Origin of the sequence: Halomonas sp. 3F2F, assembly GCF_014897805.1 — a bacterium.
In the GTDB taxonomy this organism is placed as follows: Bacteria; Pseudomonadota; Gammaproteobacteria; order Pseudomonadales; family Halomonadaceae; genus Vreelandella.
In genome coordinates this window covers 115,344-161,605 of record NZ_JABUZE010000032.1, presented here as the reverse complement: position 1 = coordinate 161,605, position 46,262 = coordinate 115,344, and the positions used below count along the sequence as shown (strand labels likewise).

The 46,262-nt window shown below is 51.1% G+C and carries 44 protein-coding genes (1 of these 44 only partly in view); 36 read left to right on the top strand and 8 right to left on the bottom strand.

Annotated elements, in window-relative coordinates:
• Positions 1–48: 48 nt before the first annotated feature.
• The gene (locus INT21_RS04000; RefSeq protein ID WP_193060383.1) at positions 49–1,143 is read right to left on the bottom strand and encodes a bifunctional nicotinamide-nucleotide adenylyltransferase/Nudix hydroxylase; all 1,095 of its coding nucleotides are present in this window, start codon (positions 1,141–1,143) and stop codon (positions 49–51) included.
• A 175-nt stretch (positions 1,144–1,318) separates the two neighbouring features.
• Here INT21_RS04000 and INT21_RS03995 point away from each other — a divergent pair, with 175 nt between their 5' ends.
• Positions 1,319–2,218 carry a YihY/virulence factor BrkB family protein gene (locus tag INT21_RS03995; protein ID WP_089038401.1) on the top strand — a complete coding sequence of 300 codons (900 nt, stop codon included), beginning with the start codon at positions 1,319–1,321 and terminating at the stop codon, positions 2,216–2,218.
• 118 nt (positions 2,219–2,336) lie between these two features.
• Complete coding sequence (locus INT21_RS03990; protein WP_089038400.1) at positions 2,337–2,612, top strand: acylphosphatase; 276 nt, start codon at positions 2,337–2,339, stop codon at positions 2,610–2,612.
• Here the strand turns inward: INT21_RS03990 and INT21_RS03985 are convergent.
• Positions 2,609–3,574: a D-2-hydroxyacid dehydrogenase gene (locus INT21_RS03985; RefSeq protein ID WP_193084873.1), complete on the bottom strand. Its 966-nt coding sequence runs from the start codon at positions 3,572–3,574 to the stop codon at positions 2,609–2,611. The genes INT21_RS03990 and INT21_RS03985 overlap by 4 nt on opposite strands.
• A gap of 201 nt (positions 3,575–3,775) precedes the next feature.
• On the opposite strand from INT21_RS03985, the gene INT21_RS03980 reads away from it, so the two are divergent.
• From INT21_RS03980 to INT21_RS03920, 13 genes are all read left to right on the top strand, one after another.
• Entirely contained in the window at positions 3,776–4,057 is a 282-nt protein-coding gene (locus INT21_RS03980) for an FmdB family zinc ribbon protein (RefSeq protein WP_038484338.1), read from the top strand.
• A gap of 66 nt (positions 4,058–4,123) precedes the next feature.
• On the top strand, positions 4,124–5,905 hold the full coding sequence (aspS, locus tag INT21_RS03975) for an aspartate--tRNA ligase (RefSeq protein WP_089038398.1): 1,782 nt from the start codon (positions 4,124–4,126) through the stop codon (positions 5,903–5,905).
• Positions 5,906–6,004: 99 nt separating this feature from the next.
• The gene (gene ruvC, locus INT21_RS03970; RefSeq protein ID WP_193084872.1) at positions 6,005–6,556 is read left to right on the top strand and encodes a crossover junction endodeoxyribonuclease RuvC; all 552 of its coding nucleotides are present in this window, start codon (positions 6,005–6,007) and stop codon (positions 6,554–6,556) included.
• Between the two features lie 70 nt (positions 6,557–6,626).
• Positions 6,627–7,235, top strand: a complete 609-nt coding sequence (gene ruvA, locus INT21_RS03965; RefSeq protein ID WP_089038396.1) for a Holliday junction branch migration protein RuvA — start codon at positions 6,627–6,629, stop codon at positions 7,233–7,235.
• A 42-nt stretch (positions 7,236–7,277) separates the two neighbouring features.
• Complete coding sequence (gene ruvB, locus INT21_RS03960; RefSeq protein WP_095602952.1) at positions 7,278–8,315, top strand: Holliday junction branch migration DNA helicase RuvB; 1,038 nt, start codon at positions 7,278–7,280, stop codon at positions 8,313–8,315.
• Positions 8,312–8,704, top strand: coding sequence for a tol-pal system-associated acyl-CoA thioesterase (ybgC, locus tag INT21_RS03955; RefSeq protein WP_089038394.1), 393 nt, complete (start codon positions 8,312–8,314; stop codon positions 8,702–8,704). Before ruvB ends, ybgC begins: the two co-directional genes overlap by 4 nt.
• 182 nt (positions 8,705–8,886) lie before the next feature.
• Positions 8,887–9,567 carry a protein TolQ gene (gene tolQ, locus INT21_RS03950; RefSeq protein WP_226912576.1) on the top strand — a complete coding sequence of 227 codons (681 nt, stop codon included), beginning with the start codon at positions 8,887–8,889 and terminating at the stop codon, positions 9,565–9,567.
• A gap of 11 nt (positions 9,568–9,578) precedes the next feature.
• Positions 9,579–10,016: a protein TolR gene (gene tolR, locus INT21_RS03945; protein ID WP_193084871.1), complete on the top strand. Its 438-nt coding sequence runs from the start codon at positions 9,579–9,581 to the stop codon at positions 10,014–10,016.
• Positions 10,017–10,029: 13 nt separating this feature from the next.
• Entirely contained in the window at positions 10,030–11,052 is a 1,023-nt protein-coding gene (tolA, locus tag INT21_RS03940; protein WP_193084874.1) for a cell envelope integrity protein TolA, read from the top strand.
• Positions 11,052–12,344 carry a Tol-Pal system beta propeller repeat protein TolB gene (tolB, locus tag INT21_RS03935; protein ID WP_089038392.1) on the top strand — a complete coding sequence of 431 codons (1,293 nt, stop codon included), beginning with the start codon at positions 11,052–11,054 and terminating at the stop codon, positions 12,342–12,344. Before tolA ends, tolB begins: the two co-directional genes overlap by 1 nt.
• Before the next feature lie 46 nt (positions 12,345–12,390).
• On the top strand, positions 12,391–12,936 hold the full coding sequence (gene pal, locus INT21_RS03930; RefSeq protein WP_089038391.1) for a peptidoglycan-associated lipoprotein Pal: 546 nt from the start codon (positions 12,391–12,393) through the stop codon (positions 12,934–12,936).
• Positions 12,937–13,020: 84 nt separating this feature from the next.
• Positions 13,021–13,809: a tol-pal system protein YbgF gene (ybgF, locus tag INT21_RS03925; protein WP_089038390.1), complete on the top strand. Its 789-nt coding sequence runs from the start codon at positions 13,021–13,023 to the stop codon at positions 13,807–13,809.
• 33 nt (positions 13,810–13,842) lie between these two features.
• A complete protein-coding gene (locus INT21_RS03920) occupies positions 13,843–14,604 on the top strand; it encodes a YciK family oxidoreductase (RefSeq protein ID WP_193084870.1) in 762 nt (253 codons plus the stop codon).
• Between the two features lie 76 nt (positions 14,605–14,680).
• Here INT21_RS03920 and INT21_RS03915 read toward each other — a convergent pair whose 3' ends face one another.
• Positions 14,681–15,346: an HAD-IA family hydrolase gene (locus INT21_RS03915; protein ID WP_193060449.1), complete on the bottom strand. Its 666-nt coding sequence runs from the start codon at positions 15,344–15,346 to the stop codon at positions 14,681–14,683.
• A complete protein-coding gene (ubiG, locus tag INT21_RS03910; RefSeq protein WP_193060448.1) occupies positions 15,347–16,090 on the bottom strand; it encodes a bifunctional 2-polyprenyl-6-hydroxyphenol methylase/3-demethylubiquinol 3-O-methyltransferase UbiG in 744 nt (247 codons plus the stop codon). It lies immediately after the preceding gene.
• A 165-nt stretch (positions 16,091–16,255) separates the two neighbouring features.
• Here ubiG and INT21_RS03905 point away from each other — a divergent pair, with 165 nt between their 5' ends.
• From INT21_RS03905 to INT21_RS03880, 6 genes are all read left to right on the top strand, one after another.
• The gene (locus INT21_RS03905) at positions 16,256–17,548 is read left to right on the top strand and encodes a nucleotide sugar dehydrogenase (protein ID WP_089038386.1); all 1,293 of its coding nucleotides are present in this window, start codon (positions 16,256–16,258) and stop codon (positions 17,546–17,548) included.
• Positions 17,549–17,557: 9 nt separating this feature from the next.
• Positions 17,558–18,406: a hypothetical protein gene (locus tag INT21_RS03900; protein WP_193084869.1), complete on the top strand. Its 849-nt coding sequence runs from the start codon at positions 17,558–17,560 to the stop codon at positions 18,404–18,406.
• 70 nt (positions 18,407–18,476) lie between these two features.
• Positions 18,477–20,330: an autotransporter assembly complex protein TamA gene (gene tamA / locus INT21_RS03895; protein WP_193084868.1), complete on the top strand. Its 1,854-nt coding sequence runs from the start codon at positions 18,477–18,479 to the stop codon at positions 20,328–20,330.
• A 9-nt stretch (positions 20,331–20,339) separates the two neighbouring features.
• Positions 20,340–24,347, top strand: a complete 4,008-nt coding sequence (tamB, locus tag INT21_RS03890) for an autotransporter assembly complex protein TamB (RefSeq protein ID WP_193084867.1) — start codon at positions 20,340–20,342, stop codon at positions 24,345–24,347.
• 9 nt (positions 24,348–24,356) lie between these two features.
• Positions 24,357–24,977, top strand: a complete 621-nt coding sequence (gene msrA, locus INT21_RS03885) for a peptide-methionine (S)-S-oxide reductase MsrA (protein WP_193084866.1) — start codon at positions 24,357–24,359, stop codon at positions 24,975–24,977.
• An 85-nt stretch (positions 24,978–25,062) separates the two neighbouring features.
• Positions 25,063–25,557, top strand: coding sequence for a c-type cytochrome (locus INT21_RS03880; protein WP_226912743.1), 495 nt, complete (start codon positions 25,063–25,065; stop codon positions 25,555–25,557).
• Between the two features lie 39 nt (positions 25,558–25,596).
• Here INT21_RS03880 and can read toward each other — a convergent pair whose 3' ends face one another.
• A complete protein-coding gene (gene can / locus INT21_RS03875) occupies positions 25,597–26,244 on the bottom strand; it encodes a carbonate dehydratase (RefSeq protein WP_089038381.1) in 648 nt (215 codons plus the stop codon).
• A gap of 172 nt (positions 26,245–26,416) precedes the next feature.
• Between can and gorA the strand changes: the two genes are divergently transcribed.
• The 10 genes from gorA to yidD all read left to right on the top strand — a co-directional run bounded on the left by gorA (position 26,417) and on the right by yidD (position 35,405).
• Positions 26,417–27,799: a glutathione-disulfide reductase gene (gene gorA / locus INT21_RS03870; RefSeq protein ID WP_193084865.1), complete on the top strand. Its 1,383-nt coding sequence runs from the start codon at positions 26,417–26,419 to the stop codon at positions 27,797–27,799.
• A 235-nt stretch (positions 27,800–28,034) separates the two neighbouring features.
• Positions 28,035–28,613: a diaminobutyrate acetyltransferase gene (gene ectA, locus INT21_RS03865; protein WP_030072977.1), complete on the top strand. Its 579-nt coding sequence runs from the start codon at positions 28,035–28,037 to the stop codon at positions 28,611–28,613.
• Positions 28,614–28,727: 114 nt separating this feature from the next.
• Entirely contained in the window at positions 28,728–29,996 is a 1,269-nt protein-coding gene (ectB, locus tag INT21_RS03860) for a diaminobutyrate--2-oxoglutarate transaminase (protein WP_089038379.1), read from the top strand.
• A gap of 84 nt (positions 29,997–30,080) precedes the next feature.
• Positions 30,081–30,479 carry an ectoine synthase gene (locus INT21_RS03855; protein ID WP_009724424.1) on the top strand — a complete coding sequence of 133 codons (399 nt, stop codon included), beginning with the start codon at positions 30,081–30,083 and terminating at the stop codon, positions 30,477–30,479.
• Between the two features lie 249 nt (positions 30,480–30,728).
• On the top strand, positions 30,729–31,568 hold the full coding sequence (locus tag INT21_RS03850; RefSeq protein WP_193084864.1) for an ATP-dependent zinc protease family protein: 840 nt from the start codon (positions 30,729–30,731) through the stop codon (positions 31,566–31,568).
• Between the two features lie 38 nt (positions 31,569–31,606).
• Positions 31,607–33,130: an inactive transglutaminase family protein gene (locus INT21_RS03845; protein ID WP_193084863.1), complete on the top strand. Its 1,524-nt coding sequence runs from the start codon at positions 31,607–31,609 to the stop codon at positions 33,128–33,130.
• Entirely contained in the window at positions 33,127–34,125 is a 999-nt protein-coding gene (locus tag INT21_RS03840) for an alpha-L-glutamate ligase-like protein (protein ID WP_038484259.1), read from the top strand. Before INT21_RS03845 ends, INT21_RS03840 begins: the two co-directional genes overlap by 4 nt.
• Before the next feature lie 31 nt (positions 34,126–34,156).
• Positions 34,157–34,606 carry a transcriptional repressor gene (locus INT21_RS03835; protein ID WP_038484256.1) on the top strand — a complete coding sequence of 150 codons (450 nt, stop codon included), beginning with the start codon at positions 34,157–34,159 and terminating at the stop codon, positions 34,604–34,606.
• Entirely contained in the window at positions 34,606–35,073 is a 468-nt protein-coding gene (gene hisI / locus INT21_RS03830) for a phosphoribosyl-AMP cyclohydrolase (protein WP_193084862.1), read from the top strand. Before INT21_RS03835 ends, hisI begins: the two co-directional genes overlap by 1 nt.
• 56 nt (positions 35,074–35,129) lie before the next feature.
• Positions 35,130–35,405 (top strand): membrane protein insertion efficiency factor YidD, encoded by a 276-nt coding sequence (yidD, locus tag INT21_RS03825; RefSeq protein ID WP_205739042.1) that lies wholly within the window; start codon positions 35,130–35,132, stop codon positions 35,403–35,405.
• A gap of 26 nt (positions 35,406–35,431) precedes the next feature.
• Here the strand turns inward: yidD and INT21_RS03820 are convergent, their stop codons facing one another.
• Both INT21_RS03820 and INT21_RS03815 read right to left on the bottom strand, forming a co-directional pair.
• Entirely contained in the window at positions 35,432–35,848 is a 417-nt protein-coding gene (locus tag INT21_RS03820; protein WP_038484250.1) for a SufE family protein, read from the bottom strand.
• Positions 35,849–35,886: 38 nt separating this feature from the next.
• Positions 35,887–37,074, bottom strand: coding sequence for a tyrosine-type recombinase/integrase (locus INT21_RS03815; protein ID WP_193084861.1), 1,188 nt, complete (start codon positions 37,072–37,074; stop codon positions 35,887–35,889).
• Positions 37,075–37,276: 202 nt separating this feature from the next.
• Here INT21_RS03815 and INT21_RS03810 point away from each other — a divergent pair, with 202 nt between their 5' ends.
• Positions 37,277–38,311, top strand: coding sequence for a DNA-binding protein (locus INT21_RS03810; protein ID WP_193084860.1), 1,035 nt, complete (start codon positions 37,277–37,279; stop codon positions 38,309–38,311).
• A gap of 103 nt (positions 38,312–38,414) precedes the next feature.
• Here the strand turns inward: INT21_RS03810 and nfuA are convergent, their stop codons facing one another.
• Entirely contained in the window at positions 38,415–39,026 is a 612-nt protein-coding gene (nfuA, locus tag INT21_RS03805) for a Fe-S biogenesis protein NfuA (RefSeq protein ID WP_038484241.1), read from the bottom strand.
• 287 nt (positions 39,027–39,313) lie between these two features.
• Between nfuA and metH the strand changes: the two genes are divergently transcribed.
• The 4 genes from metH to INT21_RS03785 form a co-directional block, all read left to right on the top strand.
• Complete coding sequence (gene metH, locus INT21_RS03800; RefSeq protein ID WP_193084859.1) at positions 39,314–43,009, top strand: methionine synthase; 3,696 nt, start codon at positions 39,314–39,316, stop codon at positions 43,007–43,009.
• On the top strand, positions 43,009–44,325 hold the full coding sequence (locus INT21_RS03795; protein WP_193060436.1) for an MATE family efflux transporter: 1,317 nt from the start codon (positions 43,009–43,011) through the stop codon (positions 44,323–44,325). The genes metH and INT21_RS03795 overlap by 1 nt, the downstream gene beginning before the upstream one ends.
• A 137-nt stretch (positions 44,326–44,462) precedes the next feature.
• Positions 44,463–46,121: a nitrite/sulfite reductase gene (locus INT21_RS03790; protein WP_089038372.1), complete on the top strand. Its 1,659-nt coding sequence runs from the start codon at positions 44,463–44,465 to the stop codon at positions 46,119–46,121.
• Positions 46,108–46,262, top strand: the 5' end (the start) of a protein-coding gene (locus INT21_RS03785) for a DUF934 domain-containing protein (RefSeq protein WP_193060435.1). It continues 391 nt past the right edge of the window; 155 of the gene's 546 nt are visible here — the first part of the coding sequence; it begins with the start codon at positions 46,108–46,110; its stop codon lies off the right edge, out of view. Before INT21_RS03790 ends, INT21_RS03785 begins: the two co-directional genes overlap by 14 nt.

Genomic DNA, 46,262 nt, shown 5'->3' with positions numbered 1-46,262 from the left:
CGCCTATTCGATCAGGCCAAATCCACGTGAAGTGACGAAGAACCGATTTTAAAATGTGCCTAAATCTGCCGGTAATCCAAGAAAATTTTGAATAATAAAGAAGTGATCTTCAAACAAGCTTTCAGGTTCTAGATCAGCAAGGGCGACCCAGCGAGCATGATCGCCGCCCTTGACTGGCTTTAAACGGGGCAACTGCTGCTCAGGTCTAAGAGCAAAATAGAAGGCTTCTGCTAACGTTCGTCCACGCCAACTGCGATGAGGTTCATCAAACAAGCGCTGTCCACGTAGCGAGCCCTTTAAAACGGGTTCAGGCACTTTAAGCCTTAAACGTTCACGGAGCTCCCTTAAGCAAGCATCTAGTAAGCGCTCATGAGGGTTGATGAAGCCTCCGGGTAATGCCAGAAGTCCTTTACCCGGTGCAGCCATTCGCTTTACCAACAAAATATGGCCTGATTGGACGACAACTGCATTAACAGTCACAAAAATGGGCGGATAGGGGGCTTGTGCCCAAGCTTGTTTGTATTGATCGAGTAGCTGCTGCTCTTCCAGTAGGCCGTGGTAGGCAGTACCTTTGCAAAACTTGTCAACGCTTTTGACGACTTCTGGTGGTAAGTCGTGGTAGGCGCCTGTGCTCAAATAGTCATCGGTAGAACCCGGTGAGCGAAACAACCGCTCACGTATTTGACTCGCTGAAATACCTTCAACGAGTGGCACACTGATGGACTCCCATTGGGGGAAAAGCGATAAATAGTAGCTTGATTGTCCTCTGCTCGCGCCAATCAAACCAATACGCGGTAAGCGAGCGTTGGCAGGGGACGTCAAATCACGCACTTTGCGTTGCACATCACGTACCCACACATCATCGTTATAAAGCGCATCAAGTAGTGGCGTGATTTCCAGGCGTTGATTGTCTTGATCATCAAACCCAGAACGAATCATTGCCTGTCGCTCATCGAACGTCCACGGGTTGCGTAAAGAGCGTGCCTGCCAAGCAGAGCCCACTAATACAATGACTTGGCGTGCCTGTTTTAACGCCTCTCGGATAATGGCAAGGTGGCCAAGGTGGGGAGGCTGAAAACGACCAATAAACACCAAGCAATCAAAGTCGTAAGCCGTAGTAGAGTTAACAGCATCCGAATTCATAACGCTTCCTTGGTCGTGGGTGAGAAAGTAGCAGAGAAAAGAGAGCCATTATGAAGTGGGCAGTTAAGGTGCGCAATGCGCCTCCGCCTGCGCTCAACGTTTTAGTTCGGTATGATTGTTAGATGTATCTTGCGCTAGTGCTTGATAGGGACACTCTTTTGTTAAGGGAATGAATATGCTGAAAAAAACGATCACTTTTTGGTGGAACGTGGTTCAAGATGCGACGGCGTTATGGCTTGAACGAAATGCCTTCAGCTATGCCGGATCATTAGCGTTCTACACACTCTTCTCCTTGGCGCCTACCGTGATTATCGCGGTAACAGTGATTGGCGTGGTGCTGGGTGAAGATGCCGCTCAAGGTCAAATAGTTGCTCAGCTTCAGGACACGTTAGGCGCTGATGCAGCACTTGCGATTGAGCAGGCTGTTGCTCAGTCACGTATCGAAGAGTCAGGTATCTTACCAACAGTGCTTGGCTTTGTAGCCTTGTTAGTGGGTGCCACAACCGTGTTTGCGCAAATGCAATTTTCGCTCAATACCATTTGGGGCGTCACTGCAAAACCCACCTCCAACAGTGCTCTTATCTTTATAAAAAATCGTTTGCTTTCCTTAACCGTCGTGTTGTCTATTGGCTTCATTCTACTCGTATCGTTAGTGCTGGGGGTTGTCTTGCGAGGGATGCTCCACGGAGCCGGTAATTTATTACCCTATGCCAGTTTATTAACGACATCGCTTGAGTCATTAATCTCACTGGCGATGGTGGCATTGTTATTCGCTACTATTTTCAAAGTGTTGCCGGATGTTGTTCTCCGTTGGCAAGATGTGCTGATTGGCGCGATAGTAACTGCTGTGTTGTTTACAATTGGGCGCAGCGTTATTGCTATTTATTTAGCATATACCGCCACAGCGTCGACCTATGGTGCAGCGGGGTCTGTTGTGATGATTTTGTTATGGGTATATTACAGTTCATTAATCCTACTATTTGGCGCCGCTTTTACTCGCTCCTTGCTACTTCGGCGTGGGCGGCCATTGGTGCCACGTAATAGTGCAGTGCTGGTGAAGCGAGAGTTAGTGTAAGACAAGAATTGGTTTAAAAAAGGGGGGTAGATAGAGCGAATATCAACAGATTTCAGCCTGTCGATTTATCAGGCTGAAGTCTATAAACGCTATTGTATAAACACTGAGAGGACAGTTTATGCCTACTTGTTGTGTACGTGCCTATGTAACAGGAAAAGTGCAGGGAGTATGGTTTCGGCGTTCAACACAGGAACAAGCGCTTCAGCGAGGGCTAACGGGCTACGCCAAAAACTTACCCGATGGGCGGGTAGAGGTGTTGCTATGTGGCAATTCCACTGCCGTATCTACGCTAACTGAATGGTTATGGCAGGGGCCCGAAGGAGCGCAGGTAACCCATGTCACTATTGAAGTGCTGGATGGCCACCGCGCTCCCGATCATTTTGCGACCTATTAATCAGTGCTTAATACGTTCGCCTCAGTTTGCCATTGCTTAATATTATCAGCAGTGAGCGCCACAATGTTCTGGCGAGCCTCAGGCGTGATCCAGGCATTGTGAGGGGTCACTATCAAATTAAGTGCCTCGCCTTCTGCTAATGCTGTTAATAAAGGGTGTCCTTCTTGCGGCGGCTCAGTGGGCAGCACATCAACTGCTAACCCTCCAATCTTGCCAGCACGAAGCGCCTCAAGTGCCGCTTCTTCATCGATGATGCCGCCCCGGGCACAGTTGACTAATAGCAGTGATGACTTTGCGTTTGCCAAGCGTGTGCGATTAATAAGGTGCTTGGTTGTTTCGTTAAGCGGGCAATGCAAGCTAATAATATCTGCTGTCGGTAATAAATCGTCGAGAGAGGGCCGTTTATCGTTTGATTCATTGCCAGGGCGAGCAGCAAATGTAACCTTCATTCCAAATGCTTCAGCTAGACGTGCCACTTCTGAGCCAAGCTCTCCTTGCCCCACCATCACCAGATGCTTATTGGAAAGCTGCAGCGTCGAGTGAGCTTGTAAGCAAAAGAAATCGCTGCGCTGCCATTCGCCTTGTGCGATGTCAGCTTGATAGCGAGGCAAACGGTTTGCTAATGCCAGCATAAGCAGTAATGTATGCTGAGAAACGCTTGCTGTTCCGTAGGCGGAGACGTTCTTTACAAGAATGTTTTGGGCTTTAGCTGTGTCGAGATCAATATTGTTAAGCCCTGTCGCCAGTACACATATAAGCTTGAGTTTAGGTAAGGCTGATAGTGTTTCTGCGTTCAGTACAACCTTGTTGACGATCGCTATGTCCGCATCCGACAAGCGCTCACTTGCCTGTTCGGCAGTGCTTTGCTGGTACACCTCTAAATGACTAACAAGGTCTCGAATTGCTGTTAGATCGATATCCGCGCCTAAGCTCTCGGCATCCAGCATTACCGCATTGGGCATTTTTCTTTTCTCCATTATCTGCCGAAAGGCACTTGGCCTTGCTCAGCAGGGGGCACAAAAGGGTATAATGTGTCGTTCTATCAACCGCAGTCTTGGAATTTATCCCAGCAGGCCACATATTCTTTGCCTGGCAAGCGTTGTTTTGCCACTAGTTTATACAAACTTAGCCTGTCGGAGTTGAGCTTTTCAGGAGTTATCAACATGCCCATCTATGAGTACGAGTGCAAGGCCTGCGGTCATCGCATGGAAAAATTGCAGAAAATCAGTGCGGATCCGCTGAAGGATTGCCCCGCGTGCCAGCGAGCCAGTCTTGAGCGTTTGGTCTCGGCGGCTGGTTTCCGCCTTGCTGGCGGCGGTTGGTATGAAACCGATTTTAAAACAGGAAGTAAGAAAAACTTGGCAGCAGAAGGCCAATCTACTTCTAGCACTGGTGCCACAAGCGATACCAGTAGCGCATCAACGAAAAAGGGCGCCGCGGCTTAGCCGCGGTTGTCAGGGTCAGAACGGCCCACGACAATCTCATTGCCACGTAACAGAACAGGATTAGACATGCGCAGCCATTATTGCGGCCAGCTTAACGAAACTTTGGTGGAACAAACGGTCACTGTCTGCGGTTGGGTACATCGCCGCCGTGATCATGGTGGGGTCATCTTTCTGGATATGCGCGATCGCGATGGCATCGCTCAGTTCGTTGTCGACCCAGATACCGCCGAGGCATTTGCTAATGCTGACCGTGCTCGCAGTGAGTACGTGCTTCGTATTACTGGCCGTGTCCGGCTGCGCCCTGAAGGAACTCAAAATCCTAACATGCCAACGGGCATGATTGAGGTATTAGCTAAAGAGGTGGAGGTGCTCAACACAGCTGCCACACCACCTTTTCAGTTGGATGAGCACAACAAAGTAGGCGAGGAAGTTCGCTTAAAGCATCGCTATATCGACCTTCGACGCCCAGATATGATTGAGAAGCTGCGCTTGCGTTCGCGTATTTCTCACAACGTCCGCGCTTACTTGGAAAACCAAGGCTTCCTGGATATCGAGACGCCGGTATTGACTCGCGCAACACCTGAAGGTGCCCGCGACTACCTCGTTCCTAGCCGGACACATGCAGGCAGCTTCTTTGCACTACCGCAGTCGCCACAGTTGTTTAAGCAGCTGTTAATGGTGGCCGGTTTCGATCGCTACTACCAGATTGCTAAATGCTTCCGTGATGAAGATCTGCGGGCTGATCGCCAGCCTGAATTCACGCAAATCGATATCGAAGCCTCTTTTGTGGAAGAAGACGATATCATGGGCATTACCGAAGCCATGATTCGTCAACTCTTCCAGGAAGTGCTGAGCGTTGAGCTGCCTGAGTTCCCACGGATGACCTGGCAGGAAGCAATGGATCGCTTTGGTTCTGATAAGCCTGATCTGCGCATTCCGTTAGAATTGACCGATGTTGATGACTTGATGCAGCAGGTTGATTTCAAGGTCTTCTCAGGTCCTGCAAGTGCGGAAGACGGCCGCGTAGCGGCATTGAAAGTGCCAGGTGGCGCCAAATTGTCTCGTAAAGAGATCGACGAATATACTAAGTTCGTTGGTATTTACGGTGCCAAAGGGCTGGCGTGGATTAAGGTCAATGAGCGTGCCAAAGGGCTTGAAGGTCTTCAATCACCCATTGTTAAGTTCATGGAGAATGTGGTTGAAGAGCTGCTTGATCGCGTAGGCGCTGAAGATGGCGATATCATTTTCTTTGGTGCGGATAAAGCGCGCATCGTCAATGAAGCCATTGGTGCATTACGCGTCAAGTTAGGTGCCGACCTTGAGCTTTATACCCAGGCGTGGGCGCCGCTGTGGGTTGTCGATTTCCCGATGTTTGAAGCGGACGACAACGGTCGCCTCAGCCCGTTACATCACCCGTTTACTGCACCTTCTTGCTCGCCAGAAGCGCTTAAAGCTGACCCAGCAAAAGCCTTGTCGCGTGCCTACGACATGGTGCTTAACGGAACCGAGCTTGGTGGTGGTTCCATTCGTATTCACGATCAAACCATGCAAAGCACTGTGTTTGAAATTTTGGGCATTGGTCAAGAGGAAGCGCAAGAAAAATTTGGCTTCCTGCTGGATGCGTTGCAATACGGCGCGCCTCCCCATGGCGGCCTAGCGTTCGGTTTAGATCGTTTAGTGATGCTGATGGCTGGAGCTAAGACAATTCGTGAAGTGATTGCCTTCCCGAAAACCCAAAGCGCTGGCTGTTTACTGACTGATGCACCAGGTGAAGTCAGCGCGGATCAGTTGAAAGACTTGAACATCCGTCTGCGCCAAAAAGCGAAAGCAGAGACCGCCAGCGAATAATTGCTCAGCAACGAGAAGTTCGCCAACTAGTAGTTCAGCACCGACGTTTAGGCGTCGGTGTTTTTGTTTGAACCGCTCGCTACCAATAGGACAGCTGCCATGGATGAAAAACAGCCCGCTCCCGCGATTAGGATTTTGGGTATCGACCCTGGTTCGCGTATCACGGGCTATGGGGTCATCGATTTAATAGGTGTTAAGCCTCATTATGTCGCCAGTGGCTGCATTAGAACGACCGATGGCCCTTTAGAGCAGCGTTTGGCGCAAATTTATGCAGGTTTAAGCGAAGTAGTGGGGCTGCATCGGCCCAATGCCGTCGCCGTTGAGCGAGTCTTTATGGCTAAAAATCCCGATTCAGCATTGAAGCTTGGCCAAGCACGGGGCACGGCTCTCGTCTGCATCGCGAATCACGGTCTGAACATTGCAGAATACGCAGCAAGGCAGATCAAACAAGCCGTTACGGGCCAGGGAGGCGCGGAGAAAAGCCAGGTGCAGCATATGGTCACCGCTATTCTGCAGCTCTCTTCAACGCCACAGGCGGACGCCGCGGATGCGCTAGCTATCGCGCTTACCCATGCGTATGCAGGACATGGCTTACTTGCCACACCCGCTAAGGGCAGTCGTCGGCGCAGCACAGGGCGGTGGCGGCTTTAGTTGCTTACTGGTCATTTGTACAGAGTGTCTTTATAGTAAATGACTGCTTTTTATTATTGCGAGCATACCTATGATCGGTCGTATTAATGGCTTTTTGTTAGAAAAGCACCCCCCTTGGATTGTGGTTGATGTGCATGGTGTCGGTTACGAGCTTGAAGCCTCTATGAACACCCTAGTGGCACTTCCAGCCGTAGGAGAGAGCGTATCCATGTATACGCATCTTACAATTCGTGATGATGCCCATTTGCTTTACGGCTTTGGCCGTGAACAAGAGCGTGCACTGTTTCGCGCCCTAATCAAAGTCAACGGCGTAGGGCCAAAGCTTGCACTAGCCATCCTTTCCGGAATGGATGAAGCCGCCTTTATGCGCTGCGTCCGTGACGACGATAGTAAAGCACTGACGAAGCTTCCGGGCGTTGGTAAAAAAACTGCCGAGCGGTTAATTATTGAAATGCGTGACCGTTTCCCTGAATGGGAGAACGCGGCGGATGCGCCCCTCGCGTTAGAAGCGGCGAATGGAGAGCCTGCTCCCCGTGACTCGTTAGCAGATGCGGAAGCTGCCTTGGTGAGCTTGGGCTATAAGCTTACTGAAGCCTCAAAAATGCTGGCTGACATTAATCCCAAGCAGTCAACCGAGGCGATTATTAAAGCCGCGCTGACAAAACGCATGACTGGGTAACAACGTGGGTTATTTCATGGAACGACTGATAGTGCGCACTTTATGTTAGAACATGACCGATTAATCGCGGCTGAGCCCGAACAAGGGGAAGGGCGTATTGATCATGCTATTCGTCCCAAACATTTAAAGGATTATATTGGGCAACCGCGAGTACGCGAGCAGCTTGAAATTTTCATGGGAGCCGCAAAGCTACGGCAGGAAAGCCTAGATCATACCTTGGTATTTGGGCCCCCTGGGCTTGGTAAAACAACGCTTGCGAATATTATTGCTACCGAGATGGGGGTAGGGCTGAAGTCAACTTCTGGCCCAGTGCTTGAGCGTGCAGGTGATTTAGCCGCCATGCTGACGAACCTTGAGCCAGGTGACGTGCTGTTTATTGATGAAATTCACCGGCTGTCCCCCGTGGTAGAAGAGGTGCTTTATCCGGCAATGGAAGATTTCCAGCTGGATATTATGATCGGTGAAGGGCCCGCTGCCCGCTCAATCAAACTAGATTTGCCTCGCTTTACCTTGGTAGGTGCGACAACGCGCGCAGGCTTACTAACCTCTCCATTACGTGATCGCTTTGGCATTGTGCAACGCTTGGAGTTTTACAACCTTGAAGAGCTGACTGAGATTGTCACTCGCTCAGCCCGCTTGCTAGGTGTTGAAACGAGCCATGAAGGTGCTGTGGAGGTTGCCAAGCGCTCCAGAGGCACCCCGCGTATTGCCAATAGGCTGCTGCGTCGCGTACGTGACTATGCAGAAATAAAGGGCAATGGCATTGTTGATGTTACTCTCGCCGATGCGGCACTCAACATGCTAAATGTCGATCACCATGGGCTGGATCATATGGACCGGCGGCTCTTGTTGGCAATGATCGATAAATTTGATGGCGGACCTGTTGGGATTGACTCAATCTCAGCCGCTATTAGTGAAGAACGCGGTACCATTGAAGACGTCATTGAACCTTACCTAATACAGCAGGGGCTGATGATGCGCACGCCAAGGGGGCGCGTAGTGACGCGACAAGCGTGGCTACACTTCAACAAAACGCCTCACGAACATGCTATTGATCCAGAAGGAGAGCGGCGCCCATGAATAATGGGTTCACGATGCCGGTGCGCGTCTATATGGAAGATACTGACGCCGGTGGAATTGTCTACTACGTTAACTACTTGAAGTTTATGGAGCGCGCCCGCAGCGAATGGTTACGTACGCTAGGCCTTAATCAGCAAACTTTGCTAGACGATGGCACCCAGCTAGTGGTATATCGCTTGGCCTGTCACTACAGCAAGCCGGCACGCTTGGATGACTCACTTATTGTCAGTACAAATATTGAGAATGTTGGTCGATGCCGGATGACTTTTTTGCAGCAAGTGCAGCGAGATGAGGAACTCTTATGCGCTGCTACAGTCGAGATAGCCTGCTTATGCGCGCATAAGATGCGGCCAAAAGCATGGCCAAAAACATTGCAGGTGCTGGGTTGATTCGTTTAAGGCGAACACCGAGAACACGCATAAATCTGTGATATGTGTAAACCTATGGCATGTGTAAACCTATGGAGTAATAGCGCGATGTAGCGTGCGTACTTCATGGCCTTTATATACCACCACTGTTCGGAAATTCCGACATTAATAGCTTGATGAGGGTAACTGTGAACGATAACACCATGTCCATCCCCCACTTGATAATGAGTGCCAGCACGGTTGTTCAGCTGGTGATGTTACTGCTGGTGGTGGGGTCAATCCTCTCATGGGTGGTTATTTTCCAACGCAGCATTGCCCTACGCAGGGCAAAACAGGAATACAACCAATTTGAAGAATCCTTTTGGTCGGGTGTCGATTTAAACGAGTTATACCGAGAAATTCCTGCTGACGACCCACGCTATGGAGCAGAGCATATTTTCCAGGCGGGCTTTCGCGAATTTAATCGTTTAATGCCAAAAACACGCAACCCCGACACAATCTTAGAAGGTGTGCAGCGGAGTATGCGAGTCGCCTGGTCTCGGGAAGAAGACCGCCTAACGCAGCATCTTGTATTTCTCGCAACGGTGGCATCCGCGAGCCCTTACATTGGCTTGTTCGGAACGGTTTGGGGAATTATGGGTTCATTTCAATCCCTTTCTATGACCCAGCAAGCTACATTGGCAACCGTTGCGCCTTGGATTGCTGAAGCGTTAATTGCAACGGCTATGGGCCTGTTTGCAGCTATTCCCGCGGTAATTTTCTATAACCGTCTATCGAATGATGCCGCTCGTTTGTTGGGCAAATATGAAGACTTTGCCGAGGAATTTCACGCTATCTTGCACCGTAATTTGCAAGGTCGTGAAAGTAAGTCCAGCGCTAGCTAAGGGAGTACGCTATGCAAGGCCCGTTTAATCGCAACGGCAATAAAAAGCCGATGGCTGAAATCAACGTAGTCCCCTTTATTGACGTCATGCTGGTCTTGCTGGTGATCTTTATGATCACCGCACCAATGCTCACTCAAGGGGTGCAAGTCGATCTACCTCAAGTCACATCAGAGCCTATCGAAAGCCAAGACGATAGCGATCCGATTATTATCTCGGTCGATCAGGATGGAGGCTATTTCATCACGCTTGGCGAAGACTCAACGGCTGTTTCTCTTGAGCAAATGGCAGAGCGAGTAACAGCGATATTACAGCGACGACCTGAAACACCTGTCATGGTTCGCGGCGATCGCAACGTTGCGTACGGACAAATAGTCGTATTGATGAGCACACTGCAACGCTCGGGTGTCGCTAATGTAGGTCTGTTATCTGAGCCGCCACAAGATGGTTAAACGTAGCGCGCAAATGGCAATCAAACCACCCCGTGACCCACAGGATGTTGGCTATACTTGGCCTACTGTCCTGGCGGTTGCGGTGCATCTATTAGTTGTGCTTTTTAGTTTGGTTAGTCTGCCAAGTTCTACGGCAGAGCCAGACTCGTCCTCTATTGTGCAAGCGACCTTCGTCAGTACTGAAACATTCACTGACCAAGCACAGCAAACAACGGATCAACAAGCAGCTCTCAATAGTTCAACCGACCCCGATGAGGCTGAGCCAGCACCAGAGCCTGATGCAAGTGAGCAAGAAGCATTGCAGCAGCAGGCAGACGAGGCCGCTGCGAGAGAAGAAGCTCAAGCTCAAGCACGAGCAGAAGAGCAAGCTCGCGAGCTGCAAGAAGCTCAAGCTCAGGCCGAAGCCGAGGCACAGCGACGAGAAGAAGAAGCGCAACGTCTAGCCGAACAGCAAGAAGTAGCAGCTCAAGCCAGAGAAGAGGCTCAGCGGGAAGCTGAGGCAGAAGCCCAGCGCCAACGTGAAGCCGAGGCAGAAGCTCAGCGCCAACGTGAAGCCGAGGCAGAAGCCCAGCGCCAGCGGGAAGCCGAGGCAGAAGCCCAGCGCCAACGGGAAGCCGAGGCAGAAGCTCAGCGCCAACGGGAAGCAGAGGCAGAAGCTCAGCGCCAGCGGGAAGCCGAGGCGGCCATGCAGCGTCAGCTAGAGGGGGAAGCCCAAGCTGCTGCTAACGCACAGCAGGCGCAGCAAGCAGCGAATGGTTTTATTAATATTGTGCGTCGAGCGGTAGAGCAGGCATGGTTAATTCCAGCAGGTGCCAGTGACGCAATGAGTGCTACGATTCAAGTAAGGCTTGGGCCATCAGGAGAGGTACTTTTAACCACTATCGCCACATCCAGCGGTGATAGTGCCTTTGATCGGTCTGCAATGCAGGCTGTTGAACACGCTGCTCCGTTCAGCGAGCTGAGGGATTTGCCCGCAGAGCAGCAGCGTAACTTACGTCAATTTAATCTGCGATTTACCCCGGGGGATGTTCGCTGATGCAAACCATAAGCAAAGTGTGGCTGTTTTGCGTACTGCTATTCGTTAGTAGTTATGCAACTGCAAATGCAAACCTGACTATCGAAATAACACGTGGGAGCGACCAGGCTTTACCGATTGGTATCGTTCCCTTTGCAGGCGGCGATAACATGCCTGAAGACGTGGCTCAAATTATCCAGGACGACCTTGAGCGCAGCGGTTTTTTTGCGCCCTTAGAACGCAGTGCCATGTTTGATAGGCCAAGCCAGGCGGATGACGTTGAGTTTGGCACTTGGCGTTCGCTTGATGTTCGATATTTGGTGGTAGGCCGAGCACAACAGACAAATAGTGGTTATCAGATTCAATTTGAGTTAATGGATATCAGTGGACAGCGCCGTATGATTGGCGAAACGGTCACGGCAAATGTGAACGATTTGCGTGGTGCTGCTCACTATATGAGCGATCAAATTTTTGAAGAAATTACCGATATCCGGGGGGCTTTCTCAACTAAAATTGCTTATGTAACCGCTCAAGGGTTGGGCGATAACATGCAATTTGGTCTGTATGTGGCCGATGCGGATGGACGTAACAGTCAACAAGTGCTTACCTCCGACCAACCGATTATGTCACCTGCATGGTCTCCCGATGGCCGGAAGCTGGCATACGTATCCTTTGAAACAGAGCGTCCGGCTATCTATATTCAAGATGTTTCAACTGGGCAACGGATACAGGCAACTTCTTTCGACGGTATTAATGGTGCCCCTACATGGTCACCTGATGGCCGCAAAATCGCTATGTCGCTGTCCAAAGATGGACAACCAGAAATTTATATCCTAGACATCGGTAATCGCTCAGTAGAGCGTATAACTCAAAACAGTAGCATTGATACCGAACCAACTTGGGCGCCCGATGGACGTAGTTTGTTGTTTACCTCTGACCGTAGCGGTGGACCGCAAATTTATGAATACTTGCTAGGTAGCGGTGAAGCAAATCGCATTACATTTACCGGTAACTACAATGCTCGCGCGCGCTATTCACCTGACGGAGAGCAAATCTTTTTAATTCACCGCTCCAACCGCGGATACCAAGTTGCGCGTCAGGAGCGTGATGGGGGACGTCTTGTTGTAATAAGCGAAACAACAAGAGATGAATCTCCTAGTGTTGCGCCGAACGGGACCATGGTAATCTTCGCTACCCAACAGGGTAGTAATGGGGTGTTAAGTGCCGTTTCAGCGGATGGCCGCTCGTCATTTAGATTACCCGCAGCGCAGGGTGATGTTCGCGATCCCGCGTGGTCACCTTTTTTAAATTGATTGACGAAAAGTTTACATTTTTTGTTTTCAGGCAAGGAGTCTGATTATGCAACTTAAACCGTTGGCTCGCTCATTAGCAGTAGCGCTATCTATCGTAGTAATCGCTGGCTGTTCCAGCACCGGCGGAACCCAGGATGGTGACTCTTATGGAAGCCAGGATGGCAGCGGCACAGGGACTAGCACCTCAGGTGCTGGCACTGGTGGCCAGTATGGCTCTACATCAGGTTCTGGCGCAGGCGCTGGTCAACAAGCCGATTCACGCATTCCAGAAGTCCGTACTATCTATTTTGACTTTGACCGCGACACTATCAAGGGCGATTACGAATCAGTCGTGATGGCTCATGCTCGCTATTTGCGTGCTAATCCCAGCGCCCAAGTTGTTCTGCATGGCCACACCGACGAGCGTGGCACTCGCGAATACAACATGGCCCTAGGTGAGCGTCGTGCCGGTGCTGTTAAGCGGTTCTTAAATATTCAAGGCGTGTCTCCCTCGCAAATGAGCGTCGTGAGCTATGGTGAAGAGCGTCCGGCTGCTAGCGGCCAAGGTGAAAGTGCCTACTCTCAAAACCGTCGCGTCGTCTTTAACTACTGATGGCATTGGCGTACCTAGGTGCTCAACATCAAGTACTCGCTATTAGGCGCTAGGTACGCTAACTAAGTAATGATTGGAGTCATCATGAATCACAGTCTCAAACGTTATTTTGAGAGGCTGTGCGGTGCGGGAGCCATTGTGCTCCCGCTGTCCGTATTGCCCTTGACAGCTTTTGGTCAACAGCCCCTCGTTCAAGACTTATCAAGCGGGTCTGGCTTTTATCAGCAAACCCAACGCCAGGAAGCATCTGGTGGTAACTTGGTACTCTTTAACCAAGTGCAAGAGCACCAGACAGAGATCCAGCAGCTACGTGGTCAAATTGAAGAACTGCGACACCAGTTAGAGCAGCTTCGTCGGCAATCACAGCAGCAGTACCTGGATATTGAAGATCGTTTGATGAATAGCGGCCCTAGCCAAATTGAACAATCGACGCCTGCAGTGGAGCCCGAGGCGGCAGAGCAAGTTGCCAACGCACCTTCTGCTCGGAACGTCAGTGAAGACGCTCAGGCTGATTACCAAGCAGCGTTTGCCCACGTTCAAGCACGTCAATTCGCAGATGCGATCAATGCGTTTAAAGCCTTTGTCACTGATCACCCCGACAGCAGTCTGACCTCTAACGGCTATTACTGGCTGGGGGAACTTTATGCTGCTGAAGGCGAACTTAGCGCTGCTGATGAATCATTTAGCCGTGTTATTGAGCAGTACAGCGGCAGCAGTAAAGTCCCCGATGCGCTTTATAAGCTAGGATTAGTAAAAGCACGGCAGGGCGAGGCTGAACGCAGTCGTGAACTGCTCGAACAAGTACGTGATGATTACCCGCAGAGTAGCGCGGCAGGGCTTGCCAATGACTTTTTACGTCAGTCTGCAGGATAACGTCTGTTTACATTTTTGTATCAAGGAAACCTCATGAGCTGCAAAATCGACTATCAACCAGCGTCCAATCTTTTGGAAAACCGCGTCGTGTTGGTAACCGGTGCGGGTGATGGAATTGGACGTGCGGCGGCACTTACCTACGCCCGCCATGGGGCAACTGTGATACTGCTTGGCCGCACGATAGCCAAGCTTGAGCGTGTCTACGATGAAATTGAAGCAGAAGGCGGACCACAGCCGGCAATTTTTCCGCTCAACTTTGAGGGCGCAACGCTCAAAGACTTTCACGATATGGCTGAAACGCTGGACAAAGAGTTTGGCCGTTTAGATGGATTGCTACATAACGCTGGCTTGCTAGGCAGAATTACGCCTTTTGAGCAGTACAATCCAGAGCTGTGGGAACAAGTCATGCAGGTCAATATCAATGGGCCTATTTGGATGACCCAAGCGTTGCTACCACTGCTTCAGCAGTCAGCTGATGCTTCTGTGGTCTTCACCTCATCAAGCGTTGGACGAAAAGGCCGGGCCTACTGGGGGGCATATTCGGTTTCAAAGTTCGCCACTGAAGGTTTTGTGGAAGTGCTTGCTGACGAACTTGAAAACCAGTCTACTGTGCGGATCAATACGTTAAACCCAGGGGCAACACGTACCCAAATGCGCCGAACTGCTTATCCAGGTGAGGATCCGTTGACGCTGCGTACCCCTGAGGAAATTATGCCCACTTACTTATGGCTTATGGGGCCAGACAGCACGGGGGTTAGTGGCCAGAAGTTTGACGCTCAACCACCACGTGCATAAATGCATCTTGCCCATAGCTTTCTGACGTACCGCACCGCTTGTCGATGTTCTAGGCATTTTCATTCAATTAACGCTATCAATGAAAAGCAGCCAGAGCATCGACTAAGTCTTTACAGGTTTCAAACCATAAGTCAGCTGGCCACTGCTGATAATCGTCTTCCTCGCTGATATACCCGTAGCCAACGGCGACAGCCGTCATTCCCGCCGCTTTTGCCGCCTCCATATCACGAATATGATCACCGACGTACCAACACGCTTGTGGCGCCACGTTAAGCCTGCGCGCAGCCTCCCAAAGAGGCTCCGGAGCGGGTTTTCTGACCGCTAGATCATCTGCACATAAAAGAGCCCCTGGCGTTAGCGCCAATGCATCTAACAGCGGAAGGGTATAGCGTCTTGGTTTGTTCGTTACGATTCCCCACGAGCGTGATGCTGAGTGCCAGCGGTCTAGCCATTGGTCAAGGGGTTCAAATAGCCGACTGTGAACAGCAACTGCTTGTTCATAATTATCTAACAAATACTGCCGCGCCGTATCGTGTTCAGTAGAACCACTTTCGATACCAATAGCCAAGGTTACTAAGGCACTGCCGCCGTTAGAAACCTGGCCTCGTATTTTCCCGTAGGGCAGTGGTGTCAGCCCATGATGCCGCCGCAATGCATTCGTTGCTTCAGCAAGATCAGGGGCAGTGTCAACAAGAGTTCCGTCTAAATCAAACAGTATGGCTTCAGGTATTGATGTTGACATTTATTGGCTCGCTTTCCGGCAATACATCATGTAATTGACCGATACATCGTTTGCGACCAAGCGGTAGTGACGAGTCAGTGGGTTATAGGTCAGCCCCGTTTGTTCGTTAATCTCAAGATCTGAGGCTCTCGCCCATGCGGCCATCTCAGAAGGGCGGATAAATTTTGCATAATCATGGGTGCCGCGCGGCAATAGTTTAAGCACATACTCAGCGCCTAAAATCGCAAAAGCATACGACTTGGGGGTGCGATTTAGGGTCGAGAAGAAAACATAACCCCCAGGGCGAACCAGCTCACTGCAAGCACGAATGACCGATGCAGGGTCAGGCACATGCTCAAGCATTTCCATGCAGGTTACGATGTCATAATGCCCTGGCTGCTCTGCTGCAAGCGCTTCAACGCTTATCAGTCGATAATCCACCGATGCACCGCTTTCTGTCGCATGTAGCCGGGCAACGCTAAGAGGCGCTTCTCCAAGATCAATGCCGGTAACACTAGCTCCTCGATGAGCCATTGATTCACTTAAAATCCCACCGCCACAGCCGACATCGAGCACCTTTTTACCGGCTAGGCCTGCACGCGCGTCAATAAAGTCAAGGCGTAAGGGATTGATAGCGTGCAGCGGCTTGAATTCCCCCTCTGCGTCCCACCAACGACTAGCAAGTGCTTCAAATTTCGCAACTTCCGCTGCGTCGACATTGTCGTGGTTGCGATGAGTAGTGCTATCCTGAGGTATCGCTTGCATGTTTTAACTCCCATTGTCGGTAAGTTGGCATGAAGGTGGCAACCAACCAGTCGTTCAGTATTATGTCATTCTAACCACTCCTGGAAAGGAACGCATGAAAAGGAACGCGACATGAATCTTAACCCCCTATTTTCGCGACTTTTATTTTCTCAGGGAGCGTGATGAATGCGAGTATTACTCCACGGAAGTGAACTAAGTGCCGCTACCGCCGCCGCCGCGTTAGCCTGGGTAGGCCATCAAGTTGAGTGGCTACTACACGAAAGCGCACCATGGCCACAGCTTTTAAAGGCGGACTGGCTGCGCAGTGAACCTGAGTTAATGACGCATATTGAACAAGCGTTAGCCAGTGAAACACTGAGAATCATTGAAGCGCCAGAGCAGGCTCACTCTCCTGATGTGGTTTGGTTGGCTCTGTCGCCCGATCAGCGTCAGGCGGCCAAGACACTGCTTGAAGCCCCTATATTTGAGCACCATAGTGGTGCTGTATTAATTAATAATTCAACATTTCCAGTAGGCGAAACAGAGCAGTTGCACGCGCTTATGGGGCCCCAGCACAGTAGCGTTGCTTTACCCGACACTTTGGAAGAGGGGCGGGCCTGGCTCTCCTTTACGCGTCCTTCACGCTGGCTGCTCGGCTGTGACGATGCAACCGGTGAACAGGTGGCGCGCGAGCTTTTACGTGCCTTTAATCGCCGCAATGATGTGTTCCAGCGTATGCCTTGTAGAGCGGCTGAGCTGACTAAGCTCGCTATAAACGGCATGCTGGCAACACGTATCAGCTACATGAACGAGATTGCAGGGCTGGCAGACACGCTCGGAGTTGACGTTGAACATGTACGCCAAGGTATGGGCGCTGATACCCGAATTGGCTATGAATATTTATACCCTGGCTGCGGCTTTGGTGGCCCCAACTTCTCTCGCGACCTAATGCGCTTAGCTGATGTTCAGTCAGCCAGTGGTCGTAATTCGGCATTGCTAGAGCAAGTAATGGACATCAATGAACAGAAAAAAGAGACGTTATTTAGGAAACTCTGGACGCTCTTCGAGGGCGATTTAGCCGGCAAAACGATTGCTATTTGGGGAGCCGCTTTTAAACCAGGAACCACTCGAATCGATCACGCGCCTGTGCTGACACTCCTTGCTGCCTTATGGGCGCAAGGCGTAAAGGTAAATCTTCATGATCCAGCGGCAACCCCCGCGCTGCTCAACGCGGTCGGTGACCGAAACGATCTAACTACATTCACCAGTGACCCATACTTGGCATGTGAAGGCGCTGACGCACTGATGCTGGTGACTGAGTGGAAAACTTATTGGAACCCTGACTGGCATCGTTTAGCCTCGTTATTAAGCGCTAAGTTGGTGCTGGATGGACGAAATATTTATGACCCAGCCTTCGTGGCTAGCTGTGGCTTACGGTATAGAGGAATCGGGCGTAGAGCAGATCCCACAACGCATTGAGGAAAAGTCATGCCCAACAGTACTGCATCTTCTCGCATTGTTCCCGATGTGGACCAAAGCTTGACCGCACAACACTTGCGTCATCGCAGGGGGCCCAAACTGTGGCCATTGTGGTTATTGATGATGCTTATTATCATTTCGCTGGGTGCCGCCGCGGTGGGCCTTTGGTATGAAAGAGAGCGCTTATTAGAAGAGGTCCATCGAGTAAGCGGAGAAGTCTCTAATCTTCATGCAAGACTCGACTCGGGTGACACGGACACGCAAGATGCGATAGCCTTTGTACAAGCACAGATGACAACGCTGTTCCAAGAACAGGAGCAACTAGCCGTTGCGGTGACACGTACCCGTGAGGAACTCTACGGTCTTTTGACGTCAAACGAAGAGCTCGTGAATGGTGATGCCCTAAGCAGCATTGCTGAGCGTATTAGTCAGTTGGAAGAACAAGCAGCGTTGCGTGACCAACAGCTTGCCGCTATACGCACATCACTTGACTCACTTGAGCAAGCGGGCATGTCTGGGCGGCAAAATCTAGCAGAAGAGGTAACTTACCTCGAAGAGATGCTGTCGCAGCGCCTATCTGCGACTACCAACCGACTCGATGATATTGCTAAGTTAGAAAACGAAAACAGCGAATTGGTAACAAATGTTACCGCATGGCAAGAAGAGATCGATCAGCGTTTTACTGAGGTAAACTCAACGCTTGAAATGCTAAGCAGTACTGATACTTCAGCTACTCAAGAAGCGTTACAAGCGCTTGAACAGCAATGGGCGCAACGATTAAACACCTTAGAGAGTGATATCCGTCAAGTGCGGCAAGCCCAGCTGGCATTTAGTGCTCAGATGGAGATGCTCCGCTAGCAATTGTCACCAGCATAAAGCAATGGGTAATAAAGCCACCGAGTCGCTGATTTGGTTAGGGATGAACTGCATGGAAAGAATACGGCGATGGCCTACCGTTAAACAAGCGACTCGTGAGGTGGTTTTACCGCTTCTTGTAACGTGGTCAGCTCCCGTATGGGCACTTAACGCGTCAATCGATGGTGTCAGTAGTGAAGTAGAGGACAATATTGATGCCTATTTACAGAACATTGACGAAGATCAGTACACCGATATCCGTTTGGAAGGCGAAATACGAAAGCGTGCGCAAGAAGCCATGCGCGTTTTCGGCTACTACGAGTCTGACATTACGGTTGATGTTGATAGCTCACCTATCACACTTCGCATAGAACCCGGCTCGCCGGTCAAAATCGACGTGCTTTCTGTCAATATCAGCGGTGAAGCAAGCGATGACCCTCCGTTTCAGGAAGCACTCGATGCATTTCCCTTGAAGGAAGGCGATACACTACGGCATGCCCCATGGGATCGCCTACGCAACCAGTTTTCAGGTCTAGCACTTGAGCGTGGTTATTTCGACTGGGGGTTTACTGACCGCCGAATGGAAATAAGGCCATACCTTGAAAGCGCTCGTCTCTATATGGATTTCGACAGCGGCCCACGCTATCAATTTGGCAATACGACTATTTCAGGCAGTCATATCGAACCTGAGCGTTTGCTTCAAATGCAGACCTTTGAAGCAGGGGAGCCTTATCTAGCGGAATCGATAGCCCGCTATAATCAACGTTTAGCTGAGACAGAATGGTTCAGCTCTGTGACGGTACGACCACGTTTAGAGACAGCGCGGGAGCTGACCCTATCGCCGCCAACAGGAAGCTCACCGTGGTGGAATGAAGCAACGGCATCGCAGCCTCAACGCCCTAGGCTGTCCAGCGCAGCGCTTGTCAGCGCACTTAGTGTCACTCAGCGGGACGATACCAGTCTGCCTATTGACGTAAGTGTAGAGCCTGCCGATCGCCATCAATTTGAAGTCGGGATTGGCTTTGCAACTGACGTAGGGCCGCGCATGCGCTTTGGCTGGAAACAGCCATGGATTAACCGCTTTGGCCATAGCCTGGATCATGATCTGTATGTTTCAGCCCCCGACCAGCGCTTCACAGGGACTTACAATATCCCGTTAGAAGACCCGTTACGCGATAGCTATCGTCTGCAATATGGCGTGCGTAACCTGGATGATGGCGATACCCAGTCGTTAGAGGGTACCGTGGAAATCGCTCGTCGATGGGAGTTTGAAAATCGCTGGGTACAAACACTTTACTTCCGTACGACCTATGAAGACTTCACCCAAGGGGGAGTCTCAGATGAAGTATTGCTGTTTTATCCAGGCATTCAGTGGTCCCGTACAAGAACGCGTCCTCAGCGGTTTCCGCTTTGGGGAGATAGGCAACAATTATCGCTCGAGTATTCAGACACGATATGGGGATCCGATGCCAAGTTCGCGCGTATGACGGGTGACACAGAATGGATTCGCACCATTGGCGATGATAATCGTTTTTCGGCAAGGCTAAGTATCGGCGCTATCGAAACAGATAATTTCGATAAACTGCCTCCTTCGTTACGCTTTTTTGCGGGCGGTGACCGAAGTGTCCGGGGTTACTCCTACGAAAGCCTATCTCCGCGAAATGAAGAAGGGCTGTTACGTGGCGGCCAGCAAATGCTGACCTCGACTCTAGAGTACCAGCGTCGCGTGACTGGCGACTGGTGGGGAGCCACTTTTGTCGATACTGGAGATGCCTTCGATAATTGGGGGCCAGAAGAGTTAAAGACGGGCGCAGGGGTTGGCGTACGCTGGATTTCCCCTGTGGGCCCTATCCGACTTGATGTAGCACACCCATTTGACGATGAAGACGATTGGCGCCTGCATTTTTCCATCGGACCGGAATTTTAGGAGAGCATTTTGGCTAAGGTTGCAAAAGCGGCATCTATCAAGCGTCAACCGCTCTCAGTTAAACATCGCATTGGGTTGTTTTTGTGGAGTCTTGTACGGTTAGTCATTGTGCTGCCACTCTGGCTATTTGGTCTGGTCGCTCTGCTACTCGGCGTTGCGCTCTCCCCTTGGGGAACAGGTCAACTGTTTTCTCAAGGGGAGCAACGGGGCTTCTTTACGTATGAACACCAAGAAGGCGCACTGCTTGACCAGTTTGCATTGCGCGGTTTTCAACTATCGCTTGGTGAGACACGCATCAACGTCGACAGCCTTGAGCTGGCCTGGGCTGAAGATTGTGTGCTGTCAGGTAAGCTTTGCCTGGACAAACTTCATGTAGAAGGCGCAGATATACGTTTGGGCGAGAGCACTGAAGCGGAGCCAGACTCACCAGAATCTGATGGGATGCCTAGCATCCAACTGCCTTTTCCTATTGAACTACGTTCAGTTGAGTTCACTAACGTCCAACTGCAGCTAGCTGATGGAACTCGCGTCGGCTGGGAGTCGTTTTCAACCGCGATTACCGCGCAGCAACATCTTGTCAGTATCGCGCCCACCACGCTCATGCAGCCAACCGTGTACTTGCCTCCCACGGCAGGCACTCAACTAACAGAAGGTATCCAGACACCGTTACATGCATCTGCTATTGATGGTGCGGTTATGGCTACCCAACCGGTCATAGCAGAACCTGAGCAAGCGGTCGAAGCCTTAACAGAACGGCAGCGCATTGAGCTGCCTGAAATAATGCTGCCCATTGATATCGACTTAGCATCCTTCACCGTGACTGACGTCACTGTCAGCGGAGCCGTTGATTACCAAGTCGAAAAATTAGCCGTGGTTGCGAGTGCTGAAGGCAACCAAATAGCGCTCCGCTCATTAGAGTTACTTACACCTGATGCCGAGGCGAACTTAACAGCCAACGCCACATTATCAGGCAGCTATCCGTTAGATGCTCGATTAACAACAACCTTGTTTTTACCCGAAATATTTCCTGAGCTAAGTGGCGAAGAGCTTGTTTTGGAACTGTCAGGATCCCTAGATGAGCTGGCAGCCAGTTTAGGGGCATCCGGTGTCGTTAATGCAACACTGGAGGCTCAAGTCGATGCGCTGGCACCGACGCTACCCTTCAATGTAAGACTGCAGAGTAACCGCCTACAGTGGCCACTCACACAACCTAGTAGCGATGAGTCATCGGCAGAACCCTATGTTGTTGAAGATATAGACATCGTTGCTAGCGGCAGCTTGGAAGCGTACCAGACAACGCTTTCCTTAAACGCTCAAGGCCCGCAAGTGCCGGCCACCGATATTCGACTCAGTGGCAACGGAGATCTTTCATCGTTCCGCTGGACGCCGCTAACCCTAACGATTGATGACAGTTCGCTCAGTAGTGAAGGGGAAGTGAATTGGGCTTCGTCACTACGGGTTGATACCACCATCCGACTGGATCAATTCGATCCATCGCTGTTTGTCGAACAGCTCAACGGCAATCTCAATGGCGACATTACCGCTAGTGTGCGTCAAACCGGCGAGCTATGGGAAGTCAGCCTGCCAGTCCTCGATATTACTGGGGAGCTCCAGGAGTATCCCTTGGCGCTTCAAGCCTCTTTAGAGGCTAACAGTGCGCTTGAAGTAGATATCCAAGAACTACTTTTCACTCAGGGAGACAACCGGTTAACGGCCTCTGGTCAAGTTAGTGAGCAAGCCATGTCGCTAGATACCGAGATTGCATTGCGACAATTACAAACGCTGCATCCAGACTTAGCGGGGACATTAACAGGTAATATTCTGGCCAGAGGTAGCATTAGCCAACCTAAGGTGGAAGCCGAATTAACTGGCCGTGATTTGCAGTTTGCCGAAAACCGTATTGAAACGTTATCACTGACCAGCAATATCGAGGGAATCGAAGACCCAACGCTAGACATTAACCTTGGTTTGCAGCAAGTCAATGCAGGTGGGCAGGCATTTTCGAGTATTGCCCTTGAGCTTAACGGACGCCTATCTCAGCACGCACTCACTGTCAGTATCGACGGCCAAGCCGATAACATGCTAAGCCGTGCACTTGTAGCGCTAGATGGGCGTTTTGATCAACAAGCGCAGCAGTATCAGGGCCAACTAACACCGCTGGAAATCGACTCCGAGTTCGGCAATCTACGTTTAGAAGCCCCTCTTGATATTCGTTACAACCTAGCTAACGGCCAAGCGCAACTCTCACCTTTCTGTGTGCGTCGCGAAGAAGGAGGGCTTGTTTGTTCGCAAGAACAGATTGCCGCATCGGCCGACCAAGGGCGCGCGGTGTTGAGCATCAGAGAAGTGCCGATGGAAGCACTCGAGCCTTTATTGCCAGAAGAGTGGAGCTTTGAGGGTGATACGACAGCAGACATTGTTGCAGCTTGGCGCCAAGGCGGGGCTCAGTGGCAAGCCGATGTTCAGGTATTAAGTGAGTTAGCGATTACGGCAGTCAACGATTACGGCCAGCCCGTACAGCTTCCTGTGATTAGTTTAAACACGCAGTTAGACGCCAGTCAGGCTCAAGCTGATGCCGATATTGTACTGTCGTTTGCAGATGCTGGTGAGCTGGCACTCGATCTCAGCATTAGTGATCCACTTGGTCGTGGTGGTCTTAGTGGCGAGCTAAGCGCCCAAGCGCTTTCTTTAGCACCTTACCGCCCGTTGGTGGTGGGCATGGATCGCTTAGAGGGCGACTTAAATGGCCGTATACAAATTGCAGGAACCACCAGTCAGCCCGATTTACAGGGGCAGCTTGCGCTTCGTAATCTAAGCGTTCATGGCCCAGATATTCCTATCGATATCAAAGATGGCGAGCTGGTCGTTGCGTTTGACGGCGAACAAGGGGACATAAATGGTTTTGTTGCTGCTGAACGTGGTCGCTTGAATATCGCTGGGGATGCTTACTTTCCTGCAGGCGACGACTGGCGTATTGGTGTCGATGTTAACGCGACTCAGGAGCCATTATTAATCGTTTTGCCACAGTTTGGGCGTTTAGAAGCAGCGCCTGATATCCGCATTCGTGTAACACCGGATCGCTTGCAAGTACGTGGCAATGTCGATCTACCATGGGCGCGCTTAGAAGTTGGCGATCTTCCTGCCTCAGCTGTTAGCCCAAGCTCTGACGAAGTCATTATCACCGAGCGCGATGATCGAGAAGCTGAGCGAGTGGCTCAGCAACGGACTGCCAATGGCGAGCCAAGCGCTGCTGATGAGCTTTCACAATCAGGAATGGACATTGATGTGCTCATCACACTAACCTTGGGCCGTGATATGCAAATATCAGCATATGGGCTTAATTCTGATTTGGGTGGCACGTTAGAAATTCGTCAAGGCAGCGGTGCACTTCAGCTGTTTGGTGATGTCAACCTTATCAATGGTCGTTTTAAAGCCTTTAGTCAGGATCTGCTGATTCGCCGTGGACAGCTGATATTCAGCGGCCCTCCAGGGCTGCCAATTCTCGATTTCGAAGCAATTCGTAATCCTGATATCACGGAAGATGAGGTTATTGCTGGCATTCGTGTTAGTGGCAATGCAGAAGAGCCCAACTTACTGATCTTTTCTGAACCAGCAATGGATGAAACCCGTGCGCTGTCATATTTATTGAGAGGGCGTGCACCCGATGCTGCTGGAGGAGGGATTGATAGTGCGCTTACTACCGCCTTAATCGGCATGTCTCTCGGTAAGACAGGCGGAGCCGTTGGCTCCATTGGGGAAGCGTTTGGTATTAGCGATTTGACCTTGGATACCACTGGGGCAGGTGACAATAGCCAAGTGGCGCTGACAGGGCAGTTAACCGACGATATCCGGATTAGCTACGGTGTTGGCATTTTCTCGCCCATTGCAGAACTGACATTACGCTACACACTTTGGCGCAATCTATATGTGCAGGCAGTATCAGGCGCAAATCAAGCCGTCGACTTAATCTACACATTTACTCGGTCAGGTGACCCTACGATTTATCCACGGCAATAAGAGGGCGTTATGACGCTATTTTCTAAAGCAAATTCAGCACCACTTGGCCGCGTAACGCCGATTGAAACGAGCAGCGTACATACCGTTACAGGCCACTCACTTCACCCTCCTTTCCCAGCAGGGTATGAAGAAATTGTGTTAGGCATGGGGTGCTTTTGGGGCGTTGAACGCCTGTTTTGGCAAGTGCCGGGAGTTTACGTCACTGCCGCCGGTTATGCCGGGGGAGAAACACCAAACCCAACTTATCAAGAAACGTGTACGGGACAAACAGGCCATACCGAGGTAGTTCGAGTGGTATACGACCCCAGTGCCACATCCTTGGCTACGCTGTTGCAAATTTTTTGGGAACAGCACGACCCTACTCAAGGCAATCGTCAAGGCAACGATGTGGGTAGCCAGTACCGCTCTGCCATTTTCACAACAACGGCTGCTCAGTTGATGGCTACTGAAAAGAGTGCCAATGCCTATCAAAAGGCGCTCGATGAGGCTGGCCGAGGTACTATTACTACCGAGATCAAGCCGCTGAATACTTTTTACTACGCGGAGGCTTATCATCAGCAGTATTTAGACAAGAACCCCGCTGGTTACTGCGGGCTCAAAGGTACTGGCGTTACTTGCCCCATCGGTTAGTCGTGGTGAGAAGAGCCAAGTACTCCATCACAAGGTCAGTAATAAGGTCAGTAAAATGCCACATACTTTAAAACGTTCATGGCTCATGCCTTCGGTTTGGGCCCTGGTCGTCTTTGCTGCAATTACTACGCCGACCATGGCAGAGGAAGTTACTGAAGATGCCGTTCCAGCGCCACAAACGGTTGAAGAGAGCCCGTTTGCAAGTGAGCGAGAAGCGGTCATATGGCGTCAGGATGAATTGAAAGAGCTAGAAAGCCTTCTGCGTCAGCTGCGTTTTGACTTGGTGAATAACCAGGATGCACGCGGAGCCGCGCCGCGGTTAGCAACGCTTCAGGAACAAGCGACTCAAGCTCATTTTTTGCCCGCGTTTATTGTCGGCACTCATGGGCGTGGGTCTGACGCTCGCCCAGAAATCTGGGAAGAGTGGGAAGATTTCGCAGCGGGATTTACGGATCTTGAGCAAAAAGTGGCGACGCTAATCGATGCGGCCGAGCAAGAGGACTATCGCGCGGCCACGCGAGCATTTTCTGATGTTGGCTTAAGCTGTAAAAGCTGTCATCGCGCCTACCGCTATAACTGACCGAGATCGATGTCATCAGAGCGATAGGCACAGATGGTGTCAGTCGCTTTGTTGAAGGCGGTCGATACGATAAAGGGTCTCAACCTGCTCCAGGCCAGTTATGGTGCATTTGAGATCTTTTACACGGCCGTCGCTCAACCCATAGACCCAACCATGCACTGAAATATCTTGGCCTCTCTGCCAGGCACGTTGCAGAATTTTGGTTCGGCACAAGCTATTAACTTGAGCCTTTACGTTCAATTCGCACATGCGGTCAATTTGCTCTTCCATTGGTAAATGTTCAAGCGTATTACGGTGATGGTTATACTGTTCGCGCACCGAATGCAGCCAGTAATCGACGACTCCGCACTCACCGCCGGTTACTGCCGCCTTAATGCCACCACAACCGTAGTGCCCCACAATCATGATATGACTGACCTTAAGTACATCCACCGCAAACTGCACAACTGACAGTGCGTTCATATCGGTATGGTGGAGCAGGTTAGCGACATTACGATGGACAAAAACTTCGCCTGGCGGAAGGGCAATAATTTGGTTAGCAGGCACACGACTGTCAGAACAACCAATCCAGAGGTAATCAGGGTTTTGCTGATTGGAAAGGCGTTTAAAGTAATCAGGATCTTCCTCACACATACGCTCTGCCCAGGCGCGATTATTATCAAGCAGTGTTTCAATAGCGTTAGACATTGGATCTCCGTCACAGGTTAGGAGCTGTTAGGTTCAAGATAGAGCAAACTAGGGTACAGAGAGAGGGGTTTTAACCTTCTCAGAATCTAAGGTCAATCTTTGTGCTTAACGACCGTTGTCGGTAAGTACATGACCGATAAGTACATGCAATGGTTCAGGATAGGAATAGCACATGGCAGATAACGCGGAATATGAATACGATTTATTGGTAATTGGAGCAGGGTCAGGGGGTGTTCGCGCCGCACGAATGGCAGCCGCAACCGGTGCCAGAGTTGCTATAGCAGAAGATCGTTACTTGGGCGGCACCTGTGTCAATGTCGGCTGCGTGCCTAAAAAACTGTACTCCTATGCGGCTCACTTTCACGACAGCTTCGATGATGCCGCAGGCTTTGGATGGCAGTTGCCTGGGCCTGCTGTCTTTGAGTGGTCAGTGCTACGCGATAATAAAACCAGTGAAATAAAACGGCTTAATGGCATTTATCAGCGGATGTTAGAGGGCGCGGGAGTCGTACTGCTTCATGCTAGAGCAACCGTGACAGGGGCACACAGCGTTTCACTGGCTTCTGAAGAAGGCGTTACCCAAGTAACCGCACAAAAGATACTGCTAGCGACAGGTGGTTGGCCATGGGTACCTGATTTTCCTGGCAGTGAATACACAGTCACTTCAAACCAGATATTTGACCTTGACGCTTTTCCAGAGCGGTTTCTGGTTTTGGGAGGCGGCTATATTGCGGTCGAATTCGCGAGCATTTTTAACGGCCTCGGTAGTGAAACACATTTGATTTATCGTGGAGAGCTGTTTCTAAAAGGGTTTGATGAAGAAGTTCGAGCTTTTACCCGCGATGAAATGAGCAAAAAAGGCGTCAATCTGCATTTCAATACCAATATTGAACGGATTGAACCCAATGGCTCGGCGTTTAACGTGTATTTAACTAACGGTGATGTTCAAGAGGTAGATGCCGTCTTAGCAGCGACAGGACGTAATGCCAATACGCAGGGGCTAGGGCTTGAAGCATTGGGTATTCATCTTGATAGCAGTGGAAAAATCCCAGTAAATGCGCGCTACGAGACGGCGGTCCCTTCAATCTTGGCGCTTGGCGATTTGACCCAGGGGCCTGAATTGACGCCCGTAGCCCTGGCTGAGGCGATGCAGTTAGTCGATATCCACTTCAATGAAACACTGCCTAAACCGCTGGACTACGCCACGATTCCTACGGCGGTTTTTTGTCATCCCAATATTGGGACGGTAGGGCTATCTGAAGAGGCTGCCAGAGAAAACATTGGCAAGATTCGCGTTTATAGCGCGGACTTTAAAGCAATGAAACACACCTTGTCTGGTAGCCAAGAACGCACTTTAATGAAGCTAATCGTTGATGACGCGACAGATGTTGTCGTAGGGGCTCACATGGTCGGTGAAGAGGCCGGTGAATTAATACAAGGGATCGCCATTGCGGTCAGAGCTGGGCTTACAAAAGAAGATTTTGATCGTACCATCGGCATCCATCCAACAGGTGCGGAAGAGTTTGTGACAATGAGAACAGCTACGCGCAATTGATTACATAAAATTTACATTTTTAAGGCGAGCATTAGCTCGCCTTTTTTGTCTCGCAGCTATGTGAGGTTGATCTAAACTCTTCCAATACAGCGGCTCTTTCAGCTGATTTTTGCAGGTAGAGACGCCTTTGATAACCAAAAATTATGGAAAAGGACAGGATGAATAATATGATTTTTGAATTGCTCATAATCAGCTGTTATAATGGCGCTCAAATTCGCTACAGCGAAGCATAACCATGAGCACGCCAATAACACCTTTTACCCCTTCTGCAGACCTTGCACGCCCAACAGTCGCTGATGCTGTGGTCGGGCATGCATCTACTCCGTTATTTATTCGCAAGCCGAATGCAGATGATGGTTGGGGCGTCTACGAGTTGATAAAAGCTTGCCCGCCGCTTGATGTTAATTCTGCTTATGCTTATTTACTGTTGGCAACTCAGTTTCGCGACACCTGTGCGGTCGCGACAAATGAAGAGGGCGAGATAGTAGGATTTGTATCTGGCTATGTGAAAGACAACGCGCCGGATACCTACTTTCTATGGCAGGTTGCCGTCGGTGAAAAAGCACGTGGTACAGGCTTGGCGCGCCGCTTAGTCGAAGCCATTATGTCGCGTCCAGAACTTGATAATGTGCATCATCTGGAAACGACGATCACTCCAGACAATCAGGCCTCTTGGGGCTTATTTCGCCGCTTAGCTGCACGCTGGCAAGCCCCTTTAAATAGCCGTGAATATTTCTCTACCGAACAACTCGGTGGGGAGCATGATCCTGAAAACCTAGTTCGTATAGGTCCATTTCAAACAGACAGCATGTAACGGAACGGACCAGCTATTGCCCAATACGCGGTTCTTGCTAGCTGGTTACGTGTTACCGCTGTTTCCGCCAGTTTGTCCTACGCTTGGCTCAATGATTTAAAAAGGAGGTCGTTAATGCAGACCCAAACGCTTGAACGCATGGAATCTAACGTACGTACTTATTCGCGCTCATTCCCCGTTGTGTTTACGAAAGCCCAGAATGCTCGTTTAACGGACGAGAATGGACGTGAGTACATTGATTTCCTAGCCGGTGCCGGCACGCTCAATTACGGCCACAATAACCCACATCTCAAACAAGCAATGATCGACTATCTGTCAACAGATGGCATTGTTCATGGCCTGGATATGTGGACCGCTGCAAAGCGTGATTACCTGGAAACCCTTGAAGAAGTCATCTTCAAACCGCGTGGCTTAGACTACAAGGTACATCTGCCTGGTCCGACAGGCACTAACGCAGTAGAAGCGGCCATCCGTTTGGCCCGTGTTGCTAAAGGTCGCCATAACATTGTGACCTTCACCAACGGCTTCCACGGCGTCACCATGGGAGCACTGGCAACCACGGGTAACCGCAAGTTCCGCGAAGCGACCGGTGGCATTCCCACACAGGGCGCAAGCTTTTTACCCTTTGATGGTTATATGGGAGAGCATGCGGATACGCTGGATTACTTCGAGAAATTACTTAACGACAAATCTGGCGGCCTCGATATACCGGCAGGTGTTATTGTCGAAACCGTGCAAGGCGAGGGCGGTATTAACGTGGCAGGCCTTGAGTGGCTCAAGCGTTTAGAAAGTATCTGTCACGCCCATGATATTCTGTTGATCATCGACGACATCCAAGCAGGCTGTGGCCGCACGGGTAAGTTCTTTAGCTTTGAACACGCGGGCATCACGCCTGATATCGTGACGAACTCAAAATCACTCTCTGGATTCGGGCTGCCATTTGCCCATGTATTGATGCGTCCAGAGCTTGATAAATGGAAGCCTGGTCAGTATAACGGCACGTTCCGTGGTTTCAGCCTGGCGATGGTGACCGCCACGGCTGCGCTCAAAAAATATTGGTCAAATGATGTTTTTGAGCGTGATGTTCAGCGCAAAGCGCGTATTGTTGAAGAACGTTTCCAAAAGCTGGCAGCCTTACTCAGTGAGAACGGCATGCCTGCCACTGAACGTGGACGCGGCCTCATGCGCGGTATTGATGTTGTCTCTGGTGATATTGCCGACAAGATCACCAGCAAAGCATTTGAGCATGGCCTTATTATTGAGACCAGCGGCCAAGACGGCGAAGTAGTGAAATGCCTATGCCCGCTGACCATTAGTGATGAGGACTTGCTGGAAGCGCTGGATATTCTAGAAGCCTCAGTCAATGCTGTTATCCAAGCGTGATGTAGAGTTAGGCTAATTTTGCAGCATCGATTCAGCACTGGGCCGCTTCGGTTAATACCAAGTGCCTCATAACGGAGCAATTCTATGATCGTTCGTAATCTTGAAGAAGCACGTAAAACAGATCGTCTTGTCACCGCCGAGAATGGCAATTGGGACAGCACGCGTCTTGTTCTAGCCAATGATAATGCGGGTTTTTCATTTCATATTACCCGTATTTTCCCAGGCACTGAGACGCATATTCATTACAAAAACCACTATGAAGCTGTGTTTTGCTATGAAGGCGAAGGCGAAGTAGAAACCCTAGCCGATGGCAAAATCTGGCCGATCAAAGCAGGCGATATTTATCTGCTGGATCAGCACGACGAACATCTGTTACGCGGTAAAGAAAAAGGCATGACCGTCGCATGCGTCTTCACGCCAGCCATTACCGGTAATGAAGTACACCAGGAAGACGGCTCATACGCTGCACCCGCTGGTGAGTAAGGCCTAACGTTAGCGTTACGGATTGGCTAATGACAAAACAGCCTGCTTAAAAAGCAGGCTGTTTTTTATGAGGGTTGTCATTGATGATTAGGATTTTAACGTGATGCCTGTGAGATCATGCGGGTTCGCATAATATATATTATGTTAAATTAGGCAAATAAAAGTTCCAAAACCAGCGGATCAAGTTGGACAATACAATGTCCTTCTCCTTATCATTCATGCTCTTCTTGTTTAAGGATATCTCACGTTATGCGCTCAGGTGTATTGTGTCTAATGGCTGGTTTGTCGCTTTCGTTTGCAGGCTGTGCTGTGACACCGCCAGAAACGAATGAGCCACCGCCATTAAGCGAAGCGTCTTTTAACACCCGCATCCTTGAACTTGAAACCTCTCTTGCTCAGCAGTGTGCATCCGCGTCTACACGACTGCACGAGCAGCAGCTTAACCAACAGCGAGCGTTAACAGCTGATGTTCGCGAAGTCGGTAGCCTGTTGCGCTATTTGCGCCAAGATGTGGCTGGCCTACAAGCTCGCGGTGAAGATCCCGTTATTGTTCGTGAAGAGTGCGATGTTGATGCCACTCAAGACAACAAAACACTGTTGGGCCGCAGTGAATGGGTTGGTTTACCCAGTGTTGGCACTTATTTGAAGGCGCGCGTTGATTCTGGAGCCAACACGTCATCACTATCAGCATCCGAAATTACCCGCTTTGAACGTGATGGTGAAAATTGGGTGCGCTTTAAGTTGGCACTAAATGACGATGACGTGGTCGTAGATCGCGTGCGTGATGAATGGATCGAAGCGCCAATTGTACGTAGGGTGCGTATTGTTCAGGCATCTGGTGAAGAGTCTCGCCCAGTGATCTCACTGTTAATGACCTTGGGCCCAATCCGCGAAAACGTTGAGTTCACGCTTAATAATCGCACCCATTTGGACTACCCAGTGCTGTTAGGACGGCGATTCATGATGGATATTGCCACTATTGATGTTGCTCAAACCTATCTTTACGAACGTCCAGAATTCCCTGGCGGTGAACCTGCCGATCAAGCCGCTGAAGATGAAGCAGCAGATCAAGACGATACTGAAGAGTAACAGCTCTCCCCCGCCGTTTTTCGCTGAAAGGAATCATGATGTCACGGTTGCCGTTTTATTTGATCGTTGGACTACTGCTGTTGGTTGGTATTGCCGCCAGTGTGCATCGACATGTTCAGTTCGAAATCCCCTGGCTACCCGGCGAACAACGCCAAGTATGGGAAATCGAAGCTGTTATCAACTTTAATGCCCAGGACGGCCCTGTGCAGGTTGATCTAGCGCTGCCTTCTCATCAGGCCGGATACCGGGTTTTGACGGAAAACACCGCGTCTTCCGGCTATGGGCTTGCCTACAAAGCAGATGAGCTAGGTCGTCAGGCTGAGTGGACTATTCGCAATGCCGCCGGTAGCCAGCAGCTTTACTATTCAGTGCAAATGCTTGTTTCGCCAGATGCGCGCTCACCCGTGCAAACGCCACCAGAATTATCGACTGTTCCGCCCTGGGAAAGCCCGTACGACACTGCCGCTAGCCAATTAATTGATCGTGCTTGGGCACGTAGCGCCAATAACGCCACCTTTGCGAGAGAATTGATTTTAGATATTAATGGCGAACGCCAAGGGGAAAATGCACGACTACTCTTAGCCCAGGAACAGCCATCGCCACTGATTGTGCGTTTGTTGAACCAAGCGGGTGTTCATGCAAGGGAAGTCAGCGGCCTATTGATGGAGGATGGTCGTCGTCGACAAACCCTCAGCAGTTGGATTCAAGTGTTCGACGAATCTGCCGAAACGTGGACGCTATTTAACCCGACTACCGGCGAGCAAGGAAAACCCGACAACCTTCTGCTCTGGGAAACAGGTGGTCGCGCGGTGCTAGAGGTCCAGGGCGGAACCAATTCGCGTGTCACCTTTTCAATGTTGACACATTACCAACCGGCTTCTGCGGCGGTTCGCAATCACTACTCTGATGACACGCTACTCAACTTCTCTATCCATAGCCTTCCTTTGGAAGAGCAGGCACTTTTCCAAACGATTCTGCTGATTCCCATTGGCGCGCTGGTAGTGGTGTTTTTGCGCGTGCTGGTTGGGGTAAAAACGTCGGGCACGTTTATGCCGGTGCTGATTGCATTAGCGTTTATTCAAACTACCCTGCTAACGGGCTTAATTGGCTTCCTGCTGATTGTGGCCATGGGCTTGATCATTCGTAATTATCTTTCATACCTCAATCTATTGCTGGTAGCGAGGGTTTCAGTGGTCATCATCACGGTCATAGCAATCATCTCAATTTTCACTGTCATTGCTTATCGTATGGGCCTAAGTTCGGGGTTAACCGTCACATTTTTCCCAATGATCATTCTGGCGTGGACGATTGAGCGGATGTCGATTCTTTGGGAAGAGGAAGGGCCAAAGCAGGTACTGATTCAAGGCGGAGGCAGCCTCTTAACCGCTGTATTAGCGTTCCTTGCCATGAACAACCCCTGGGTTCGCCACATTACTTTTAACTTCCTTGGCGTTCAGTTCATTCTGATGGCGCTCATCTTGTTGCTTGGTAATTACACGGGCTATCGTTTATTGGAGCTTCGCCGTTTTAAGCCAATTACAGATGAAGAGAAATCCTCATGAGCTGGCTAAAGAACTGGACGTGGCCGACACGACTTAGAGACAAGGGAATTATCGGCATGAATCGGCGAAATATTCGCTACATTGGCCGCTATAATTCCCGACGCTTATATCCGCTTGTTGACGACAAGCTGAAAACCAAGCTTCTTGCGCAACGTTACGGCATCACAACGCCAGAGCTCATTGGTACGGTAACGACTCAGTTTGGTGTCAAGCATATCAGTGAGATGCTGAGCGGCCATTCAGGCTTTGTGATCAAGCCCGCCAAAGGCAGTGGCGGAAAAGGCATACTTGTTATTGAAAAGGTACAAGAGGGTATCTTTATCAAGCCAAGCGGTGTCAGTTTGTCGATTGAAGATATTGAGCGCCATGTTTCGAACATACTTTCTGGGCTGTATTCGCTAGGCGGCTCACCGGATGTCGCCGTTATCGAAACACTGATCAATTTCGATGAAAGCCTGATGGCCTATACCTATGAAGGCGTACCGGACATTCGAGTCATCGTGTTTAAAGGTTATCCCGTGATGGCCATGATGCGGCTTTCTACCGCTGCGTCGGATGGCAAGGCCAATCTTCACCAGGGGGCCGTGGGTGTTGGGCTGAACATTGCCACAGGCGCGGCCCTACGTGGAGTGCAGTTTGATCGTCCATGCTTTAGCCATCCCGATACAGGTCACGACTTGGCAAGTCTGGTTGTCCCACAGTGGGATACCCTGCTCCACCTGGCAGCAGGCTGCTACGAGATGACCGGGCTTGGCTATCTTGGCACCGATATGGTGCTAGATAGAAAGCATGGCCCCATGCTGCTTGAGCTTAATGCGCGCCCCGGGCTTGCTATCCAAATGACCAACGGTGAAGGACTTCGTCGTCGGCTTGACCTGATCGAACAGCAGCCTGACGGTGTTCCCGTCGCTGAACGGGTAGCGTTTGCACAACACCACTTTGCCCGCCAAAGCGAACTCGTAGAAACGCCTGACACTTCTTCGGCGACGGCGTAGACTACGCATATCCCGTTCAACGAGTGCCCTAATGACAGAAGCTAATACGCTATTACAACAAGCGGAATCCCAGTGCCATACCCGAGGCGTGAGATTTACACCTATTCGTCGCCGAGTATTAGAGCTGATTGCTGAGAATGGTGGCGGCCTAAAAGCGTATGACTTGTTAGACCAGCTATCCACTGAGCATGCCGCAGCAAGACCTCCCACAGTTTACCGTGCTCTCGACTTTCTTATCGAGCAAGGTCTCGTTCATCGTATAGAGTCACAAAACGCTTACGTTGCCTGCGCCTGCCCTGAGCATGCCCATGGGTTTCAGCTGTTGATTTGTCGCCATTGTGGCTATGTTGAAGAGCTTCACTTAGATGAAATAAGCGCTCAACTGGCCGAATTAGCCAAACGACAAGGGTTTAACGTCGAGCGCCAAACGATAGAACTTCAAGGCTTGTGCCAAAATTGCCGATCAGCGAGTAACGAGTAATGTCACGTTTTGACCAATTAGCCCCGCGCGACCTATTCAAAGCCCTAGAATCTGCCAGCCCTTCCGATACGTTGCCCGGGACCGAAGCGCTTCTTGACGCAGTACACTTTAACGAACAAGGCTTGCTGCCTGCCATTGCGCAGCAGTTTGATTCGGGTGAGGTGTTAATGATGGCGTGGATGAACCGCGAGGCACTTGAAGAAACGCTAGCAACGCAGCGTGTTTGCTACTATTCACGCTCGCGTAAAAAGCTCTGGCGTAAAGGTGAAACCTCGGGTCAACAACAGCAGCTGAAATCTGCGGCTCTCGACTGCGATGGTGACACGCTATTACTGCAAGTCGATCAAACTGGACCCGCTTGCCACACCGGTCGACGCAGCTGTTTTTACTTATCGGTAAACGAACAGCGTGCGACGATTACCAGCGAACCGATTATCGACCCAGCGGCGCTTTACGGCAAGAAATAGTGGTAAAGCTGCTATCCCAAGCAAAGCACTGGGCCTTGAAGGCCCTTGCCATCGTCATGATTGGCTGTATCAAGGTCTATCAATACACCATTAGCCCCCTACTGGGGCCGCGCTGCCGCTTCTGGCCAAGCTGCTCGTCCTATACCGTTGAAGCCATTCAAGTGCATGGCCCTTTCAAGGGCGGCTGGATGGCGATAAAGCGTATTATGCGATGCCACCCAGGCAGCGCCGGTGGTATCGATCCCGTGCCTGGTGGCAGAAGCGAGCAGTTGTGTCGTGAAGACCCGGACTTAACGGCGCCGCCGCACTCAAAGTGCGACCATCATCACTGAGAAAGCTTTCCAATGCGCGTTTACAATTAAGACTGTTTTGCCACTTGGTAAATACGCTCCAACATGGCATGCAAGCCGTTACTGCGGGTAGGTGATAGGTGCTTATCCAAACCTAAATCTTTCAAGAAGTGAGGCTCGGTTTGGCTAATCTCATCAGGTGTGCGATCGCTATAGATTCTCAGCAGCAACGCAATCAGTCCTGAAACGATGGCCGCATCCGACGTTGCCTTGAAGATAAGCTTGTCGCCCTGCCCTTCGTGGCACATCCACACGTTAGATTGGCAGCCCTGAATCTTAAACTCTTCAGTTCGCTGCTCCTCCGGAAAGTCAGGCAGTTGCTTCCCCATATCGATAATGTATTGATAACGATCCATCCAGTTATCAAATATTTCAAACTCTTCGACCAGTTCTTGCTGGGCCAGCTCAGCGCCTGAAGTTGCCATGGCGTTTCCTTTGGGTTGGTGTCTCAATATCATGCCTATTATAACGGGTCAGAAGGCGTTTTTGGGGCTGTTTTCAAGCGATGACGCTGCTGCTCTTGGTGCCATTCATTATCTTCGGTGTGTAAGTAGCGACTCGTCGTATCCAGTTTAGAATGGCGCGCACTCTCGGCTAAATAGCGCAGGCTTACCCCCGATTGCGCTTGATGTGTAATCGCCGTATGCCGCAGCCAGTGGGGGGTTGCACGACGCAGCGCACTCACATAGGCAGGCTTACCATTTTGCGCTTCTAGTGCATCAGCCGCCTCGCTAAATACGCCTTTAATCAGCCGATAAAGTTGGTTATCGCTAATGCCACGACGTTTATCTAACGCACGGATAAGAGGGTCGGGTTCGTGATAACTGGGCAGGCCTGCTAACCCAAGCGCTTCCCGCCATTCGAGCACACACTCAAGCATGTCATCGGGCACCGGAATACGTGCAAGCTTACTCCCCTTACCGACCACCACCCACCACCACCGCCCCTCGCTTTCCTGAAAGTCATCCATCCGAGCGTTAGCCATTTCACTAATACGAGGTGCTAATAGATAAGCGAAGCTGAATATAAACCGTCGCCGCGCTTGCTCGTATGCCTCTCGTTCGCTGGCGGGCGCTGTTGGCGCATTCAGCCACTGCCAAAGCCATGCCCAAAGATCTCGTTCTAGATAACGCTCAATGGTTTGAGCCTGGTTATTCAGCCGCCTAGCCTTGTCGCGCATTAGCACAAATGGGTTATGGCGTACCCACCCTGCTTCCACTAGCCAGCTAAATAAGCCCTGCAGAATAATCAGACTTTGCCGCCGGCTTGCTGGCGAAAGCCCACCACGAAAAGGTCGCCATTGCGCATGATAGCGAGGCTTACTTGCCCCCACCCACTGCTCAGCTGGCTGAGGATCTGCCAAAAAAGCCTCGTACTGGCGCAACATTTCACGATTCATATCGCATAACGACGTGTTGTGGCTGGACAGCCAAAGCAGCAGGCGCTCCGCCTCTCGGCGATAACTTTTCAATGTCTGAGGGCTGTCTTGGTACTCCCTAAGCCACGCAGCAACAGCCTCAACGTCGTTTTGAGCATCAATTAGCTGCGTTGGGGTGACGGGCACGGAAGACTTAGCCAGCAAGTCAGGCCAGCTGCCCTTTTCTAGGCCTTCACGTACGTGTTTTTGCTGTTTTTCGACCTCTCTGGGCATCGCCACATTCCCCATATCTACCGCGTTATTTTTCAATGGGTTAAGTGTGCTGCTATCGGCACTAAAACTCAAGATAAGGGCAGTAATCTTGAATTTATAATGCTTAATGTAAATAATTTTACGTTTTATGTATTACGTAATTATTGTAATTTTAACCAAACCCTATGAAAATAGCGCTACCAATCTGATAGGGATAAGCACCATGGCTCGCAGCGGGATTCAATACAGTGATGTTCAGCAAGCAATCGATACCCTGCTCGCTCGCGGCGACACCCCTAGCGTGCAACGTATTCGCGAAGTACTGGGAACTGGCAGCTTCACAACGATCAGTGAGCATTTCCGTAATTGGCGTATTGAACGAGAGCAAAATCGCGATGTTCCGCCACCTAAAGGCGTCCCAGAGGTCATCGTTAACGTCGCAACCGAGCTATGGCGCGAGGCGCAAGAGGCCGCCAATCAAGCGCTCGTCCACTATCGTGAAGATGCTAATCGGCAGGTAGAGAGCGCCCAGCAGGAAGCCGCCGAAGCGCTTCAGCAGACAGCCAATGCGGAACAACGAGAAAGCGCCCTTGCAGAGCATTTGCGACATACAGAACAGCGCTTGGAGACACTTAATCGCGAGCTGGCCGCTAGTCAAGCGAGCGAGCGTCAGTGGCAGCAACAGGCAGAGCAAGCCAACCAAGATGCTAAGCGATACCAGCAGCTACTTACCCAGTCGGAGCATGATGTCGCTTCGCTGAAAGAGCGCTTCACTGAAGAGCTGCAACAACGCCAAGCCGCTTGGGAACAGCGCCTTGCTCAGGAAGAACAGCGTAACGAAGCAGCAGAAGGAAAACTGATGGCGTTGCTAGACACGCTAAGACAAGAGCGTGCCCAAGAAGAAAAAGCACTACAAAAGCGCCTGCTCCAGTTCGAGCAGCGCTCAGACAGCTTGGCGAAAGAGCTTCAGCTCAAAAAAGACACGTTGCAGCACTACCAGTTAGACAACAGCAGCTTGCAACAACGAATTGACGAGCTTGAGCGCAACAATATATCGCTAAAAGAGCTGCACTCCAGCCTGCAGAGCGAGCTTGATAAAGCCCACCAAGCACTAGAACAGCAGCACAAAACGGCGCTTCAGGACGAAAACTGGCAGCAACAGCTTTGGCAACGAATGGAAGCCCTTCAGGCGCAATTAACAGCCCTGCCCGAGACGCTCTCCTCGCAAGAAAAAGAAGATAATCCACCCAACGAGTGACCTATCGCTCATCACCTAGCATTCACAACCTACCACTCATAAAAAAAGCCCAGCAGATTTCTGCCGGGCTTTTCGAAGCGCAAACGGTACAGCTAATATAACGTTAGCGGTAGTAAGCGTTCGTTGTATCCGTGTGATCGGTCACGTCACGGATACCCGCTAACTCAGGAATCCGCTCCATCAGTGTTTTCTCAACGCCATCTTTAAGCGTTAAATCTACCGCTGCACAACCTTGGCAGCCGCCACCAAAAGCAAGGATCGCCACCTTGTCTTCGGTCAGCTCTACCAGCTTGATTTCACCACCGTGGGCCGCCAGCCCTGGGTTAATCTCGCTGTAAAGCGTGTAGTTGATGCGGTCTTCCAGCGGGCTGTCCGCATTAACTTTAGGCATTTTCGCGTTAGGAGCCTTGATGGTTAACTGGCCGCCCATACGATCCGCGTTAAAATCAACAACCGCCTCGTCTAAAAATGCCAAGCTGTTTTTATCGAGAAATACGTTAATTTTTTCAAGTTCAAGCTTAACGTCAGTGGGTTCTTCTTCACCTGGACGGCAATAGGCTAAACATGTTTCCGCGTAAGGCGTGCCGGGTTGGGTGATAAAAATACGTACAGCAATGCCTTCAACATTCTGCTTTTCCAACAGTTCAGCAAGATATTCCTGAGCACTGTCAGTAATATCAATACCTTGGGTATCTGTTTCGATAGTCGCGGTCATAAGGGATGTTATCCTCCCGTGGTTGTGGCTTGGCCACATCACATGTCATTTATAACTATTTCATTAACGCCTATGGTAAGCAAAACTGCTCGCCAGCACAATCCCGACTATTTTAGTAGGCTATTGCCTATGTATATGAGCGCGCCTCATTAAGATACTGCAATAACTTCACGCCCTTACTTGCTGCCCTATGGTGTGCCCTTTGTTATGATAGGCGCCGCTCACACTATGACGACGACTATAAAAAATATCCTTTTCGACTGAGACGCTGGAGACTTCCCCCTGCCATGGCTGCTAGTGATTTGACCGCTTCCCTTACCCAACGCCTTGCCCAACGTATCCTGATTTTGGACGGCGGCATGGGTACCATGTTGCAGAACGCCGAACTCAGCGAAGACGATTTCCGTAGTGACCGCTTTCGTGACTGGCCCTCGGATCTTAAAGGTAATAATGACTTATTAGCACTTACCTGTCCGGACTTAGTGGCACGTATTCACCGCGACTATCTAGAAGCTGGCGCGGATATTATCGAAACCAATACATTTAATAGCACACGTCTTTCCCAGTCAGACTATGGCATGGAAGATTTGGTGCCTGAGCTGAATCGTGAGTCGGCACGTTTGGCGCGTAATGTCTGTGACGCCGTGGCTGCTGAAACGAATATCCCGCGGTATGTCGCTGGGGTACTTGGGCCAACCTCACGCACCGCGTCTCTGTCGCCGGATGTCAACGACCCTTCTAAGCGCAATGTCACCTTCGACGAGCTTCGCGAGAACTATTATGAAGCTGCTAGTGCGTTAATCGAAGGCGGTGCCGATCTTATTATGATCGAGACTATCTTTGACACACTTAATGCCAAAGCCGCTATTTATGCGCTTGAAGAGTTGTTTGATGACCTGAACACGCGGCTGCCGGTGATGATTTCCGGCACCATTACCGATGCCTCAGGTCGCACGCTTTCTGGTCAAACTACCGAGGCTTTCTGGAACTCTGTCCGCCACGCCCAACCGCTCTCGGTTGGCTTAAACTGCGCCCTAGGTGCTGAAGAGCTGCGTCCTTACATCGAAGAGCTTTCCACTAAAGCCGATACCTTTGTTTCTGCGCATCCCAATGCGGGCCTACCCAATGAGTTTGGTGAGTATGACCAAACCCCAGAGGAAATGGCGGCCATTGTCAGCGAGTTCGCGGCAAGTGGACTGGTCAATATTATTGGGGGCTGCTGTGGCTCAACCCCTGAGCATATTCGCGCCATCGCTGAGGCAGTCAGCTCGATGGCGCCCCGCAAGATTGCAAAGCGTAGTCATGCGTGCCGACTGTCTGGCTTAGAGCCCTTCAACATTGAAGCTGACGCGCTGTTTGTCAACGTCGGTGAGCGCACTAACGTGACCGGCTCGGCACGCTTTAAGCGGCTGATCGTCGAAGAAGACTTCACCACCGCGCTTGAAGTCGCCTTGGAGCAGGTCGAGAACGGCGCGCAAATTATCGACATCAACATGGACGAAGGCATGTTGGAGTCCCAGGAAGCGATGGTTCGTTTCCTTAATTTAATCGCTGGCGAACCCGATATCGCTCGCGTTCCGATCATGATCGACTCCTCTAAATGGGACATCATCGAAGCGGGCCTTAAGTGTGTTCAGGGCAAAGCGGTTGTTAACTCTATCTCGCTGAAAGAAGGTGAAGCCGCGTTTCGCGAGCAAGCCACCAAATGTCGCCGCTTTGGCGCCGCCATTGTGGTCATGGCGTTTGATGAAGAAGGCCAAGCAGATACCTTTGCGCGTAAAACCGAAATTTGTGAACGCGCCTACCGCTTACTAGTCGATGACATTGGCTTCCCTGCGGAAGATATTATTTTCGACCCTAATATCTTTGCTATCGCGACCGGCATAGATGAGCACAATAACTACGCCGTCGATTTCATTGAGGCTACCCAGTGGATCCGTGAGCACCTGCCTCACGCGATGATCTCCGGCGGCGTATCGAACGTCTCGTTTTCATTTCGAGGCAATAACCCCGTTCGTGAAGCCATTCACTCGGTATTCCTTTACCACGCCATTCGTGCAGGCCTCAGCATGGGCATCGTCAATGCGGGCCAATTGGCGGTTTATGATGACTTACCCACTGAGCTGCGTGATGCGGTAGAAGACGTCGTGCTCAACCGCCGTAGCGATGGTACCGAGCGGCTGCTTGACCTTGCCGACAAGTACAAGGGCGATGGCAGCGGCGCCGCCAAAAAAGAAGACCTGGAGTGGCGCAGTTGGCCGGTTAATAAGCGTATCGAGCATGCGTTGGTTAAAGGCGTAACTGCATATATAGAAGAGGACACCGAACAGGCTCGCGCCGAGGCCGCTAGGCCCATCGAGGTGATCGAAGGCCCGTTAATGGATGGTATGAACGTGGTTGGCGACCTGTTTGGTGCCGGCAAAATGTTCCTACCCCAGGTAGTTAAGTCGGCTCGCGTCATGAAGCAGGCGGTTGCCTATCTGATTCCCTATATCGAAGCGGAAAAAAGCGAAGAGACCAAGGCCAAAGGCAAGATCGTAATGGCCACGGTTAAAGGCGATGTTCACGATATCGGCAAAAACATTGTCGGCGTGGTACTGCAGTGTAATAACTACGAAGTCATCGACCTTGGCGTGATGGTGCCTACCGAAAAAATTCTTCAGGCCGCCCAAGATCACAATGCTGACATCATTGGACTTTCAGGACTGATCACCCCATCGCTTGATGAGATGGTGCATGTTGCTAAAGAAATGAAGCGCCGGGGCATGGATCTGCCGCTGCTCATTGGTGGTGCCACTACCTCCAAAGCCCATACAGCCGTAAAAATTGAGCCACAATACGATCACCCCGTGATTTATGTAACCGATGCCTCCCGAGCGGTTGGCGTCGCGGGCCGTTTACTGGCGCCGAACCTTAAAGCCGCCTACGTTGCCGAGATTCGCGAAGAGTACGAAAAAGTGCGCGAGCGTAACGCCAAACGCCGCCCTAAAGCCGCAGACCTGGACTATACCCAAGCCCGTAAACGGCGCTTTCGCACGGATTGGAACAGCTTTACTCCAGTGAAACCTCAGGTGTTGGGTCTCAAAACCTTCGATAACTACGACCTTGAAGAGCTGGTTGAACGCATCGATTGGACACCGTTCTTTATGAGCTGGCAGCTTGCTGGCAAGTACCCCAAAATCCTTGAAGACAAGGTGGTCGGGGAAGCTGCACGCAATTTGTTTGCAGATGCCAAAGTGATGCTGCGCAAGCTAATCGACGAAAAGCGCGTTCAGGCGCGCGGCGTCATTGGCTTGTGGCCCGCTAACAGCGTCGATGACGATGTCATTGAAGTGTATGCCGATGAAAGCCGCACCGAGATCGTTGAGCGTTTGCATCACATTCGTCAGCAGACCACCAAAGGGCGTGATGGGATCTGCTACAGTCTGGCGGATTTTATTGCGCCTAAAGAGAGCGGCAAAGCCGACTGGATCGGTGGTTTTGCCGTTACCACAGGCCATGGGGTTGATGAACTTTCTAAAGCCTATGAAGCAGCTGGTGACGATTACAATGCCATCATGGTGCAAGCATTAACCGACCGTTTAGCAGAAGCGTTTGCCGAGCGCATGCACGAGCGCGTGCGCAAAGAGTTCTGGGGCTATGTGCCGGAAGAGACGCTGGATAATGACGCGCTAATTGCCGAGAAATATCAGGGTATCCGCCCTGCTCCCGGCTACCCAGCCTGCCCTGACCATACCGAAAAGGCCACGCTGTTCCGGTTGCTTGATGCGACGGAAAATACCGGCTTGGCACTGACCGAAAATTTTGCCATGTGGCCTGCGGCGGCGGTCTCTGGCTGGTACTTCGCACACCCCCAGTCCAAATACTTCTCCACCGGAAAAATCACCCGGGATCAAGTGGAAGCGATTGCGCAACGCAAGCAGATGCCATTAGTGGAAATGGAACGCTGGCTATCGCCAGTGCTCTCTTACGACCCTAGCTAATGTCAGCAGTGGGCCGCCGCCAAGGTAAGGTCATGCGCTTAGCCTTACCGATCATGCTGGGCATGCTCTCACAGAGCATGCTCAACCTTATTGATGCTGCACTGGTAGGCCATTTAGGCCAAGAGGCATTGGCAGGTGTTGGTATCGGCGGCTATGCCATGTTTATGATGACGGCGCTGGTTTTTGGCCTCTCTTCCAGCGTCCAGTCGCAAACCTCTCAAGACCTGGGCGCAGAACACTTCCCGCTAACACGCTCACTTCACTCTGGCTTGCTGATCGCCGTTATGGTCGGCATTCCATTATCGTGTCTCGCGTGGTGGCAGGCTCCCCGGTTAATACAGCTAATGACGCCAGCAGATGACGTGACGGCGATTGCCGTGGAGTATTTCCGCTGGCGCGTTGTATCGTTAGCCGCGATTGCCCTGACACTTTGCTTTCGCGGTTACTGGAACGGGCGGCAACACACGCACCTTTACCTGCGTATTATCGTCATTGTGCATGTGTTCAATGTGGTCGCTAGTGCAGGATTAATTTATGGCATTGGTGGCCTACCGGCGCTGGGTGCCAATGGTGCAGGTATGGGCACGACGCTTTCGCTACTGCTGGGGCTGATTATTTGGGCTTGCGTGACCTATAACGCCCACGCACTTACCCGACAGAAGCTGACATTGCGCTCATTACAGACCACACTATTTTTGGCTATCCCACACTCACTGCAACAAGTATGGTTTGCCGCCGGCTATGTGGTGCTGTTCTGGCTATTAGGTAGGATGGGCACGCAGAGTGTCGCTGTGGGCCATGTGCTAGTGAATCTATCGTTGCTACTTATTTTACCTGGCGTCGGGGTGGGTGTGGCGGCAATGAGCTTGGTCGGTGAAGCATTAGGGCGCGATGATCAACAGGCAGCACACCGCTGGGGAATCGACGCATTAAGCGTCGCTGGCTTGCTGCTGACAGTGTTGGCACTCCCTATGCTGTTGTTCCCGGCCACTGTTCTGGCTATTTTTTTTGAAGATCACTCACTTATTCAGTCAGGTACTCTTCCCTTACAGATTACTGGCTTAATGATAGTGCTGGATGCTGCCGCATTGGTGCTGGCCCAAACGTTAATGGGCGCTGGCGCTCAGCGAACAGTGATGTTGCTTACTTTGAGCATGCAGTGGCTAGTGTTTCTGCCACTGGCCTGGTGGGTAGGCATTGAGTTGGAATATGGGCTACTCGGTGTATGGCTAGTGCAACTTTTCTACCGTGCGCTCAACTCCAGCAGCTTCTTATGGGTGTGGCAGCGTCGACGCTGGCTAGCTCAAACGCTATGACTATAAACCTCAAATACCATTTAGCGATAAAAAGATAATTATATATTCTTTTGTAGAATATGACGCCCGCGTTAAGGTGACGGCACATTACCGTCCGTCTCGACGTGACCATTTCGCTTTTAGCAGGATCGTGCCACATGTACCGTTATGATATTCACGACCAAACGTTGGTTGACGAGCGCGTCGCTCAGTTTCGTGACCAAATGGACCGCTACCGCGCCGGGCGTTTGGGAGAAGAAGAGTTTCGCCCGCTGCGACTCCAAAACGGCCTGTATATTCAGAAGCATGCGCCAATGCTGCGAATCGCCATCCCCTACGGCATGCTGGCGGGTAAGCAGCTTCGCGCGTTAGCGGAAATTACTCGGCGCTATGATCGTGGCTATGGCCACTTCACGACTCGGCAAAACTTGCAGCTGAACTGGCCAGCATTGGAAGACGTACCCGATATTTTGGCAGACCTCGCCAAAGTGCAAATGCACGCTATTCAAACTAGCGGAAACTGCATCCGCAATACCACCAGCGACCAGTTTGCAGGTATTGCCGGTGATGAAGTGGAAGATCCGCGCCCCTGGTGTGAGCTAATTCGCCAGTGGTCAACCTTACATCCTGAGTTCGCCTACCTGCCACGCAAATTTAAAATTGCCGTCAGCGGTGCCGCCCAAGATCGCGCAGCTATTCAAGTGCATGACATCGGCCTGCGGCTATGGCGTAACGAAGACGGTGACGTCCGCATTAAAGTGCTGGCAGGTGGCGGTCTTGGCCGCACACCGATGATTGGCGACGTGGTGCGCGAAGATCTTCCCTGGCAGCACCTCTTAACGTATCTAGAAGCATGTGTTCGCGTATACAACCAATTTGGTCGCCGCGATAACAAGTTTAAAGCACGTATTAAAATTCTCGTCAAAGCGCTCGGTATTGAAGAGTTTCGCCGCCGCGTTGACGAAGAGTGGGCGCATCTTAAAGATGGCCCGCAAACACTTAACCAAGCAGCGGTTGATGCGGCCAAGATTCACTTCCCTGAACCAGAGCGCCGTCCGGTTGCTGAGAGCGCCATTGCCGATTTCGAACAGCTACGCAGCGAAAATCGTAGTTTGGCCCGCTTTGTGACGAATAACGTCACCGACCACAAGGTCCCTGGTTATAAAGCGGTGACCCTTTCACTTAAGCGCCGCGAACACGCGCCTGGCGATGTCACAGCGGATCAAATGGAAGCCGTCGCCGACCTGGCCGATCGCTATAGCTTCGGTGAAGTGCGCGTGACCCACGAGCAAAACCTAGTGCTGTCTGACGTTCCCGTCGATGAGCTAGAGGCGCTCTGGAAAGAGCTTGATGCACTGGGCATGGCCAATCCAACCGTAGGTACGCTGAACGATATTATCTGCTGCCCTGGCGGCGACTACTGTGGCTTGGCCAACGCGGTCTCTATCCCCATCGCCCAAGCACTGCAGGAGCGGTTTGAAGACCTGGACTTCCTCTATGACCTCGGCCCGCTGGATCTGAATATTTCAGGCTGCATGAACGCCTGTGGGCATCACCACGTTGGCCACATCGGCATCCTCGGCGTCGACAAAAAAGGCGAAGAGTACTACCAAATCTCGATTGGTGGTAACTCAACTGACGATGCCTCGTTAGGTAAAATCCTAGGGCCCTCTTTCTACCGCGAAGACGTGCCGGACGTTGTCGATAAGGTACTGCAAGTCTATGTGGCCGAACGTCACGCAGACGAGCGGTTCCTCGACACCTATCGCCGTATTGGCTTAAAACCCTTTAAGGAGCGTGTTTATGCCCAGCAATGACACTCAGACTGACGCGGTTGAGCTCACGCCAGTACATGTCGACCATCTGATCGCTGATGGTGAACTGGCAGCAGAGAATGCCTGGTGTGTGTCCTATGACGCAGACACGCTCCCTGAACAGCGTCCCGCCTTTGTGCCGCT

What these genes read in the sequence shown, in the direction of transcription:
- INT21_RS03850 (WP_193084864.1), top strand. Translation starts at nt 30,729, where the DNA reads ATGCGCTCAGGTGTATTGTGTCTAATGGCTGGTTTGTCGCTTTCGTTT.
- INT21_RS03820 (WP_038484250.1), bottom strand. Translation starts at nt 35,848, where the DNA reads ATGGCAACTTCAGGCGCTGAGCTGGCCCAGCAAGAACTGGTCGAAGAG.
- tolQ (WP_226912576.1), top strand. Translation starts at nt 8,887, where the DNA reads ATGTCCATCCCCCACTTGATAATGAGTGCCAGCACGGTTGTTCAGCTG.
- nfuA (WP_038484241.1), bottom strand. Translation starts at nt 39,026, where the DNA reads ATGACCGCGACTATCGAAACAGATACCCAAGGTATTGATATTACTGAC.
- ubiG (WP_193060448.1), bottom strand. Translation starts at nt 16,090, where the DNA reads ATGCAAGCGATACCTCAGGATAGCACTACTCATCGCAACCACGACAAT.
- tamA (WP_193084868.1), top strand. Translation starts at nt 18,477, where the DNA reads ATGGAAAGAATACGGCGATGGCCTACCGTTAAACAAGCGACTCGTGAG.
- can (WP_089038381.1), bottom strand. Translation starts at nt 26,244, where the DNA reads ATGTCTAACGCTATTGAAACACTGCTTGATAATAATCGCGCCTGGGCA.
- INT21_RS03855 (WP_009724424.1), top strand. Translation starts at nt 30,081, where the DNA reads ATGATCGTTCGTAATCTTGAAGAAGCACGTAAAACAGATCGTCTTGTC.
- INT21_RS03920 (WP_193084870.1), top strand. Translation starts at nt 13,843, where the DNA reads ATGAGCTGCAAAATCGACTATCAACCAGCGTCCAATCTTTTGGAAAAC.
- INT21_RS03915 (WP_193060449.1), bottom strand. Translation starts at nt 15,346, where the DNA reads ATGTCAACATCAATACCTGAAGCCATACTGTTTGATTTAGACGGAACT.
- ruvB (WP_095602952.1), top strand. Translation starts at nt 7,278, where the DNA reads ATGTTAGAACATGACCGATTAATCGCGGCTGAGCCCGAACAAGGGGAA.
- INT21_RS03795 (WP_193060436.1), top strand. Translation starts at nt 43,009, where the DNA reads ATGTCAGCAGTGGGCCGCCGCCAAGGTAAGGTCATGCGCTTAGCCTTA.
- INT21_RS03995 (WP_089038401.1), top strand. Translation starts at nt 1,319, where the DNA reads ATGCTGAAAAAAACGATCACTTTTTGGTGGAACGTGGTTCAAGATGCG.
- INT21_RS03815 (WP_193084861.1), bottom strand. Translation starts at nt 37,074, where the DNA reads ATGCCCAGAGAGGTCGAAAAACAGCAAAAACACGTACGTGAAGGCCTA.
- aspS (WP_089038398.1), top strand. Translation starts at nt 4,124, where the DNA reads ATGCGCAGCCATTATTGCGGCCAGCTTAACGAAACTTTGGTGGAACAA.
- INT21_RS03845 (WP_193084863.1), top strand. Translation starts at nt 31,607, where the DNA reads ATGTCACGGTTGCCGTTTTATTTGATCGTTGGACTACTGCTGTTGGTT.
- tolA (WP_193084874.1), top strand. Translation starts at nt 10,030, where the DNA reads ATGGCAATCAAACCACCCCGTGACCCACAGGATGTTGGCTATACTTGG.
- INT21_RS04000 (WP_193060383.1), bottom strand. Translation starts at nt 1,143, where the DNA reads ATGAATTCGGATGCTGTTAACTCTACTACGGCTTACGACTTTGATTGC.
- tolB (WP_089038392.1), top strand. Translation starts at nt 11,052, where the DNA reads ATGCAAACCATAAGCAAAGTGTGGCTGTTTTGCGTACTGCTATTCGTT.
- msrA (WP_193084866.1), top strand. Translation starts at nt 24,357, where the DNA reads ATGACGCTATTTTCTAAAGCAAATTCAGCACCACTTGGCCGCGTAACG.
- INT21_RS03905 (WP_089038386.1), top strand. Translation starts at nt 16,256, where the DNA reads ATGCGAGTATTACTCCACGGAAGTGAACTAAGTGCCGCTACCGCCGCC.
- INT21_RS03835 (WP_038484256.1), top strand. Translation starts at nt 34,157, where the DNA reads ATGACAGAAGCTAATACGCTATTACAACAAGCGGAATCCCAGTGCCAT.
- metH (WP_193084859.1), top strand. Translation starts at nt 39,314, where the DNA reads ATGGCTGCTAGTGATTTGACCGCTTCCCTTACCCAACGCCTTGCCCAA.
- INT21_RS03790 (WP_089038372.1), top strand. Translation starts at nt 44,463, where the DNA reads ATGTACCGTTATGATATTCACGACCAAACGTTGGTTGACGAGCGCGTC.
- ectA (WP_030072977.1), top strand. Translation starts at nt 28,035, where the DNA reads ATGAGCACGCCAATAACACCTTTTACCCCTTCTGCAGACCTTGCACGC.
- ybgC (WP_089038394.1), top strand. Translation starts at nt 8,312, where the DNA reads ATGAATAATGGGTTCACGATGCCGGTGCGCGTCTATATGGAAGATACT.
- INT21_RS03810 (WP_193084860.1), top strand. Translation starts at nt 37,277, where the DNA reads ATGGCTCGCAGCGGGATTCAATACAGTGATGTTCAGCAAGCAATCGAT.
- INT21_RS03900 (WP_193084869.1), top strand. Translation starts at nt 17,558, where the DNA reads ATGCCCAACAGTACTGCATCTTCTCGCATTGTTCCCGATGTGGACCAA.
- ruvA (WP_089038396.1), top strand. Translation starts at nt 6,627, where the DNA reads ATGATCGGTCGTATTAATGGCTTTTTGTTAGAAAAGCACCCCCCTTGG.
- INT21_RS03985 (WP_193084873.1), bottom strand. Translation starts at nt 3,574, where the DNA reads ATGCCCAATGCGGTAATGCTGGATGCCGAGAGCTTAGGCGCGGATATC.
- yidD (WP_205739042.1), top strand. Translation starts at nt 35,130, where the DNA reads ATGATTGGCTGTATCAAGGTCTATCAATACACCATTAGCCCCCTACTG.
- ruvC (WP_193084872.1), top strand. Translation starts at nt 6,005, where the DNA reads ATGGATGAAAAACAGCCCGCTCCCGCGATTAGGATTTTGGGTATCGAC.
- gorA (WP_193084865.1), top strand. Translation starts at nt 26,417, where the DNA reads ATGGCAGATAACGCGGAATATGAATACGATTTATTGGTAATTGGAGCA.
- hisI (WP_193084862.1), top strand. Translation starts at nt 34,606, where the DNA reads ATGTCACGTTTTGACCAATTAGCCCCGCGCGACCTATTCAAAGCCCTA.
- INT21_RS03980 (WP_038484338.1), top strand. Translation starts at nt 3,776, where the DNA reads ATGCCCATCTATGAGTACGAGTGCAAGGCCTGCGGTCATCGCATGGAA.
- INT21_RS03990 (WP_089038400.1), top strand. Translation starts at nt 2,337, where the DNA reads ATGCCTACTTGTTGTGTACGTGCCTATGTAACAGGAAAAGTGCAGGGA.
- INT21_RS03880 (WP_226912743.1), top strand. Translation starts at nt 25,063, where the DNA reads ATGCCTTCGGTTTGGGCCCTGGTCGTCTTTGCTGCAATTACTACGCCG.
- tolR (WP_193084871.1), top strand. Translation starts at nt 9,579, where the DNA reads ATGCAAGGCCCGTTTAATCGCAACGGCAATAAAAAGCCGATGGCTGAA.
- pal (WP_089038391.1), top strand. Translation starts at nt 12,391, where the DNA reads ATGCAACTTAAACCGTTGGCTCGCTCATTAGCAGTAGCGCTATCTATC.
- ybgF (WP_089038390.1), top strand. Translation starts at nt 13,021, where the DNA reads ATGAATCACAGTCTCAAACGTTATTTTGAGAGGCTGTGCGGTGCGGGA.
- ectB (WP_089038379.1), top strand. Translation starts at nt 28,728, where the DNA reads ATGCAGACCCAAACGCTTGAACGCATGGAATCTAACGTACGTACTTAT.
- INT21_RS03840 (WP_038484259.1), top strand. Translation starts at nt 33,127, where the DNA reads ATGAGCTGGCTAAAGAACTGGACGTGGCCGACACGACTTAGAGACAAG.